Annotated in this window: 53 protein-coding genes (2 of these 53 cut by a window edge); 24 read left to right on the forward strand and 29 right to left on the reverse strand. The window is 60.4% G+C overall.

From position 1 onward, the window contains the following. Positions 1–862, reverse strand: partial view of a bifunctional riboflavin kinase/FAD synthetase gene (locus AGR1_RS10175; RefSeq protein WP_080791282.1) — the 5' portion only. Its footprint begins 119 nt before the window's first position; the window shows 862 of its 981 coding nt (coding positions 1–862); it begins with the start codon at positions 860–862; its stop codon lies beyond the left edge, outside the window. Between the two features lie 47 nt (positions 863–909). Beyond that, positions 910–1,758 (reverse strand): TIGR01459 family HAD-type hydrolase, encoded by an 849-nt coding sequence (locus AGR1_RS10180; RefSeq protein WP_149146845.1) that lies wholly within the window; start codon positions 1,756–1,758, stop codon positions 910–912. A gap of 367 nt (positions 1,759–2,125) precedes the next feature. On the opposite strand from AGR1_RS10180, the gene groES reads away from it, so the two are divergent. From groES to AGR1_RS10205, 4 genes are all read left to right on the forward strand, one after another. After that, positions 2,126–2,422, forward strand: a complete 297-nt coding sequence (gene groES, locus AGR1_RS10185) for a co-chaperone GroES (protein ID WP_077982871.1) — start codon at positions 2,126–2,128, stop codon at positions 2,420–2,422. 73 nt (positions 2,423–2,495) lie between these two features. After that, positions 2,496–4,130: a chaperonin GroEL gene (gene groL / locus AGR1_RS10190; RefSeq protein ID WP_077982872.1), complete on the forward strand. Its 1,635-nt coding sequence runs from the start codon at positions 2,496–2,498 to the stop codon at positions 4,128–4,130. A 485-nt stretch (positions 4,131–4,615) separates the two neighbouring features. After that, the gene (locus AGR1_RS10200; RefSeq protein ID WP_080793178.1) at positions 4,616–5,050 is read left to right on the forward strand and encodes a hypothetical protein; all 435 of its coding nucleotides are present in this window, start codon (positions 4,616–4,618) and stop codon (positions 5,048–5,050) included. 151 nt (positions 5,051–5,201) lie between these two features. Next, complete coding sequence (locus AGR1_RS10205) at positions 5,202–5,648, forward strand: DoxX family protein (protein WP_080791285.1); 447 nt, start codon at positions 5,202–5,204, stop codon at positions 5,646–5,648. Between the two features lie 59 nt (positions 5,649–5,707). Here the strand turns inward: AGR1_RS10205 and hisG are convergent, their stop codons facing one another. The 4 genes from hisG to hisS are packed head-to-tail and all read right to left on the reverse strand — an operon-like array spanning position 5,708 to position 9,437. Then, positions 5,708–6,400, reverse strand: coding sequence for an ATP phosphoribosyltransferase (gene hisG, locus AGR1_RS10210; protein ID WP_149146846.1), 693 nt, complete (start codon positions 6,398–6,400; stop codon positions 5,708–5,710). After that, entirely contained in the window at positions 6,397–7,524 is a 1,128-nt protein-coding gene (locus AGR1_RS10215) for an ATP phosphoribosyltransferase regulatory subunit (RefSeq protein WP_149146847.1), read from the reverse strand. Before AGR1_RS10215 ends, hisG begins: the two co-directional genes overlap by 4 nt. Before the next feature lie 16 nt (positions 7,525–7,540). Next, positions 7,541–7,909, reverse strand: coding sequence for a VOC family protein (locus AGR1_RS10220; RefSeq protein ID WP_080791288.1), 369 nt, complete (start codon positions 7,907–7,909; stop codon positions 7,541–7,543). Positions 7,910–7,913: 4 nt separating this feature from the next. Beyond that, positions 7,914–9,437, reverse strand: coding sequence for a histidine--tRNA ligase (gene hisS, locus AGR1_RS10225; RefSeq protein ID WP_149146848.1), 1,524 nt, complete (start codon positions 9,435–9,437; stop codon positions 7,914–7,916). A gap of 235 nt (positions 9,438–9,672) precedes the next feature. Between hisS and AGR1_RS10230 the strand changes: the two genes are divergently transcribed. Genes AGR1_RS10230 through AGR1_RS10240 form a run of 3 tightly spaced genes read left to right on the forward strand, consistent with a single transcriptional unit; the run spans position 9,673 to position 10,924 of the window. Further along, a complete protein-coding gene (locus tag AGR1_RS10230) occupies positions 9,673–9,900 on the forward strand; it encodes a DUF6290 family protein (RefSeq protein WP_080791290.1) in 228 nt (75 codons plus the stop codon). After that, positions 9,884–10,153 carry a type II toxin-antitoxin system RelE/ParE family toxin gene (locus AGR1_RS10235; RefSeq protein ID WP_080791291.1) on the forward strand — a complete coding sequence of 90 codons (270 nt, stop codon included), beginning with the start codon at positions 9,884–9,886 and terminating at the stop codon, positions 10,151–10,153. The genes AGR1_RS10230 and AGR1_RS10235 overlap by 17 nt, the downstream gene beginning before the upstream one ends. Positions 10,154–10,159: 6 nt before the next feature. Continuing rightward, positions 10,160–10,924, forward strand: a complete 765-nt coding sequence (locus tag AGR1_RS10240) for a hypothetical protein (RefSeq protein ID WP_149146849.1) — start codon at positions 10,160–10,162, stop codon at positions 10,922–10,924. Between the two features lie 25 nt (positions 10,925–10,949). Here the strand turns inward: AGR1_RS10240 and AGR1_RS10245 are convergent, their stop codons facing one another. Beyond that, a complete protein-coding gene (locus AGR1_RS10245; protein WP_149146850.1) occupies positions 10,950–11,867 on the reverse strand; it encodes a LysR family transcriptional regulator in 918 nt (305 codons plus the stop codon). 82 nt (positions 11,868–11,949) lie between these two features. Here AGR1_RS10245 and AGR1_RS10250 point away from each other — a divergent pair, with 82 nt between their 5' ends. Then, complete coding sequence (locus AGR1_RS10250) at positions 11,950–12,993, forward strand: YeiH family protein (protein ID WP_149146851.1); 1,044 nt, start codon at positions 11,950–11,952, stop codon at positions 12,991–12,993. 15 nt (positions 12,994–13,008) lie between these two features. Here AGR1_RS10250 and AGR1_RS10255 read toward each other — a convergent pair whose 3' ends face one another. After that, entirely contained in the window at positions 13,009–13,452 is a 444-nt protein-coding gene (locus AGR1_RS10255) for a hypothetical protein (protein WP_149146852.1), read from the reverse strand. After that, positions 13,449–14,078: a DNA-3-methyladenine glycosylase I gene (locus tag AGR1_RS10260; protein WP_149146853.1), complete on the reverse strand. Its 630-nt coding sequence runs from the start codon at positions 14,076–14,078 to the stop codon at positions 13,449–13,451. The genes AGR1_RS10255 and AGR1_RS10260 overlap by 4 nt, the downstream gene beginning before the upstream one ends. Positions 14,079–14,313: 235 nt before the next feature. On the opposite strand from AGR1_RS10260, the gene AGR1_RS10265 reads away from it, so the two are divergent. Both AGR1_RS10265 and AGR1_RS10270 read left to right on the forward strand, forming a co-directional pair. Next, a complete protein-coding gene (locus AGR1_RS10265) occupies positions 14,314–15,090 on the forward strand; it encodes a L,D-transpeptidase (RefSeq protein WP_080791296.1) in 777 nt (258 codons plus the stop codon). Positions 15,091–15,353: 263 nt separating this feature from the next. Next, entirely contained in the window at positions 15,354–16,013 is a 660-nt protein-coding gene (locus AGR1_RS10270; RefSeq protein ID WP_149146854.1) for an outer membrane beta-barrel protein, read from the forward strand. Positions 16,014–16,223: 210 nt separating this feature from the next. On the opposite strand, the gene glcF is transcribed toward AGR1_RS10270, so the two are convergent. The 3 genes from glcF to AGR1_RS10285 form a co-directional block, all read right to left on the reverse strand. Then, positions 16,224–17,525: a glycolate oxidase subunit GlcF gene (glcF, locus tag AGR1_RS10275; protein ID WP_149146855.1), complete on the reverse strand. Its 1,302-nt coding sequence runs from the start codon at positions 17,523–17,525 to the stop codon at positions 16,224–16,226. Positions 17,526–17,528: 3 nt separating this feature from the next. Then, a complete protein-coding gene (gene glcE, locus AGR1_RS10280) occupies positions 17,529–18,743 on the reverse strand; it encodes a glycolate oxidase subunit GlcE (protein ID WP_149146856.1) in 1,215 nt (404 codons plus the stop codon). Between the two features lie 85 nt (positions 18,744–18,828). Further along, positions 18,829–20,262 (reverse strand): FAD-linked oxidase C-terminal domain-containing protein, encoded by a 1,434-nt coding sequence (locus AGR1_RS10285; protein WP_149146857.1) that lies wholly within the window; start codon positions 20,260–20,262, stop codon positions 18,829–18,831. A gap of 110 nt (positions 20,263–20,372) precedes the next feature. On the opposite strand from AGR1_RS10285, the gene AGR1_RS10290 reads away from it, so the two are divergent. Beyond that, on the forward strand, positions 20,373–21,272 hold the full coding sequence (locus AGR1_RS10290; RefSeq protein WP_077983323.1) for a LysR family transcriptional regulator: 900 nt from the start codon (positions 20,373–20,375) through the stop codon (positions 21,270–21,272). A gap of 18 nt (positions 21,273–21,290) precedes the next feature. Here AGR1_RS10290 and AGR1_RS10295 read toward each other — a convergent pair whose 3' ends face one another. Then, entirely contained in the window at positions 21,291–22,565 is a 1,275-nt protein-coding gene (locus AGR1_RS10295) for a DUF3422 family protein (RefSeq protein WP_149146858.1), read from the reverse strand. Between the two features lie 297 nt (positions 22,566–22,862). Between AGR1_RS10295 and AGR1_RS10300 the strand changes: the two genes are divergently transcribed. From AGR1_RS10300 to AGR1_RS10330, 7 genes are all read left to right on the forward strand, one after another. After that, positions 22,863–23,636, forward strand: coding sequence for a FadR/GntR family transcriptional regulator (locus tag AGR1_RS10300; protein WP_080791302.1), 774 nt, complete (start codon positions 22,863–22,865; stop codon positions 23,634–23,636). 100 nt (positions 23,637–23,736) lie between these two features. After that, complete coding sequence (locus AGR1_RS10305) at positions 23,737–25,083, forward strand: glycosyltransferase family 1 protein (RefSeq protein ID WP_187772107.1); 1,347 nt, start codon at positions 23,737–23,739, stop codon at positions 25,081–25,083. Further along, positions 25,080–25,850, forward strand: a complete 771-nt coding sequence (locus AGR1_RS10310; RefSeq protein ID WP_080791304.1) for an HAD family hydrolase — start codon at positions 25,080–25,082, stop codon at positions 25,848–25,850. Before AGR1_RS10305 ends, AGR1_RS10310 begins: the two co-directional genes overlap by 4 nt. Positions 25,851–26,125: 275 nt before the next feature. Beyond that, on the forward strand, positions 26,126–26,566 hold the full coding sequence (locus AGR1_RS10315) for an NUDIX hydrolase (protein ID WP_162927421.1): 441 nt from the start codon (positions 26,126–26,128) through the stop codon (positions 26,564–26,566). 162 nt (positions 26,567–26,728) lie between these two features. Then, positions 26,729–28,234 carry an inorganic phosphate transporter gene (locus AGR1_RS10320; RefSeq protein ID WP_149146860.1) on the forward strand — a complete coding sequence of 502 codons (1,506 nt, stop codon included), beginning with the start codon at positions 26,729–26,731 and terminating at the stop codon, positions 28,232–28,234. Between the two features lie 17 nt (positions 28,235–28,251). Next, a complete protein-coding gene (locus AGR1_RS10325) occupies positions 28,252–28,989 on the forward strand; it encodes a 16S rRNA (uracil(1498)-N(3))-methyltransferase (RefSeq protein ID WP_162927422.1) in 738 nt (245 codons plus the stop codon). Positions 28,990–29,107: 118 nt separating this feature from the next. After that, the gene (locus AGR1_RS10330; protein ID WP_149146861.1) at positions 29,108–30,481 is read left to right on the forward strand and encodes a glutamate--cysteine ligase; all 1,374 of its coding nucleotides are present in this window, start codon (positions 29,108–29,110) and stop codon (positions 30,479–30,481) included. Between the two features lie 159 nt (positions 30,482–30,640). Here the strand turns inward: AGR1_RS10330 and AGR1_RS10335 are convergent, their stop codons facing one another. After that, positions 30,641–30,934, reverse strand: a complete 294-nt coding sequence (locus tag AGR1_RS10335; protein WP_077983333.1) for a DUF1127 domain-containing protein — start codon at positions 30,932–30,934, stop codon at positions 30,641–30,643. A gap of 201 nt (positions 30,935–31,135) precedes the next feature. Between AGR1_RS10335 and AGR1_RS10340 the strand changes: the two genes are divergently transcribed. After that, on the forward strand, positions 31,136–32,086 hold the full coding sequence (locus AGR1_RS10340; RefSeq protein WP_077983334.1) for a LysR substrate-binding domain-containing protein: 951 nt from the start codon (positions 31,136–31,138) through the stop codon (positions 32,084–32,086). Between the two features lie 36 nt (positions 32,087–32,122). On the opposite strand, the gene AGR1_RS10345 is transcribed toward AGR1_RS10340, so the two are convergent. Further along, complete coding sequence (locus tag AGR1_RS10345; RefSeq protein ID WP_149146862.1) at positions 32,123–34,561, reverse strand: DUF1217 domain-containing protein; 2,439 nt, start codon at positions 34,559–34,561, stop codon at positions 32,123–32,125. A 367-nt stretch (positions 34,562–34,928) separates the two neighbouring features. Between AGR1_RS10345 and AGR1_RS10350 the strand changes: the two genes are divergently transcribed. Then, a complete protein-coding gene (locus AGR1_RS10350; RefSeq protein ID WP_080791309.1) occupies positions 34,929–35,495 on the forward strand; it encodes a DUF6101 family protein in 567 nt (188 codons plus the stop codon). Positions 35,496–35,567: 72 nt separating this feature from the next. On the opposite strand, the gene ubiA is transcribed toward AGR1_RS10350, so the two are convergent. From ubiA to AGR1_RS10370, 4 genes are all read right to left on the reverse strand, one after another. Next, complete coding sequence (ubiA, locus tag AGR1_RS10355; protein ID WP_149146863.1) at positions 35,568–36,521, reverse strand: 4-hydroxybenzoate octaprenyltransferase; 954 nt, start codon at positions 36,519–36,521, stop codon at positions 35,568–35,570. A gap of 119 nt (positions 36,522–36,640) precedes the next feature. Next, complete coding sequence (locus AGR1_RS10360) at positions 36,641–37,441, reverse strand: MipA/OmpV family protein (RefSeq protein WP_149146864.1); 801 nt, start codon at positions 37,439–37,441, stop codon at positions 36,641–36,643. Positions 37,442–37,686: 245 nt separating this feature from the next. Further along, positions 37,687–38,943 carry a cyclopropane-fatty-acyl-phospholipid synthase family protein gene (locus tag AGR1_RS10365; RefSeq protein WP_149146865.1) on the reverse strand — a complete coding sequence of 419 codons (1,257 nt, stop codon included), beginning with the start codon at positions 38,941–38,943 and terminating at the stop codon, positions 37,687–37,689. A 169-nt stretch (positions 38,944–39,112) separates the two neighbouring features. Then, complete coding sequence (locus tag AGR1_RS10370) at positions 39,113–41,437, reverse strand: Tex family protein (protein WP_149146866.1); 2,325 nt, start codon at positions 41,435–41,437, stop codon at positions 39,113–39,115. Between the two features lie 201 nt (positions 41,438–41,638). On the opposite strand from AGR1_RS10370, the gene purD reads away from it, so the two are divergent. From purD to AGR1_RS10385, 3 genes are all read left to right on the forward strand, one after another. After that, entirely contained in the window at positions 41,639–42,910 is a 1,272-nt protein-coding gene (gene purD / locus AGR1_RS10375) for a phosphoribosylamine--glycine ligase (protein WP_080791313.1), read from the forward strand. A gap of 157 nt (positions 42,911–43,067) precedes the next feature. Continuing rightward, on the forward strand, positions 43,068–43,577 hold the full coding sequence (locus tag AGR1_RS10380; RefSeq protein WP_149146867.1) for a plant virulence effector HPE1-like domain-containing protein: 510 nt from the start codon (positions 43,068–43,070) through the stop codon (positions 43,575–43,577). 328 nt (positions 43,578–43,905) lie between these two features. Beyond that, on the forward strand, positions 43,906–45,729 hold the full coding sequence (locus tag AGR1_RS10385) for a methyl-accepting chemotaxis protein (RefSeq protein WP_149146868.1): 1,824 nt from the start codon (positions 43,906–43,908) through the stop codon (positions 45,727–45,729). A 57-nt stretch (positions 45,730–45,786) separates the two neighbouring features. On the opposite strand, the gene AGR1_RS10390 is transcribed toward AGR1_RS10385, so the two are convergent. The 10 genes from AGR1_RS10390 to AGR1_RS10440 form a co-directional block, all read right to left on the reverse strand. Continuing rightward, positions 45,787–46,281: a DUF523 domain-containing protein gene (locus tag AGR1_RS10390; protein ID WP_080791315.1), complete on the reverse strand. Its 495-nt coding sequence runs from the start codon at positions 46,279–46,281 to the stop codon at positions 45,787–45,789. 228 nt (positions 46,282–46,509) lie between these two features. After that, positions 46,510–48,663 carry a glycine--tRNA ligase subunit beta gene (glyS, locus tag AGR1_RS10400; protein WP_149146869.1) on the reverse strand — a complete coding sequence of 718 codons (2,154 nt, stop codon included), beginning with the start codon at positions 48,661–48,663 and terminating at the stop codon, positions 46,510–46,512. Positions 48,664–48,761: 98 nt separating this feature from the next. Next, positions 48,762–50,699 carry a DUF2207 domain-containing protein gene (locus AGR1_RS10405; RefSeq protein ID WP_149146870.1) on the reverse strand — a complete coding sequence of 646 codons (1,938 nt, stop codon included), beginning with the start codon at positions 50,697–50,699 and terminating at the stop codon, positions 48,762–48,764. A gap of 21 nt (positions 50,700–50,720) precedes the next feature. Continuing rightward, positions 50,721–51,998: a 3-phosphoshikimate 1-carboxyvinyltransferase gene (locus AGR1_RS10410; protein ID WP_149146871.1), complete on the reverse strand. Its 1,278-nt coding sequence runs from the start codon at positions 51,996–51,998 to the stop codon at positions 50,721–50,723. An 87-nt stretch (positions 51,999–52,085) separates the two neighbouring features. Next, entirely contained in the window at positions 52,086–52,637 is a 552-nt protein-coding gene (locus tag AGR1_RS10415) for a LemA family protein (protein ID WP_020010489.1), read from the reverse strand. A 78-nt stretch (positions 52,638–52,715) separates the two neighbouring features. Next, entirely contained in the window at positions 52,716–53,669 is a 954-nt protein-coding gene (locus AGR1_RS10420; protein ID WP_162927424.1) for a glycine--tRNA ligase subunit alpha, read from the reverse strand. A gap of 109 nt (positions 53,670–53,778) precedes the next feature. Beyond that, complete coding sequence (locus AGR1_RS10425; protein WP_149146872.1) at positions 53,779–53,973, reverse strand: hypothetical protein; 195 nt, start codon at positions 53,971–53,973, stop codon at positions 53,779–53,781. 20 nt (positions 53,974–53,993) lie between these two features. Then, positions 53,994–54,860, reverse strand: coding sequence for a S49 family peptidase (locus AGR1_RS10430; RefSeq protein ID WP_187772108.1), 867 nt, complete (start codon positions 54,858–54,860; stop codon positions 53,994–53,996). Positions 54,861–54,951: 91 nt separating this feature from the next. After that, positions 54,952–55,752 (reverse strand): tRNA1(Val) (adenine(37)-N6)-methyltransferase, encoded by an 801-nt coding sequence (locus AGR1_RS10435; RefSeq protein WP_121459702.1) that lies wholly within the window; start codon positions 55,750–55,752, stop codon positions 54,952–54,954. A 6-nt stretch (positions 55,753–55,758) separates the two neighbouring features. Then, positions 55,759–55,989, reverse strand: a complete 231-nt coding sequence (locus AGR1_RS10440) for a DUF2007 domain-containing protein (RefSeq protein WP_142181855.1) — start codon at positions 55,987–55,989, stop codon at positions 55,759–55,761. Positions 55,990–56,100: 111 nt separating this feature from the next. On the opposite strand from AGR1_RS10440, the gene AGR1_RS10445 reads away from it, so the two are divergent. Next, a protein-coding gene (locus AGR1_RS10445) for a polyprenyl synthetase family protein (protein WP_080793191.1) crosses the window boundary here: on the forward strand, positions 56,101–56,493 show its 5' end (the start). Its footprint extends 624 nt past the window's final position; the window shows 393 of its 1,017 coding nt (coding positions 1–393); the start codon lies at positions 56,101–56,103; its stop codon lies beyond the right edge, outside the window.

Raw genomic sequence — 56,493 nt, forward strand, 5'->3', positions numbered from 1 at the left:
ATTCATCGCGCAGACGCCCGAAAAAGGAGACCGAACAGACCTCGCCATAAAGATCGCCGGAAAAATCGAAGACGAATGTTTCGAGCAGCGCCGCACCGTTTTCGGTGACGGTCGGGCGGTAACCGAAGCTCGCCACGCCATCGCGGATCGAACCGTCCGGGCGGTGGAACCGCACGGCATAGATGCCCGCCTTCAGTTCCGTTTCCGGCGCCAGCGCCATGTTGGCGGTGGGATAACCCAGCGTGCGCCCCAGTTTCTGGCCGCCAATGACTTCGCTTTCCACCGTGAAGCGATAACCGAGCAGGCCGGCGGCACCCGCCACATCGCCTTCGCACAGGAGCGAGCGGATGCGGCTGGAGGAGACGACATCCGCACCCTCGTCGCGGAAGGCATCCACCAGCGTCACGTCGAAACCGTGGCGCTTGCCGGCTGCCATCAGAAATGCCGGGCCGCCTTCGCGGCCCTTGCCGAAATGGAAATCGAAGCCGGTGACGACAGCGCTAGCGTGAAGCCAGTCGACCAGAATGGACTGGACGAATTCCTCCGCCGAGCGCTGCGAAAATTCCCGGTCGAAGGGATATTCGATGACGGAGCGGAAACCGATGGCCTCGAGAATGCGCGCCTTCAGCGGCGCGGGCGTGAGGCGGAAGACCGGCGTATCGGGACGGAAGACGGAACGGGGATGCGGCTCGAAGGTCAAAACCAGCGCGGGCACGCCGCGGGCTTCCGCCAGTTCCAGGGCACGATCCAGCACAGCCCGGTGGCCGCGATGCACGCCGTCGAAATTACCGATGGCGATGACGCCACCGCGAAGGGCTTCCGGCAGCGGCTCCTTTTTTTCATTGCGGTGAAAGACGGTCATGGCAATCGATCCATTCCTGCGCCAGCTATTCCTTAGCCGAGACGGCTTCAAGCAAGACGGGGCATCCACCAGCCGGGAGCAGCACCCTGCCCCTTGAGATAGGCGTTGAGAAGCGCCTCGTCCGTCTGGCCGTTCAGCGTATATTCGGCGGCGTGAATGCCGCCGCTGATATAAAGAAGGTTGAGGCCGCTCGCAATCGCGCCCTTCACATCCGTCGGCATGCCGTCACCGATCGCGAGCACGCGGTCCTTGGCGAATTCGCCGCGCACTTCCTTGGCAGCAGCCAGGCAGGCCTCATAGATCGGCGCATGCGGTTTGCCTGCAATGCGGACCTCGCCGCCGAGCTGTTCGTAATAGGCCGCCATGGCGCCGGCGCAGGGAATGATGCGCTCGCCGCGCTCCACCACCAGATCGGGGTTGGCGCAGATCATCGGTGCGTTGCGGGCGATGAAGCCCTTGAGCATTTCGGTATAATCTTCCGGCGTTTCCGTCTCGTCGTCGAAAAAGCCGGTGCAGACCACGGACTGCGCTTCCACCTCGCCAACGACGTCAACATCAAGGCCTTCCAGCAGCGGCATGTCGCGCTCGGGGCCGAGCAGGAAGACCTTTTTCGGGCCTTCCGCGATCAGTCCGCGGGTCACGTCACCGGAGGTGATGATCCGATCATAAGCCTCATCCGGCACGCCGAGAACGCGAAGCTGGGCGATGACGCCGGGAGCGGGGCGCGGCGAATTGGTGATGAGCACCACCGTCTTGCCGGCCTTGCGCGCTTCCCGCAGCGCAACCGCCGCATCCGGAAAGGCGCTGACGCCATTGTGCAACACGCCCCAGACATCCGAAAGAATAACGTCGAACCCAGCCGTGATTTCGCCGAGGGTGAGAATGCGATGGGCCATGAGATGCTTTCCGGATGCTAGAAAAGGGTGAGCGTCACATCGCAAAGCGGGACGCCAATGGCAAGAAAAAAAGCGCCGCCAGAGCGGTCTTTGACCCGCCTGACGCAGCATGAACACAAATACCCCCTAGATACGATGCGGCCGCAACGCGCGAAAAGAATGTCGTCGCGGCGCCTGCCCGCACATGGGAAATTTCTGTCATGGAACGCTGATAACCATAAGCCATGAAATTTTTCAGACAGGGCGTTCTTGACTCCGGCAGAAGCCCTCCTTATCTCGGTTCCGCTGGCACTCGATAAACGAGAGTGCTAACACCCATCAGGCGAGTGCAAAAGCTCGCGCAGTCATTTGATCGAGGGATTAGACAATGACAAGCACCAACTTCCGCCCGCTTCACGATCGCGTCGTCGTTCGTCGCGTTGAGTCCGAAGAAAAGACCAAGGGCGGCATCATCATTCCCGATACCGCCAAGGAAAAGCCGCAGGAAGGCGAAATCGTCGCCGTCGGTTCCGGCGCACGCGATGAGTCCGGCAAGGTCGTCGCTCTCGACGTCAAGGCTGGCGACCGCGTTCTGTTCGGCAAGTGGTCGGGCACCGAAGTCAAGCTCAACGGCGAAGACCTTCTGATCATGAAGGAAGCCGACATCATGGGCATCATCGGCTGATTTAGCCGGACCCGTCCTTCCTTAAATTTCAAGCCGGACCCAGTCCGGCCATTCGAAACCAGGAGTTTTGAACATGGCAGCCAAAGAAGTAAAATTCGGCCGCACAGCACGCGAAAAGATGCTCAAGGGCGTCGACATTCTTGCTGATGCAGTGAAGGTCACCCTCGGCCCGAAGGGTCGTAACGTCGTTATCGACAAGTCCTTCGGCGCTCCGCGCATCACCAAGGACGGCGTTTCCGTCGCCAAGGAAATCGAACTGGAAGACAAGTTCGAGAACATGGGCGCGCAGCTCGTTCGCGAAGTTGCCTCCAAGACCAACGACATCGCCGGTGACGGCACGACCACCGCGACCGTTCTGGCCCAGGCCATCGTTCGCGAAGGTTCCAAGGCAGTTGCTGCCGGCATGAACCCGATGGACCTGAAGCGCGGTATCGATCTGGCCGTCGCTGAAGTCGTCAAGGACCTTCAGGCCAAGGCCAAGAAGATCAACACGTCCGAAGAAGTTGCACAGGTCGGCACGATCTCTGCAAACGGCGAGCGTCAGATCGGTCTCGACATTGCTGAAGCAATGCAGAAGGTCGGCAACGAAGGCGTCATCACCGTTGAAGAAGCCAAGACCGCTGAAACCGAACTCGAAGTCGTCGAAGGCATGCAGTTCGACCGCGGCTACCTGTCGCCCTACTTCGTGACCAACCCGGAAAAGATGATTGCGGACCTCGAAGACGCATACATCCTCCTGCACGAGAAGAAGCTCTCGAACCTTCAGGCCATGCTGCCTGTTCTCGAAGCTGTCGTTCAGACCGGCAAGCCGCTCGTCATCATCGCTGAAGACGTCGAAGGCGAAGCTCTTGCAACGCTCGTCGTCAACAAGCTGCGTGGTGGCCTCAAGATCGCTGCTGTCAAGGCTCCTGGCTTCGGCGACCGCCGCAAGGCCATGCTGGAAGACATCGCCATCCTGACCGGTGGTACCGTCATCTCCGAAGACCTCGGCATCAAGCTCGAAAACGTGACCCTCGACATGCTCGGCAAGTCGAAGAAGGTTTCGATCTCCAAGGAAAACACCACGATCGTTGACGGCGCCGGCCAGAAGTCCGACATCGAAGGCCGTGTTGCCCAGATCAAGGCCCAGATCGAAGAAACCACCTCCGACTACGACCGCGAAAAGCTGCAGGAACGTCTTGCCAAGCTCGCTGGCGGCGTTGCCGTTATCCGCGTCGGCGGTTCGACGGAAGTCGAAGTGAAGGAAAAGAAGGACCGCATCGACGACGCTCTCAACGCGACGCGCGCAGCCGTTCAGGAAGGCATCGTACCGGGCGGCGGCGTTGCCCTGCTGCGTTCCTCCACGAAGATCACCGTCAAGGGTGAAAACGACGATCAGGAAGCTGGTGTCAACATCATCCGCCGCGCCCTGCAGGCCCTGGTTCGCCAGATTGCAGACAACGCGGGTGACGAAGCTTCGATCGTTGTTGGCAAGATCCTCGAGAAGAACGAAGACAACTACGGTTACAACGCCCAGACCGGCGAATATGGCGACCTGATCCAGCTCGGCATCGTTGACCCGGTCAAGGTTGTTCGCACGGCTCTGCAGAACGCAGCTTCGGTTGCTTCGCTGCTGATCACCACCGAAGCCATGATCGCCGAGCTTCCGAAGAAGGACGCTCCGATGCCGGCAATGCCGGGCGGCGGCATGGGCGGCATGGACTTCTAATCAGTCCTGTCACCGGAATAAGGAAAGGGCGGTCTTCGGACCGCCCTTTTTCTTTGGCGTCCCTGCCCTCCTGGCGGCCCTGCACCGAAACCAGCGGCCCAAATATTGTTTCTTTTTGGGACATTCATAATTTCACCCCGGCCTGTACTGGACAAACCGTGCAATAATGACATTACGATAGGCGAATCATGGCGCCGCAAGCGGCCGATTTCCATTTTGCCCTACTTATAAGTGCGCTATTTAGTTGTGTTTTTTCACGTCCCTCGCGACTTTGAAGAAGAAATACATAATATTTTTGATTTTCTCCCTGAGTGGTTGTTGTAGACAGGGGAAAATAAACTATAAGTCACCCCCCGTAAGGGTTCCGCGCCGAGGCGGCCACGCATTGAAGGGGTTTCGATGTATGGCAAATACGCTCGACTGCGGGTGGCGGTAAGGGTTCAACCTGGCAGCGGCGCTTGAAGCGGCGGCGCTGGCATGTGTTCATGCGGGGGCGCGATTTGTTTGAAATATCAAGACGCAACGATGCTCTGCCTGCGGCGGTAACAACCACGCCCGATCCCCGGACCCTGTCGCATTTCTTCATGTCGGATGAGTGGAGCAGCGATCTTTCCAGTGGCGTCATCCGGCTCGGCGAACATGCGTCATTCATGCACGGCCTGCCGCCGGGCGAGTGCGGATTGCTCAGCCTTGTCCGCTGTTACGACCGCTCTGACCACGCCCGCGTGCTGGAACTTTTCGAGCAGGTTTCCACCGCACCCTCACGTTTCTGTTTTTCAACCGGCCTCTCCATCTTGCCGGCAATGCGGCAGCCGGTCATCTGCATGGGTGAATCTTCCGGCTTCGAAGACGGGCAGCAAGGGCGCATATCAGGGCTTTTCCTGTTCCCGCGCTTTGAAGATATTCGCTTCGCCGCATGAAAATAGCCGGGCGGACGCCCAGCTTCGTTCACAAAATGAAGACGATTTGTCTTCTATTGTTCATCTTTATGGGTGAGTTATTTTCGGGCATTGATATCTCCAGACATTGCAGTTCAACCGGCGACACGCCGATTATTTACCGGAGATATCCATGTCCACCAGCCAGAACGTTCTCGTTCTCATCGCCCGTCTTCTGCTTTCCTTCATCTTCATCACCTCGGGCTTCAGCAAGCTCGTCGATCCGGCCGGCACGGCCGGCATGATCACCGGCGCCGGCCTGCCTGCCGCAACCGCGCTTGCCTATATTGCAGGCCTGTTCGAACTCGTCGCCGGTCTTGCCATTCTCGCTGGTTTCCAGACCAAGATCGCTGCCTGGGCGCTTGCGGTCTTCTGCATCTTCACGGGTCTGGTTTTCCACAGCGGCACCGTTGCCGTTCCCGGCTGGCCTGAGCCGGCTCTTGGCTGGATCAACACGCTGAACGGCATCATGATGGTCAAGAACATCACCCTTGCCGGCGCTTACATCCTGCTTGCCGCCTTCGGCGCCGGCGCCTATTCCGTCGACGCTAAGCGCGGCGCGGCTATCGCCCACGCGTAAGCCGAATCGATTACCAATAAAAAAGCCGCCGGATCGCTCCGGCGGCTTTTTTTACGTCATCAGACCGCAGCCCTTATGCGCGAGGCGATTTCCTGAACCGCCGCATCGCCTTCATGGTCAGGCTTGCGGGCACGCACGAAGCACGCTTCCGAACGGACGATGATGCCGTCCGAGAGGATTTTCAGGTGGTTGGCCTTCAACGTCGAACCGGTTGAAGTAATATCGACGATGATATCCGCCTGCCCCGCCGCCGGCGCACCCTCGGTCGCGCCGAGGCTTTCAACGATGCGATACAGCTGAATGCCGTGCTGGCGCGAAAAGAACTGCTGCGTCAGCCGCCAATATTTAGTGGCGATGGCGAGCCTGCGGCCATGACGGGCGCGGAATTCGGACGCCACATCGCCCAGATCGGCCATGCTGTCCACATCGAGCCAGATTTCAGGCACGGCGACAACGACATCCGCATGGCCGAAACCGAGACGGGCGCAGAATTCCACCTGCGCATCGGCATTGGTCAGTCCTTCGCGCACCAGGTCTTCACCGGTCACGCCGAAATCCACCGTGCCTGCGCCGATTTCGCGGGCGATTTCGGAGGCCGACAGATAGGCGATCTCGATATCGTCGCGCCCTTCGATACGGCCGCGATAGGACCGATCATTGCCGACGACCGCGACTTTCAGCCCGGCGCGTTCCAGAACGGCGGAGGCGTCTTCCTTCATCCGGCCCTTGGAGGGCAATGCGATGGTGATCATGGCTTGTCGCTCCCGCGCACGGCTTCGATGCGATCCAGCCAGAGTGAGAAGCCCACGGCCGGGATTTTTTCCTGTGCGCCGAGCAGGGTCAGCAACCGGTCGAAACGACCGCCGCCGGCCAGAACGCTGTCTCCGCCCGCTTCCACCACCTCGAAAACAAGGCCGGTATAATAATCGAGCGGACGACCGAAGGCGGCGCCATAGGTGACGGTTTCGAGATCGACGCCGGCATTGGCGAGCGCTGCAACGCGTTTATCGAAAGCGGACAGCGCGCCATCCAGCTTCAGCTTCGCCTTTGCGGCAAAATCAGCCAGAATCTGCGAGGCCTGCGGCAACGGCGCTTTCAGGGCCAGAAACTGCTTGAGCAACGCGAAGCTTTCATCCGGCAGGCGGGTGGCCGCAAGCGCCAGTTTTTCCCTGAGGCGGCGGGCGATTTCCTGCGGCGAACGGCTGGCATTGGTGGAATAGCCGGTCTCCTGCATCACCGTGTCGAGATAATCGACCAGCACCGTCTCGTCGCCCGTCGCCAAAAGGCCGGCGACCCGGGCGTCAAGGCCGGTCATCGGCTTGGGATGCACGAGGCTTTCCAGCAACGCGTCCAGCTGCGCCATATCGCCGAAGGCCTGCACCAGCCGCTTCTGCCAGCCCAGCGGCAGGCCAAGGGCGGCAACCACCGCCTCGAATACCTGCTGGTCGCCCAGCGTGACGGCGAGCGCCCGGCCCGGCAGCAGGCGCTGCAGAATGCCGGTGGCGTCAACAACGGCACGGGCATCGGCGGCGGCGATATCGGTGTCACCGAGATCCTCGATACCGGCCTGATAAAACTCGTTGGCACCCTCACGGCGCTGGCGGAAGACTTCGCCAAGATAGGAGTAACGCTTCGGCGTGCCGGTCGCCGTTTCGATATGGCGCAGACAGACGGGGATGGTGAATTCCGGGCGAAGGCAAAGGCTCGTACCCGCCTCGCTCTCTGTCATGAAGATACGGCGGCGCAAGTCCTCGCCGGCCATATCCAGAAACGGTTCGGCGGGCTGGATAACGGGCGTGTTCACGCGGCTCGTGCGGCGCGCGGCGAATTCTTCCAGTAGCTCTCCGGAAAATTCCGGCATGTCGATCAGGGGCATGGAGCGGTACTTTTCGTCACGGTTCGAGCGGTTGCATCATTTCGATGCGGTTTCCGAAGGGATCATGGACATAAAACCGGTGATACCCTTCCAGCGGCTCATCCTCAACCACATGGCAGCCTGCTGTTTCAAGTGTTTTTCGCAAGGTTGCCATATCATCGACCAGAAAGGCCGGATGGGCTTTGCGCGCCGGGCGGAAATCCTGCTCGACGCCGAGATGCAGTTTTATCGGGCCGCAAGTGAACCAGCAGCCGCCGCGCGCGGCCAGATTGGCAGGTTTTGCCTGCTCCGCAAAGCCGAGCAGGCCGCCATAGAAAGCGCGCGCCTCATCTTCGCGGCCCGCCGGCATCGCCAGTTGAACATGGTCGAGCGCGAGGATCGCCATGGCTTCAGCGCCCTTCGGCGGCGCGGCGAACGTCCTCTGCCTGATGCTCCAGAATCTCGCGGACCTTCGCCACCAGCTCGGCCTCCGGCACGCTGACCTGCGCCACACGCGCCTCGCGCCAGCTGGCATTATCCTCGATTTCGCCGGAAAGGCGCTTGCCTTCGATCAGATCCTTGATCTGCACCACGCCCTCGGCGCGCTCGTCACCGCCCTGGATGATGGCGATGGGGGAGCCGAGACGGTCGGCATATTTCAGCTGGTTGCCGAATTTCTTCCAGTTGCCCTGATACATTTCAGCGCGGATGCCTTCGGCCCGCAGCGCCTGGGTGAAGCGCTGGTAACGGCTCATGCTTTCCACATCGCCATCCATGACGGTGACGAGAACAGGGGCGAGCGGCTTCACCTTGCCGAGCTTGCCGAGGTTCTTCAGCGCCGTCATCAGGCGCGAAACGCCGATGGAGAAGCCCGTGGCCGGGACCGGCTGGCCCATGAAGCGCGAAACGAGGCCGTCATAACGCCCGCCGCCACCGACGGAGCCGAATACGACTTTTTCGCCCTTTTCGTTGGTGACATCGAAGGTCAGCTCGGCCTCATAGACCGGGCCGGTGTAATATTCGAGGCCGCGAACGACCGAGGGATCGATCTTGATGCGATCAGCATCGTAACCGGCACTGGTGACCAGAGCGCCGATGATGTTCAGCTCCTCAACGCCTTCCTCGCCTTTCGAGGTGCCTGCGACCAGCTTGGCCAGATCATCGGCGCTTGCCGCATAATCCTTGATGCTGACGAAAAACAGCACCTTTTCGATCTGCTCCTCGCCAAGACCCGCACCCTTGGTGAAATCGCCGGACTCGTCCTTGCGGCCGGGGCCGAGCAGCAGCTTCACCCCCTCAGGGCCGAACTTGTCGAGCTTGTCGATGGCGCGCAGCACGTTGAGACGGCGGCCGGCATTGTCTTCGCCACCGAGGCCGATGGCTTCCATGACGCCATCAAGCACCTTGCGGTTGTTGACGCGAATGACGTAATCGCCGCGCTTGATGCCGAGCGCTTCCAGCGTATCGGCCATCATCATGCACATTTCGGCATCGGCCTGCACGCCGGCGGCACCCACCGTATCGGCATCGAACTGCATGAACTGCCGGAAGCGGCCGGGGCCGGGCTTTTCATTGCGGAAGACATAACCGGCGCGATAGGTGCGGTATGGCAGCTGGATTTCGTTGAAGTTCTCCGCGACATGACGGGCGAGCGGCGCGGTCAGATCGTAGCGCAGGCTCATCCATTGGTCGTCGTCATCCTGTAGAGAAAACACGCCTTCGTTCGGACGGTCGCTATCGGGCAGGAATTTTCCGAGCGCATCGGTATATTCGAACTGAGGGGTCTCGATCGGATCGAAACCGTAAAGCTCGTAGACCTTGCGGATCTTGTCGATCATCTCATTGGTGGCATGGATATCGGCAGCCGAACGATCCACGAAGCCGCGCGGCAGGCGGGCTTTCAGTTTCTGAGGCTTTTTTGCTTTTTCGCTCATGATGCCGATCCGATATTTTCCTGAAATTATGCCGGTGTTAAAGCGCGCCGCGCTTTAAATTCTGTTTTTACGCATGTCTTTATCCCAAAACCGCTGCGCACTTTTGGGAGACATGCTTTAGAGGATGAAGCCCGGTGCGGCAAGCCGCAAAGGCTTTGGTTCTGCTGGCAGCGCAGGGCAAGCGATGCTATATGGGATGCATGTATCCCATTTTAGTCGGAAAGGACTTAAATCAATGAGCAAACAGACGGCCATTCGCCTGCCGGATGAGACCTATGAGCGGCTGAAGGCGCTTTCCGAGCGCACCGGCCGTACATCCGCCTATTACATCCGCGAGGCGATCGAGAAGCATATCGAGGATATGGAAGACCTCTATCTTGCGGAAGAGGCGATGCGGCGCATCCAGCGCGGTGAATCAAAGGTGATAAGCGCCGAGGAGTTCTGGCGTGATCTGGACAATTGAATATGACACGCTTGTCCAGAAAGAGATGCGCAAGATTCACCCGGAAGTGCGCCGACGCATCCGGAGCTTTCTCCATGAGAGAATAGCGGCGCTAGATGATCCGCGTCAGACCGGCACCACTCTCCAAGGTTCCGAGCTTGGAAATTTCTGGCGTTACCGGGTGGGCGATTACCGCATCATCTGCGATATACAGGATCACAAGCTCGTCGTGCTGGTGGTCGAAATCGGCCATCGCCGTGAAATATACCGTTAGGCATTCATGATCCTCGAAGCCCTGCAATATGCCGCCACACGCGCGGTCACGCCGAAAGAATTCCGGCCGCATATCCGCTATTCCGTAAATCTCTGGGCGCGTGCCAACCGTTGCGCCAAGGCATGGGCGGAGCATGAAAACAACAGCCGGCAATTCGTGCTGCAATCGGCCAGAAAGCTGAAGCAGCGGCGAACGGCGGTCGTGCTGGGCTCGGGCCTGCTGCGCGATGTGCCCCATAATGCGCTGGTGGCGATGTTCGATACGGTCGTGCTGGTCGATCTGGTGCATCTTGCCAGCATACAGGCAAAGCTGCGCCTCAATGCCAAAAAGAATGTCCGCATCGCCAACCGCGATCTTTCGGGCTTTGACGATGTTCTCGCCGGTCGGCCGGCGGAACCGCTCGATTTCCTGCGGCGCGTGCCCTATCTCGATCTCGTCGTATCGGCCAATCTCCTGTCACAGATCGGCACCGGCGCACGCCACCGGCTGGAGCGCGAAAAGATCGCAGATGCCCCGGACGATCTTCTGCCGAAGCTCATTCACACCCATCTGGAAGCGCTGGCCGGCCTGCCCTGCAAGGTCTGTCTGATGACGGATACGGCCTTCGATGTCATTGGCAAGGATGGAAGCGTCCAGCAGCATGAAGACCTGCTGCATGGCATCGAGATTGCCGGGCCTGCTGTGACATGGGACTGGCCGCTAGCCCCCTTCGGGGAGGAAAGCCGGGATTATCGCATCGTGCATCACGTCACCGCGCGGGAAATGACGTGATCGTCGCACGTCGTGCGTCTACGGCCTACAACCCCGCGAGACCGGCCTTGTAGTCCTCCGAAGCCGCACGGCTGAGGCGTTCCAGTTCCATGGCCGCCCGGCTGGTATGGCGTTCCTTATGGCGCAGCAAAGCGAAGTTGCGGGCGGGCAGATCGATACCGGCGCGGACGAGCAACCCTTGCCGCAGGAAGAGGGATGCCACCGAGGCTGAAACGGCCGTGGCCGCACCGCCGGCGCGTGCCGCCATCACCACCGCCTCGTTGGACGGCAGTTCGAGCATGACGGCAAGTTCGCCGGGGTCCACGCCCATTTGCCGTACCGCCGCCTCGAAGGCGGAGCGGGTGCCGGAGCCCTGTTCGCGCAGAACCCAGGAGGTGCCATACAGCATATCGAGCGCGGTGAGGTGGCGGCCATCGGCAAAGGGGTGGGCCGAACCGGTAACGACCAGCAGCTTGTCGGACACGACGGGTTGCACCATCAATGCGGGCTCATCGATCCTGCCTTCGATGAAACCGACCTCCGCCAGACCTTCCAGCACCGCCTCCGTCACCGTCTTGGTATTGCCGATATCAAGCCGCACGGTCACGCCGGGATAGAGTTTCTTGAACTGCATCAGGATTGGCGGCAGCCAGTAGCTGGCAATCGTCTGGCTGGCGCAGACGGTAATTTCGCCGCGCGTCAAGCCGCCCATTTCGGAGAGAATCAATTCCGCATTGCGCACACGCGCCAGCGTCGCCTTTGCTTCGCCCAGAAACGCCCGGCCGCTTTCGGTCAATTCAATGTTGCGGCCGACGCGATGGAACAGCTCGACATTATAAAAGGCCTCGAGATTTTTGATGGCCGAGCTGACGGCGGAGGCGGTCAAACCGATAGCTTCGGCCGCCCTCGTGAGGTGCTCGCGTTCGGCAACGGCGATGAAAATACGGAGTTGTTCGAAGGTCATGGACTTTTCATTCGATTTTATCGAATAATATATGCCATACTATTTGATAGAATAAAACAGGCGGCTAAGGCATTGTCTGGCCATGGCACACCATCGCACCCTTACCCACCCTTTTCATTTTTCGCTCCGCTGGATCACCCCGCTCCTGCCGGGCATTCTTCTCTGCGCGGCGGTCAGCTGCGCCGCCATTCTGGCGGAGCGCTTTCAGGTGCGGCTTGCAGGCCACGCATGGCTCGGCGATCTCGTGCTCGCCATCCTGATCGGCACATTGCTGCGTTCGCTGGTGTCGCTGCCCGCCGTCGCCTCGGCCGGCATCAAGTTCAGCGCCAAGACGTTGCTCGAAATCGCGGTGGCGCTTCTCGGCGAGTCCTTGAGCCTTTCCATTCTCAAGGGGGCTGGCGGTTTGCTGATCGGCGGCATTGCGCTGATCGTCGCGCTGTCGCTGATCGTCAGCTATGCCGCCGGGCGGATGCTTGGCCTGCCGCCCAAGCTTGCGACGCTGATCGCCTGCGGCAATTCCATCTGCGGCAACTCCGCAATTGCCGCCGCAGCACCCGCCATTGGCGCCAAGCCGGAGGATGTTGCCGCCTCGATTGCCTTCACGGCCGTTCTCGGCGTCGCCGCCGTGCTGCTGATGCCGTTCCTGCCGCAGCTTCTGGGCCTCGACGCCACCCAATATGGCATTTTCGCCGGGCTTACGGTCTATGCCGTGCCGCAGGTTCTGGCCGCCACTGCCCCGCTCGGCGCAATCGCCGTGCAGACCGGCACTATTGTCAAGCTCATCCGCGTGCTGATGCTGGGACCTGTGATCGCCGCCCTCTCCGTTATCCATGGCCAGTCCGACAAGGGACGCTTGAGATTGCAACAGATGGTTCCGTGGTTCATCGTCGCTTTCGTGCTGATGATCATGGCCCGGTCTTTCGGCCTCATTCCAGAGGCTCTGATCGGCCCTGTCGCCTCGCTTTCCAATATCCTCACCATCATGTCGATGGCAGCGCTGGGTCTTTCGGTCGATATTCGCAGCCTTCGCCATGCCGGCGGTAAGGTCATCGTCGCCGCCAGCCTGTCGCTCGTGCTGCTGGGTGTTCTAAGTTTCGGCCTGATCGTGCTGACCCAGGCGGCCTGAGCAAAAGGCGTGGCGTTATTTTCCGGTGCTGACAGTCAGCGTGTAATGCGCGCCGAGACCGCGGCGTGGCGATCCCAGGATGAGCGTCGGGCGGATCAGCCACTCCGTATCCGCCTTCGGCGTCAGCGTTGCGACCTTGCCTTCGGAATCGCTGAAGAAGATCGCATCCTCATCCGGCGTCGAAAAATCGAAGACCGCCATCAGCACGAATTCGCTGGAGGCGGCAAGCTCGATCTTCACCGTCTGCCCGGCCTTCACCTTCAGGCGATAGACATCGCCGCGCCCGCGCCGCGTCCAGCCGTCAAGCTTCAGCGGCCCGGCCGGCGGCAGCGCCACTTCCTTCAGCCTTTCGCCGTCATCGAGCCATATGCCGTCGACATTGCGGCCTTCCGCGAAGGAGGCATGCGGCAGGGCGGCGACGGCCAGGGTGAGAGCCAGAAGAAGGGAGGTTACCTTCATGGACGTACAAACTCCCGCCGCATGGCCTCAATCGGCTGGCGGCAATGGCAGCCTTCGATATGGTCGTTGACCATACCCATGGCCTGCATGAATGCATAGACGGTCGTCGGGCCGACGAAGGTCCAGCCCCGCTTCTTCAAATCCTTGGAAAGGCGGATGGAGGCGGCGCTGGTGGGGTTGGCCCTTAACGTCGCATAGTCCAGCCTTTGCGGCCTTTCTGCGGCGGCCGGTTCGAAACTCCAGAAATAACGGGCGAGCGAACCGAATTCATCGCGCAGCGCCATGGCGCGGCGGGCATTGTTGATGGTCGAAACGATCTTGCCGCGATGGCGGATGATGCCCTTGTCGGCGAGGCAGCGCTCGATATCGGCCTCACCGAATTCCGCCACCTTTTCGAATTCGAAATTGGCGAAAGCGAGACGGAAAGCCTCGCGCTTGCGCAGAACGGTCAGCCAGGAAAGGCCGGACTGGAAACCTTCCAGGCAAATCTTCTCGAAAAGGCGGCGATCGTCGGTGACGGGATAACCCCATTCCTCGTCGTGGTAACGGCTGTAATCCGCAAGCCCCTGCTGCCAGAAACACCGCACCAGGCCATCCGCGCCCGTTTCAAGTCCCGCTTCATTCATTCCGCAATTACCCTTCTCACTCCAGCCCGCGACCGGTTCAGACCGCGCACTTACCACTCATTCACCACGTTTCAAAACCGGGTGCTAACCTTAAATACAGCTTTCCCTAATCAAGCGCTTTTTAATGAACATCCATTTACGATTCGCTGGCGTCGAGATGCGAACCTGTCCGTCAAAGCGGGCGAACAGTCCCGCAAATCCATAGTTGCGACATACCGCAGAGAGAGTCCACCCGATGACGATGAAGTCCGTTTTTCTGGCGCTGAGCCTCGTTTCCACCTTTGCCGTTCCGGCCGCCATGGCCAATGAGCGTTATCGCGAGCGTCCGCCCATTGTCGTCAGCCCCGATCTTTCCGCCCCCTGGGTCACCCAGCTCGGCGGTCGCGGCAATGTCCGCCCCGTGGTTTATCCGCGCGCCCCTGCCGCACGCCAGCCGTTCTTCCAGCGGCGTCAGGCCGCCATGCCGCAGCGCCCCAGCTCCGGCGTCACATCGCAGCGCCCGGCAAGGGTGCAGAATGCCGCAGTACGCCCCAACGCGCCGGTGCGCACCCAGATCGCACCGCAATTCCTGCCGCAGATCGTCACCTATACGACCAGTGAAAAACCCGGGACCATCGTCATCGATACGCCGAACCGTTTCCTTTATCTCGTTCTCGCCGATGGCAAGGCCCGGCGGTACGGCGTCGGTGTCGGCAAGCCCGGTTTCGAATGGGCAGGCACCCACAAGGTGACCCGCAAGGCGGAATGGCCGAGCTGGACCCCGCCGAAGGAAATGATCACCCGCGAGGCGAGGAAGGGACATTACCTGCCGGCCTTCATGGAAGGCGGCCCGGCGAACCCGATGGGCGCGCGCGCCATGTATCTAGGCTCGACGCTTTACCGCATCCACGGCACCAACCAACCCTGGACAATCGGCAGCAACAATTCCTCCGGCTGCATCCGCATGCGCAACGAGGACGTCACCGATCTCTATGAACGCGTGAATGTGGGCACCAAGGTCATAGTGATATGATGGCAACGGCACCGCTAATACGTAGGTTTATATTCGGCGTGGCGGCGCATCGCGCTTGAATTGACGTCCCGCAGCGGTACAATCGTCGCTAGATTGATTGAAGGAGACTTGGCGGGGGACGCCAGGCGCCGGACCTCTCTCACAAAGATGACGGAACGGCCTTGAAACGGGTGGTCAACTGACCGCCCGTTTTTCGTTTCTGTCATTCAAATGTTATCAAAAAACGGTTTGGTGAATTACTGATATCAATCTGGATTCACTTCATGCCGCGCCATACTTCATTTGTTTGCGCCCTGCTCTTCAGCGGCGTTTCCTTCTCTGCCGCAATCGCGGGCGAATTTGAAATTTCCGGTTATGGCGGCTGGCAAAGCGCGCCGCACAGCGATGTGACGGTTTCCGACGGGCCGGATTTCCGGGCCGGATGGGAAGGCAAGTCGTTTTCCAATCCGCCCTATTGGGGCGTGCGCGGCACCTACTGGTTCGATGAGGGCCAGCTCAGGAATTTCGGCATCTCGCTCGATTTCACCCATGACAAGGTCTATGCCGACGACGAGACGCTTGCCCGTTCCGGCTGGTCGCATTTCGAGTTTACCGACGGCCTGAACCTTTTGACGCTGAATGCGCTCTATCGCTTCCCGCTGGAATCCCTGCCGATCACCCCTTATGTGGGCGCCGGCGTCGGCATCAACGTGCCGCATGTGGAAGTGTACCGTCCCTCAGGCAGGACCTTCGAATACCAGTTCGGCGGCGCAACCCTGCAGGCGCAGGCCGGCCTCAGCTACCGCATCACCGACAACTGGTCGACCTTCGTGGAATATAAGGGCACCTATTCCTTCGTCGACGTCGATATTGACAATGGCGGCTCGTTGAAGACCGATATCATCACCAATGCGGTGAATTTCGGCGTGGCATATAAATTCTAGCTCTCTTCCCTCATTCCTGTGCTTGTCACAGGAATCCAGCCGACGTGCGTCTGCACGGCGGGGAGAGTCCTTCAAGCCCAAAGACTTGGGTTGCCTGGATCCCTGTGACAAGCACAGGGATGAGGAGAGAACAAAGAAAACCCTCACGACCCAATCTTTGCGGCACACGTTATGGCGCACTGGATCACTGCCTTATCGGCACACGGCGTTCTAAACCAAAAGCCTCGCCGGTTTCGGCCCGCCATAGGCCCAGTCCAGCAGCTCCACGGTATGCAGGACCGGCATGTCCGTGCCGGTTCCGATCTGCGTGATGCAGCCGATATTACCGGTGGCGATGACATCCGCCCGTGTGGCCTCGATGTTCTTCACCTTGCGCGCCTTCAGCTTGCCGGAAATCTCCGGCTGCAGAATGTTGTATGTTCCGGCCGAGCCGCAGCAGAGATGCCCTTCCGCCGGATCGCGCACGGTGAAACCCGCCGCCTTCAGCAATTGTTTTGGGGCGAGCGTTATTTTCTGGCCGTGCTGCATGGAGCAGGCGGAATGATAGGCCACCGTCAGACCCTGATTCTGCTTTTGCGGCAGATCGAGGGTGGCGAGATATTCGGTGATGTCCTTCGCCAAAGCCGAGACCCGCGCGGCTTTTTCGGCATAGGCCGGATCGAGCCGCAGCATATGGCCGTAATCCTTGATGGTGGTGCCGCAGCCGGAAGCGGTGATGATGATGGCGTCAAGACCGGCACTCTCCATCTCACGCGTCCAGGCGTCAACGTTGCGCCTTGCGGAGGTGAGCGCCTCTTCCTCGCGCCCCATATGATGCACCAGCGAACCGCAGCAGCCCTCCCCCTTCGGCACCACGACCTCGATGCCGAGCCGCGCCAGCAGGCGCAACGTCGCCTCGTTGATGCCAGGATCGAGCACCGGCTGGGCGCAGCCGGTGAGGATCGCGACGCGTCCACGTTTCTCGCCTTCGGCCGGCCGCTCTCCCGGACGGGTCGATGCGGAGGCCGCAGGCACGGCGACGGGGGCGAGAGCGAGCATGGATTGCAGCGGATTCAGCGCCGGAACTTTGGCTAGCAGACCGGAGAAAGGCCGCGCCAGCCGGGCCAGATGCAGGGCGAGCCGGAAACGGGCGGGATGGGGCAGGACAGCAACCAGAAGATTGCGGATCAGCCTATCCATGAAGGGGCGCTTGTATGTCTGTTCGATATGGGCGCGGGCATGATCGACCAGATGCATGTAATCCACGCCGGAGGGACAGGTAGTGATGCAGGCAAGGCAGGAAAGACAGCGGTCGATATGGGTGACGACCTCGCGGTCGGCCGGGCGGCTGTTTTCCAGCATATCCTTGATGAGGTAGATGCGGCCGCGCGGGCTGTCCAGCTCGTTGCCGAGCGTGACATAGGTGGGACAGGTGGCGGTGCAGAAGCCGCAATGCACGCATTTGCGCAGGATTTTTTCGGATTCCGCCACATGCGGATCGGCCAGTTGTTCGGGCGTGAAGGATGTTTGCATGGTTCAGACGGCCCTTTCCATCTTTACGGCCATCTTGCCGGGATTGAAGATGCCCTCCGGATCGAGCTTCTCCCTGATACGCGCAGAAAGCAGCGCTTCCGCCGCCGGGCGCGGTTCGAAGGCAGCGACCGTGGCGCGCGCCGCATCGCTTGCCCTCACCAGCGTGGCATGGCCGCCGCCGAGCGCACGGATCGCGCCCCGCAGCAAATCCGCCTCGGGGTCCGCCTCCATCTGCATCCAGACAAGGCCGCCCTGCCAGTCGTAAAAGGCGTCGATGCCCGCCTCCATGCGCAGCGCCGCGACAAGCTGATGACCCACCGAAGGCGCGACCGAGACTTTCCACAAGGGCTTCGCTGCCTGTCCGGCATAGGGCGCGACATCGCGCACCTGACACCACAAAATCCTGCTCTCCTCGGCCTCCAGCAGCGCCCACGGCCCGACCCGGTCCATGACGGAAAGGAGTTTGGCCGTGCGCGCCTCCACCGAGGCGGAAAGCCCTTCCAGCCGCAGGATGGTCGCCGGGCCATCCGGCAATCCGCCATCGATGAAACGGGAACGCACGCTTTCCGGCAGATGCGCCGCACCGGAAACCTCGACGCTCATCGCCATCGCCGCCGCCATGATGCGTGTCGCCGCCTCGTCATCCAGCCCGGATACAACGACCGTTTTTTCCACCGGCGGTTTCGGCAGCACGCGGAATGTGACTTCGGTGAGGAAACCGAGCGTGCCGAAAGACCCGGCCAGGAACTTCGACAGATCGAGCCCGGTGACATTCTTCATCACCCGGCCGCCGGCCTTGATGATCTCACCACTGCCATTGACGAAACGGATACCCAGCAGGCTGTCGCGGGCCGCACCGGCCACATAACGGCGCGGGCCGGAAACATTGGCGGCGAAGACGCCACCAATGGTCGGTTCACCTTCGGTGCCCATGATCGGGCGGTGATCCATCGGCTCGAAGGCCATCATCTGGCGGTTTTCAGTGAGAGCCGCGTCGACGGTGGCGAGCGGGGTGCCGGCCCTGACGGTCATGACCATTTCGGCGGGCAGATAGGAGACGATGCCGTTCATCGCGCGGGAAGAGAGTGCTTCATCTGCTGCGACAGAATTGCCGAAACCGGAGCGGGTGTTGCCGCCGATGATTTTCAGCGGGCTTTTACGCGCGGCGTGGTCGCGGATAATGTCGGCGACCTGGGTTTCTGCATAGGGGGTCAGCATGGGGCGGCGGGCTCCGGGCATGGGATAGCGAGGTTTGCGCGAGGGGGATAAGCCGCCCCCACAGAGATCATAAAGTTCACACCCATCATCCCCTCCCCTCCAGCGGAAACACCTTGGAAGGGTTCATCAGCCAGCCCTCATCGAAAGCCGCGCGCACCGCCATCTGCTGGGCAAGATCGGCCTCGCCATACTGGTGGCGCATCAAATCCCGTTTTTCGATGCCCACACCATGTTCCCCGGTCAGACAGCCGCCGGCATCGACGCAGAGCTTCAATATTTCATTGCCTGCCTCTTCGGCGCGGGCCGCATCCCCCGGATCGTTGGCGTTGAACAGGATGAGCGGGTGCATGTTGCCATCGCCGGCATGGAAGACGTTGGCGACGCGCAGGCCGAGGCGGTCGGTGATTTCGCTGGTCTTTTTCAACACATAGGAAAGCTGCGAGAGCGGCACCGTTCCATCCATGCAGATATAATCCGCGATGCGACCCGTCGCTCCGAAGGCGGATTTTCGGCCTTTCCAGATTGCCGCAGCTTCCATGGCCGACTGGCATTCCTTCACGGTCTTCACGCCATGTTTTCGGGCAATCGCCACGATGTCGGCCAGCATGGCGTCCATTTCCGCCTCGGAGCCTTCGACCTCGACGATCAGCAGCGCGCCGACATCCAGCGGATAGCCCGCTTTGGCGAAGGCCTCGCAAATTTCGATGGCCGGCTTGTCCATGAATTCGATAGCGACCGGGATGATGCCCGCGCCGATAATATCGGCCACGCAGGAACCGGCCTCCTCGGACGTCTCGAAGCCGAACAGCACCGGTCGCGCGCCTTCCGGCCTGGCGATCAGCCGCACTGTCGCTTCCGTGACGATACCGAGCTGGCCTTCCGAGCCGCAGACGAGGGCGAGCAGATCGTAGCCGGCCGCATCGAGGTGCTTGCCGCCCAGTTCAAGCACTGTGCCATCGACAAGCACCATTTTCACGCCAAGCAGATTATTGGTGGTGACGCCGTATTTCAGGCAATGGGCGCCGCCGGAATTCATGCCGATATTGCCGCCGATGGTGCAGGCAAGCTGGGAACTGGGGTCCGGCGCATAAAAGAAACCTTCAGCACCTGCCGCATCGGAAATGGAAAGATTGGTGACGCCCGCCTGCACCCGCGCCGTGCGATTGTAAAAATCCAGTTCGAGGATCGAAGCCATTTTCGAAAGGCCGATCACCACCGCATCCTCCTGCGGGATCGCGCCGCCGGAGAGCGAGGTGCCAGCCCCGCGCGGCACGACGGGAATGCCGTAGCGGTGGCAATATGTCATCACCGCCGCCACCTCTTCCGTCGTTTTCGGTAACGCCACGGCCAGCGGCAGGCGGCGATAGGAGACGAAGGCATCGGTTTCGAAAGGCACGAGTTCGCGCGGTTCGTGCACAAGGCAGTCCGCCGGCAGAATATCCTTGAGGTCCGCTATGATGCGGTCGCGGCCTGCGACGACTTTCGCGCGCGGCTCCAGAAACTTGATCGGCTGCGTCACCGTCCCTCCTCCATGCCATCTTACCAACTGGTATTCTTTCTTTACCACTTTGAAACGACGCAATCAAATGTTATGGATTTTTTCCATTCTGGAAACAATCGAGGGCAACTATGACGAATCTGGGCGATCTGGAAGTCTTCGCAAGCGTTGCCGCCTCCGGCAGCATGTCGTTGGCCGCAAGGGAGCTCGGTTATTCGCCCGCCGTCATTTCCAAGCGCATCAAACGGCTGGAAGAAAAGCTCGGCGCGCGACTTTTCCAGCGCACCACACGGCAAATCTCTTTGACCGAAGCGGGACAGGGCTTTTACGAGCGGGTGCTCGCCGTGCTGGAAGGGCTGGAGGAGGCCGAGGATTTCGTGTCCGGCCGCGCCAATACAGTCAACGGCACACTAAAGGTTTCCGCGCCGACCTCCTTCGGGCGCATGCATATCGCGCCGCATCTGAAGGGTTTCATGGAGCGGCATCCGGATCTTTCGGTCAATCTGGTGCTGAGCGACGAATTCATCGACATCATCGAGGGTGGTTACGATCTGGCGATCCGTATCGCCGATCTCAATTCCTCCAGCCTCGTGGCCCGCAGGCTGGCCCCGGTGCGTCGCATGCTTTGCGCTTCAGCGGACTATGTGGCCGCCCACGGTATGCCGACAACAATCGAGGACTTGAAGAAGCACCGCTGCCTGCCGGCCCATAATAACGATGTCTGGCGACTGGAGGGGCCGAGCGGTGCGATGAGCATTCGCCCGGAGGGGATGCTCATCACCAATTCCAGCGAGGTGATCCGCGAGGCGGTGATATCAGGGCTCGGCATTGCGCTGCGCTCCACCTGGGATATCGGCCATGAATTGCGCAGCGGCAAGCTGGTGCAGGTTCTGCCGGGTTACGAGGGGTCGCGAAACGTCACGCTCTCGGCGGTTTATCCGAGCCGGCAATTCCTGCCTGCGAAAGTGCGGCTGTTCATCGATTATCTCGCCGGGCTTTATGGGCCTTCACCCTATTGGGAGCAGGGTTGAGGGAAATGGGATTACCCCTTAATGCCCGGCCTCGGCATGGGAGCGGCGGATGCGGCGCACCACCCACCAGACGCCGAGAACCGCGAAGGGAACGGAGATGCCGGTGACCACGGCAGGGTCGAGCGGCAGCACATCATGGCTGATCGCCTTGGTGAGATAACCGATGAGGCCGACGACATAATAGGAAATGGCGGCGACGGAGAGGCCTTCCACCGTCTGCTGCAGGCGAAGCTGCATGGCGGCGCGCTTGTTCATGGTGTTCAAGAGCACCGTATTCTGCCGTTCCAGTTCCACGTCGATCCAGCTTCGAACCAACGCCGTGGCGCGATAGAGCTTGCGCGACAGGTTGGCCTGCCGCTCTTCCACCGACTGGCAGGTGCGCATGGCCGGCGCCATACGCCGTTCCAGAAAGCTGCCCATGGTCTCATGGCCCTGCACCGGGGTTTCCGCAAGCGCCCGGATGCGTTCGCGCACGATGCCGTCATAGGCGCGGCTGGCGCCAAAACGATAGAGGCTGAGCGCGGCATTGGCTTCCAGCTCCGCGGCAAGCCGGGTCATTTCCGCCAAGGGCGCATCGGCCTCGTCGCGCGCACCGTTTTTCATGCGCTGGGTGATACCCGTCAAACCGTCCTCGATGCGGCGGATTTCCGGCGACAGCGTCTGCGCCATAGGAAGGCCGAGCATGGCAAGGGTGCGATAGGTCTCGATATCCAGCAGCCGCTGCACCAGCGCACCGCGGCTGTAATCGCTGAGGCCCCGGTCGATCACCAATATCTGCGTCAGCCCGTCGCGATCCTGCCGGAAATCGGTGAGGATCGCCGCCTGACCGTCACGCACGTCACTGTGACAGAGGCTGGTCGGCTCGAAAATCGTCTCCGCCTGAGACGCCACGCCATTTTCCGGGCGGATTTCCAGCCGCACGCCCGAGATCAGCGAGCCGGGCGGCGAAAAGCCGTCGCCGAAAGGATCGCCGGCAATCTCGCCGCCGAATTTTTCCGGCGCAGGGCCATCCCAGAACCAGGTCGAGAATTCCGTGTGCCGCTCCCAGCGCAAGGTCCCCTGCCCCCAGGGCATGGCATGGTGACGGGCATCGCGCTCCGGCGGCGCAACACCGCGGCTGCGCGACATTTCCGCGATGACCGAGTGATGCACGGCCGAACCGCCATCCATCATGAAGGCGAGCTGGACGATGATGCGCGAGGGCGCGAGAAGCACCGTCGGCCGCGCATGCACCTCCCCGAGCGCCAGCGACCTTTCCGGCGCGCTTGCGAAAGCAAATCTACCCTTGGCCATTGCGATTTCGTCCCCGCTTCGTATCCCGGATTTCTAAAACATCGATCGCAATGAAAACATCGCAATCGAAGCCGATGTAATTGTTTTGATCCATCTGACGACAAAAAACCGCCATCGTCACCCTGCCCCAAGCCTGCTTTAACAAAAGCCAGTTTGGAAAGGCAGATGCCGAGTTGCCGCAGGTACACAAGACGCCACTCGCGCGGAACTGGATAGAATATTTGACCAGTGCGATGCTTCGCTGATAATTTGCCCCCGATCGAAATACGGGGCGGGATTTCGCCGGAGACTTCTGCGATGGACGAAATGCTTTTTGCGCGCATCGAGCACAGCCGCACATCGCAGGAGGTGATCTTGCGTTTCGAGGAACTGATCCTCGATGGCATATTGCGGGACGGCGACAGGCTGCCCGGCGAGCGCGAACTGGCGCAACGCCTCGATGTCTCGCGGCCCATCCTGCGGGAAGCGCTGAAGGAGCTTGAGACCCGCGGCCTCCTTACCAGCCGGCATGGCGGCGGCACCTATGTCGCCGATATTGTCGGCCCGGTCTTTTCCGATCCCTTGAGCGCGCTGATCACCCGCCACAGCCGGGCGACGCGGGATTTCCTCGAATATCGCCGCTATATCGAAGGCATGACCGCCGAACTTGCCGCACAGAGAGCGACGGAACCGGACAGGCGCAACCTCGCCGCCATCGTAGACAGAATGCGGGAGGCGCATGAGGCGGGCCGTTTCGAAGAGGAGCTTGCGGGCGATGTGGAGTTTCACAACGCCATCGGCGAGGCGGCGCACAATATCGTGCTGATGCACACGTTGCGGTCCTGCTATCGGCTTCTGAGCGACGACATCTTCTACAATCGCCATCTCATCTTCACTGTCGCGGGCGCCCATGACGAGGTGCTGAGGCAACATATCGCAATTCACGATGCGATCGCCGCCGGCGACCCGGCAGCGGCAAGGGCGGCGGCGGAGATCCATATCGACTTCATCGTGGAGACGACATCCAGGGCCCACCAGGCGCGGGAATGGGACCGAATTTCGCGTCTGAGGCAGCAGCAGCGCAGCGGTTGAAAACACTATCCGGCAAAATACGGCATCTTTTTTCAGTTTTTGATGGAACCTTTTGTGCCCTTCGGTCTTTTTATCGGGTTAATTGGAAAAATTTACCAAGATGGGACCCATGACGACCACGAGCGAAACTGAACGCTATCCGCGGATAGCTCTCATATCGACGCATGGCTATGTCGCCGCGCACCCGCCACTCGGCGCGGCGGACACCGGGGGGCAGGTGGTTTATGTGCTTGAGCTTGCACGCAAACTCGGACAGCTCGGTTATACTGTCGATCTTTATACCCGCCGTTTTGAAGACCAGCCGGAATTTGATGAGGTTGACGAGCGCGTCCGCGTGGTGCGCATTCCCTGCGGCGGCCGCGATTTCATTCCCAAGGAATACCTGCACCGCCACCTGATGGAGTGGTGCGAAAATGCGTTGCGTTTCATCAAGAAAAACGACCTGAATTATTCTTTCATCAACAGCCATTACTGGGATGCCGGCGTGGCGGGGCAGCGGCTCTCCGAAGCGCTGAAAATCCCGCATCTGCACACGCCGCATTCGCTCGGCATCTGGAAAAAACGCCAGATGGAGACCGACTATCCGGAAAAGGCCGATACGTTCGAACTCGAATTCAACTTCAAGGAACGTATCCAGCACGAGCTGATCATCTATCGCAGCTGCGACATGGTAATCGCCACGACGCCGGTGCAACTCGATGTTCTGATCGAGGATTATGGCCTGAAGCGCAAGCACATCCACATGATCCCGCCGGGTTATGACGACAACCGTTTCTTCCCGGTTTCCGATGCGACGCGGCAGATGATCCGCCAGCGTTTCGGTTTCGAGGGCAAGACGGTGCTGGCGCTCGGACGTCTCGCCACCAACAAGGGTTACGACCTGCTGATCGACGGTTTCTCCGTTCTTTCCGAGCGAGAACCGGAAGCCCGGCTGCATCTGGCGGTCGGCGGCGAGAATATGGACGAGCAGGAAACCACGATCCTCAACCAGCTGAAGGAGCGGGTGAAAGCGCTCGGTCTCGAAGACAAGGTGGCCTTTTCCGGATACGTCACGGATGAGGACCTGCCGGATATTTATCGCGCCGCCGATCTCTTCGTGCTCTCAAGCCGTTATGAACCCTTTGGCATGACGGCGATCGAGGCGATGGCGAGCGGTACGCCCACCGTCGTCACCACCCATGGCGGATTGTTCCGGGCCATCAGCTATGGCCGCCATGCGCTGTTTGCCGATCCTTTCGACAAGGAAGACCTTGGCATCACCATGATGAAGCCGTTCAAGCATGAGCGGCTTTACGGGCGGCTTTCCCGCATGGGGGCGCATAAGGCGCGCAGCCTGTTCACATGGACCGGCATCGCCCAGCAGCTTCTCGCCCTTGTGGAAGGCAGGACCATGATGCCGGTTCTGGAAGAAGCCGATTGGGCCGAACCATGGAACGACGGCGATTGAGACCGCTTCGCCTTTTTTCCACCGATCTCGACGGAACCGTCGTCGGCGATAACGACGCCACGCGCCGGTTCCGCGATTTCTGGCATTCGTTGCCGGACGGTCAACGTCCCCTTCTGGTTTTCAACAGCGGCAGGCTGATCGACGACCAGCTTGCGCTGCTCGAAGAGGTGCCGCTGCCCCAGCCCGACTATATCATCGGCGGGGTCGGCACCATGCTGCACGCGAAAGAGCGTGGCGAACTCGAAAGCGCCTATAAAACCTCTCTCGGCACGGGTTTCGATCCCCAGAGGATCATCGACGTGATGGCCGGCGTGCCGGGCGTGACGATGCAGGAGGAGCGCTATCAGCACGGCCTGAAATCCAGCTGGTTCCTGCATGGCGCTGATGATGCGGCGCTTGGCGAGATCGAAGCAGCGCTTGTGGCGGCCGATATCGATGCCCGCATCGTCTATTCCAGCGACCGCGATCTGGACATATTGCCGAAGGCCGCTGACAAGGGTGCGGCGCTTGCATGGTTATGTGGACAATTGCGCATCGGCCTCGACGAATCAGCGGTCGCGGGCGATACTGGCAATGATCGGGCGATGTTCGAACTGAATGAAATTCGCGGCGTGATCGTGGGCAATGCATTGCCGGAGCTTGTCTCACTGGCGGGCCGCGGCAATCGCTTCTTCCAGGCCCGTGCGACGGAGGCCGACGGCGTGATCGAAGGTCTACGACATTGGGGATTAAATCCCGACAGGCGCAATATCGGCAATTATTCATAGCGGTTTTGCGTTTCAGGACCTGAAAGCAGACAAAAACGCGATTGCCGCAATCGGCTGTTTGCCCGGGAAGCTGCCCGGTCGAAGCCCTGTTCGCACATCTTCCGTATTTTTTCCGGGCCTGCAGGCTTCATCAGCATGAAGACAGTAGTGGGTTATGGGTGATGAGGGATTGGCGGAATTTACGGAGTATCTATATTAGCAATTATCATTAACGGGCAAAGAAGGACCTATTCGGATTGAAGATTTTGAATCGATTGGCGACAGATGTTGGGTTGATGTTGCGCAGACCGCCGCGACAGCAATATGCGGCGCTGTGCTATCGATTGTCCAAGAAGAATCCGGAGCCGGAAGTATTGCTGCTGACCAGCAGGGATACGGGCCGATGGGTCATTCCCAAGGGCTGGCCTATGGCCAACAAGAAAGCCCATGCCGTGGCCGAGCAGGAAGCCTATGAGGAAGCCGGCGTCAAAGGCACGGTGGAAAAGGCGCCCTTCGGTTATTACGACTACGAGAAAAAGCTGAACAGCGGCGTCAACGTGCCGTGCAGGGTTCAGGTGCATCTGCTCGAAGTTTCGGAAATGCAGGAAAGCTTTCCCGAGAAGGAATCGAGGCGGCTGGAATGGGTCAGCCCGCAGGAGGCGGGAAAACGTGTCAACGAGCCGGAACTGAAAGCACTGATGCTCGCTTTCGACAAGCGGATGGCGCATTCGAAATAGTGCGACCGCCCTTGACATGGCAATGAGCAGTTTGTTTTTCCAACCTGGCTTTTATCGTCTTTCCTTTTGGAAAGATGTGCGAGATGTAACAGTCTTTCTGTAAAATTGCCTTCAACCTGCGACGCTGCCGGACGAAAGGGAATGCTGGCAAACGAGGTGTGAATGGCAATCAAGCCGTCATTGAACATGAAACAAACGCTCGATAAGGATCTCGACAAGATTACCCGTGTCGAGGAAGCGACGCTGCATGTCACGCAGCAGCTTGCCGGCCTTGGCGCGGGGTTCATGTTCGTTGTTCTGGCGGCCATCTTCGCCGGCGTCTTCGTCACCGGCACCGCGGGTTCGGTCATTATTATCGCCGCCGTCGCCATCGGCGCCTATATGGCGATCAACATCGGTGCGAACGACGTTACGAACAATGTCGGCCCGGCGGTGGGCGCCAAGGCCATGCCGCTTGCCGCCGCCCTCATCATCGCCGCCATCTGCGAGATTGCCGGAGCGCTGATAACCGGCGGCAACGTCGTCGAGACCATTTCCAGCGGCATCATCAACATCGGCACCATTCCCGACAGGACCGCCTTTTCATGGGCTATGCTCTCGGCGCTTCTCGCCGCCGGCCTTCTCGTCAATGTCTCGACATGGACAAAGGCGCCGATTTCCACCACCCATACGGTGGTGGGCGGGGTTGCGGGCGCTGGAATGGCGGCCTATGGAGCGAAGGCGGTCGACTGGCTTTCGCTCGGCAGCATCGCCTTCGCATGGGTACTGGCACCCTTCATCAGCGCCATCATCGCCGTCGCCATCCTTGCTTTCATCAAGGAATTCATCATTTACCGCGAGGACAAGCTCGCCGCCGCCAGGCTGTGGGTTCCGGTTCTCATTGGTTTGATGGCGGGCGTCTTCATGGCCTACCTCATCTGGGTCGGATTGCGGCAGTTGATGCATGTGTCGCTTGGCCATGCAAGCCTCATTGGGCTTGTGACCGGGCTCGTGGTCTGGCGGCTCTGCGTGCCGATCATCCGAAAACAATCGGAGGGATTGGAAAACCGCAACCAGTCGCTTCGGACGCTGTTCCAGTGGCCGCTGGTTCTCGCCGCCGGCCTGATGTCCTTCGCTCATGGGGCGAATGACGTTTCGAACGCCATCGGTCCGGTCGTGGCCATCGTGCGGGCCCTGCATGACGAGGCGGTGCAGACATCCGCCCGTGCGCCGCTATGGGTCATGCTGGTCGGCGCCTTCGGGCTTTCCTGCGGCATTCTTCTTTATGGCCCGCGCCTCATCCGCCTCGTCGGCGAGCAGATCACCAAGCTCAATCCGATGCGCGCCTTCTGCGTTTCCGTGGCCACGGCGCTCACCGTGCTCATTGCCTCGCGCTTCGGTCTGCCGGTCAGCACCACCCACACGGCAATCGGCGCGGTGTTCGGCGTTGGTTTCTTTCGCGAATGGTACACGCAATCGTCGCGGCGGCGACAGGAGCTTGTTCAGGCTGGTGACGGTAGGCCCCGCCGATCCGAAAGATATGCCGACAATCCTTCCGAGATACGCCGCCGTTATCTCGTCCGCCGCTCCCACTTCATGACGATCATCGCCGCCTGGCTGGTCACCGTTCCTTCCAGTGCAACGCTTGCGGCGCTGCTCTACTGGCTCATGTCCTCTCTCTTTCTCTGAACCTGAAACAGAACCCCATGCGCGCAAATTTCCGGATGCAACGCCTTTATATCGAAGCCAGCCTTGCCGAAGGCGTCGCGCAGGAGGCAACAGCCGAACAATTCAACTATCTCGCCAATGTGCTGCGCATGACCGACGGCGCGGAAATCCTTTTGTTCAACGGTCGCGACGGCGAATGGAAAGCGAAACTTGCGTTTCCGAGCCGCAAGAAGATCGTTCTCGTCCCCATCGAGCAGACACGGCCCCAGCCGAACGCCCCGGACCTGCATTATCTTTTCGCGCCGCTGAAAACCGGGCGCATGGATTATCTGGTGCAGAAGGCGGTGGAGATGGGCGCCGGGCTGTTGCAGCCGGTGATGACGCAGCATGTTCAGGGCAAGATCCACAATACCGAAAAACTGCGCGCCAACGCTATCGAAGCCGCCGAGCAGTGCGGCATACTGTCCCTGCCCGAGGTAGCCGAGCCGGTAAAACTGAAGGACATGCTCGAGACCTGGCCCCACGACCGGCGCATCATCTATTGCGACGAAGGCGATGCGGGGCAAAATCCGCTGCCGATCCTGCAAGCCGTCACGGAGCGCAAACTTGCCCTGCTGGTCGGCCCGGAAGGCGGATTTTCCGAGGAAGAAAGGGAACTTCTGCGCGGCCTTACCTTCGTTACCCCCATTCCGCTCGGGCCGCGTATCCTGAGGGCCGATACGGCCGCCGTCGCCGCACTCGCGGTCATTCAGGCGGCGATCGGCGACTGGAATTGAACGGCCCCGTTGCGCTTCATGCATCTTTAAAAGAAATTCATTTGCCAGCGGATACGATCCGGCCCTATCTGCCAATCATATGCCTCGCCGCAACAGAGACGTCATAACAAGGTAAGCCATGGCACGCGACACGACCGACCAGACCCCCCTCTCCTCCGTCACGGAGCTTACAGATTATCTGGCGGGCGGTTGCAAAGCTGAAGCCGACTTCCGCATCGGCACCGAGCACGAAAAATTCGCGTTTTTCCGAGAGGATAACAGTCCCGTCCCCTATTTTGGCGAGGCCAGCATTTCCGCGCTCTTGAAGGGCATGCAGGAAAAGCTCGGCTGGGAGCCGATCATGGACGGCGGGAACATCATCGGCCTTGGCGAGCAGCACGGCATGGGCGCCATCTCCATCGAGCCGGGCGGCCAGTTCGAACTATCGGGTGCGCCGCTCGAAAACCTGCACCAGACGTGCAAGGAATCCAACCAGCATCTGGCGATGCTGCGCGAAGTAGCCGAGCCGATGGGCATCCGTTTCCTCGGCATCGGCGGCAGCCCGCTGTGGAGCTACGACGAAACGCCGCGTATGCCGAAATCGCGCTACGCGATCATGACGCGCTATATGCCGAAGGTCGGGACCAAGGGTCTCGACATGATGTACCGCACCTGCACCATTCAGGTTAATCTCGACTTCTCCTCCGAAGCGGACATGCGCCGGAAGATGCGCGTTTCCATGAAGCTGCAATCGCTGGCAACCGCGCTTTTCGCCTCGTCGCCCTTTACCGAGGGCAAGCCGAACGGTCTTCTTTCCTGGCGCGGCGATATCTGGCGCGACACCGACAATCGCCGCGCGGGTGTGCTGCCCTTCACCTTCAACGATGATTTCGGCTTCAGGGATTATGTCGAATGGGCGCTTGATGTGCCGATGTATTTCATCGTGCGCGACGGCAAATATCACGATTGCACCCATGTCACCTTCCGGCAGTTCATGAACGGTGCGCTGAAGGGCGAAATCGCCGACTGGCAGCCCACCATGGGCGACTGGACGAACCATCTCTCCACGCTGTTCCCGGATGTGCGCCTGAAGCGTTTCCTCGAAATGCGCGGTGCGGATGGCGGCCCATGGCGGCGCATCTGCGCCCTGCCCGCTTTCTGGGTCGGTCTTCTTTACGATGACGAGGCGTTGACCGCTGCCGATGCGCTGACCGCCGACTGGAGCTTCGATGAGGTGATCGCGCTTCGCAACGCCGTTCCGGCAAAGGGTCTCTCCGCCGAGATCGCCGGCAAGCCGCTTCTCGGCATTGCCCGCGAGGTTGTCGACATTTCCCGCACCGGCCTCAAAAACCGCAAGCGGCTGAATGGCGAAGGTCAGGACGAGACCGTGTTCCTCTCGTCGCTGGACGAGGTGCTGGCCAAGAAGACCACACTCGCGGAAGACCTGCTTGCGCTTTATCACGGCCGCTGGGGCGGCTCGGTGCTGCCTATCTTCGAAGAATATCAATATTGAGGTAATGGTGCTGAAGCTGCACCACAATTAAAAAAGCCCGGCGCGGCCGAGGGGGCCTGACACCGGGCAAAGGCAGGGCTATTGGCAAATCACCCTGCGGGGAAAACCTTGCGGCTGGAAGCCACGTCCGGCAGCTGGAGGTCTGCCGGAGGCGGAATTTCAAAGCGTCTTGAAGCGCGTGACCGCGCGTTTGCGTGCGGCCCGGGTGAGATGTGCCGTCGGATCTTCCAACAGGCCGGTATTGAGAGCATCGCTGACATCCGACCGCGCCAGACCGATATCGGCAAGAAGACGGTCATCAAGTTCCGTGAGACCATTGGCCACGATACGATTGTAGATGCGCTGCACGAAGGTTTTAACGCCGGAAACACCCAGCACAGCGGCGCGACGCCAGGCGTCCCCCGGCCGTGCGGTTACAAGTTCCAGTTCCATTCTCCGTTCTGCCGTGCGCATGATACTTATCCTTTCGTAACGGCACGAGGCGGCACCGCCCCCGACGCACCACGCGCGAGAAGCTGCCTTGGGTTAGGGCCCGACGTCTCGTCGGCCCGGGTTGATCCTGATTTGCTTGGTGTCAAAATGTCGCAAGACTATTGATCAGTCCAACGAATGTTTCTAATGTGAGACATCAATCATTCTGATGGATCACTATCCATGTCCGCACCGCTCGACATAGACCAGCTGCACACCTTCATCGCCATCGTCGATACGGGCAGCTTTACCAAAGCCGCTGACCGCGTTTTCAAGACGCAATCCGCCGTCTCCATGCAGATGCGGCGGCTTGAAGAACGGATCGGCAAGCAGCTTTTCGCCAAGGACGGGCGCGGCAACCGCCTGACGGCGGAGGGTGAAAAACTGATGAATTACGCCCGGCGGATCATCCGTCTGAATAATGAGGCGATCGCCGCCTTCGACGACAACCGGCTGGAAGGCACGCTACGCATCGGCACCCCTGACGATTACGCCGACCGCTACATGCCTGAAATCATCGGGCGCTTCGCCAAAACCCATCCGAATGTCGAGCTTTATATCGTCTGCGAACCCTCAGCGAGCCTTGCCGAAAAAATGAACCGCGGCGATCTCGATATCGCGCTTGTTACCCATAATCCGCGTGCCCGTTCCTCCGATGTGGTGCGCACCGAACCGCTCTGCTGGGTCGCCTCCGCCAACCATCCGCTGAAGGACGATGCACCCGTGCCGCTTGCCGTCGGGCGGCGCGACTGCCATTGGCGTCAGCTTGCCTGTTCGGCGCTCGACGCTGACGGGCGGGACTATCAGGTGCTGTTCACGAGCTGGTCCTCGACCGTCGTCGCCGCCGCCGTGCTGGCGGGCATGGCCGTTTCAGTGTTGCCGGAATCGGCGCTGCGCACTGGCATGAAGGTTCTGACCGCCGCCGACGGTTTCCCGCCCCTGCCGCCGGTGCAGATCGGCCTGATGAAACGGCCGGGCCTCTCCCCCTCGCTGGTGAATGCGATTACCGATCACATCACAGCTTGCCTCGACAACATCTCACCGATGGCCGTGGTTGACGAGATGGATAGCGACGTGAAGACGTTTCCCAAGATGCCGCGCCTGCGCGCCGGGCATATGCTGCCGGGATGGTGACTCTCTTGAAGGCCGGGCAAACCCGGCCTTTCTCACCTACCGTGCTCGCAACGTTGCGACCGCCAGCAGCGTGTCGCCGCTAATACCCGCCGAGCCGCTGCCGTTGAAGAGCGTCATGATGGGATCGGCGACGTTCTGCTGGTTGTCGTACATGATGGTGAAGCGGGCGATGAGCTTCTTGACCTTTTCCGGGTCCTGAAAATCCTTGATGTCGAAGTATTTCTTCATCATCGCCACTTGGGTATCGACGCCCGCATTGCCGAGTTCATCGGGAATGCCAAAGGTGGTCTTGATGAAGTTCTGGATCGCAGTATCGGCAAGGATCGAATAATAGGACGTCGTCCCCGCCGCCATGCGCTTGAAATAGAGCGCCAGTCGCACACCGGCGTTTTCTTCACCCGCCTGCGTTTCCAGCGTCTGGGTCAGATAATTGTCGAGCGTTTCATAAAGTCCGCGCCGTGTCTGGATCAGGCTGCGGTCTTCATGAAGGAGTTTGCCCTCCTTGTCGAAATTGAACGCGGTGACGAGGCGGCGAAAGACCGGGTCCATCTCCTTGTTGACGTAGCTATTCTTGTCATCGAGGTCAGACGTGAAGATTTTCTGCAGCTGTTCCTTGGTCACGCTTTTGGGGTCGATACCGAGCGATTCCATCGCGAATTTGGTCAGGCGATCATTCGCGAGGAATTCACTCAGCGTCTTGATCTTCTGCATCTCGCCCGAGAAATATTTTGCCTCGGTCGTTGCCGCTTCCTTGTCCTTGTCGGTGCCGAAAGCCGATTTCTTCTTGATGTATTCGGCCGACATGGTCTGCAGTTCGATTTCGGACTGCGCCAGAATGGGTGTGCCGACCGAACCGTCCTTGGCGAAGTTGAAGAGTTCGGCAAGCTTCACATACCGGTCGTCCTTGAGCGTATAAACGTAGCTCTTCTTGTCCTGAAGGTCGCTGGTCAGTACCTTCTTGATATCGGAGATGTTCACCTTGGCAGGATCGAGACCGACGGCTTTCAGCGCATAGGTATAGACGGCATTGGTTCCAAGAAAATCATTGACGCTTCTGACATTGCCAATACTGCTCTTGAACAGCGTGAGCGCCTTTGCGTCAGCTGCCTCGTCCGCATCATTGTAATGCGTCATGTAACCGCCGGTGGTCGTCGCGGTCTGTGTTGTTGTCTGCGGCGTCGCGCCGGCCGCGAGCGTCCCATCGGGGAGAAAATTGAATGCGTTTTTCAGGGCGAGGTAACGTTTGTCGTTCCTGCCCAGGGTCGCGATGTAATTGTTCGGATCGCTGAGATCGCTGGTGAGGATGTTCTTGATCGTCGCTGGCACGATGGTCAGGTCGTTCAGGTCGAAGGCCGTTCTGATGTAATTGAGAAGCCGCGCATCCGACATCAGTTCCTCTACCGTCGTGATGGACCCAATCTTGGATTCGAAATAATCCCGATTCAGCGTCGCGACGGTCGGCGTCACGCGCGGCGCGCTGCCGATATAAGAGTCCGTGACGGCTTTCAGATTTTCGGCTGTCATTGCCCCGCCGGCGACGACCGTACCGTCATTCCCGAATTCGAAGGCATTGGCCAGTTGCGCCATCTTGTTATATTGGTTGACGGTGTTCGACAGCGTCGTCTGTTCCGCCTTGATTGCCGCGAGCTTTGCCTCCCACTGATCCTGCGGCGGCAGAACGGCCTCCAGCTGGGTGAGCTGGTCCTGACGGGTCACCTTCTCCGCCTCGAGTTTGGAGCGCTCATCAGCCGTCAGGCCGGTGCCGGCAAGTTCGGTATCGATTGCCGTAATACGGTCCGTGACCTGTGCATGCAGTTCGATATTGCCCTTCATCGTCAGTTTTTCGACCGCGTCATTATAGGCCGCGCCGAATTTCTGGTTGATGTAGCTGTCCGGATCGGAAACGTCGCTCGTCATCAAGCCCTTGATGTGGGCATAGGAATAGGTCTTCTCATCAATGCCGAAGACCTGGAAGATGTAGGCGCGCGTGCGGTCGTTGCGAAGCAGCTGATCGGCATTGGTGACCGTGCCGATGATTGCCTTGTAATAACGTGTCTCTTCCGCAAGGCTGTCGTTCAGATTGGTGATCGACGTATCATACAGCCCGATCATCTTGTCGAGCTGCGCGTCCGTCTGCACGGTCTTCGTCGAAGAGCTGAAATTGAAGGCGGCGGCAAATTCCCGATAGCGCTCGTCGGTCAGCTTGTTGGCGAAGCTGTTCTGATCGTTCAGGTCGCTGTCGAGCACCTTTTTCATGAAGGCCTTGGCATAGGTCATCTCGCCGAGACCAAAAGCGTCCATGGCATAGGAATAGAGCTGGTAATTATTGAGGAACTCATCGGCGCTTTTCACATTGCCGATGTTTTCCTTGTAATATTTCGTCTGCCGCTCCACGATTCCCTGCTGCGACACGCGCGAAATGCTCGTCTTCATATCGCGGTTGATGAGGTCGTAGCTGAGAAAAGTCGATACCATCCGAATGCCCCCTGGAGCGCAGTGCATCCCTTAGGGCACCAAAAGCTCCGGTTTTAAATCCACCCCTCGCGCGTCCCATCCGGGCGCACGGCAAGCCTTGGCGCCACTATGCGTGACGCGCCTTGCCTGTAGCTTGAAAGAGCACATTTTCGGCGGGCATAAAAATCGCATTGTCTCGATCTCTTTTACCTACGCGAAACCATGCCACAGTGGGTTTTGCTAACCATTTGGGAATGCAAAGTTTTCTTAACCGCGATTTTTAAGCAGTCTCGAACATGCGGCGGATAATCTCCTGACATCAGAGGACGAAAAGTCCCGATGAGAAGACCGGAAACCGGCTCTCAGGTAAAACAAGGGTAGATTAAACATGACCAAGACCGTTCTGAAGCCCGACTGGGCCGTCGCCACACTCAGGTTAGACCCGGCACGTTTTCCGCAACAGGTCACCTATGGAAAAGGCAATGGCACGACCGATGTCGCCGTCACTCTCGATGAACGGGGCGCCGTTCTGAGAAAGGTTCTGTCCTCTTCCGGCCTGCCTCTGTCCTTCGCCCTGCCTGCCCGCGCTTTCAAGGGTGTCGCCGCCCGCGCCATCGATCATGGCGATGGACAGGTTACCGTGACGCTCGAACTTCACCATGACGATCCCGATCTCTGCGTTCCGCTTCTCGTCGCCCACGATCTCTGCGATATCGCCGCCGACTGGCGCAGCTGGTCCGAGGCCTATCGCATTCCCATGCTGATGGTGGAAGCCGATGGCGTCGCCCGTCCGTTGGAAGAACATCTCGGCAAGGTGCGCACCCAGAATACCCGCCCGCGCCGCCGCCATTCCTATTTCGCTGAGCGTCGCCCGCGCTTCCTCGTTCGCCGCTCCACCGGTTCGCTGGGCATGAGCATGAAGATCGAGGGCAAGGAAATCATCGCCCGCAGCTGACAATCTTCAGCAAGACAATCAAAAGCCCGGCGCGCAACGCGACCGGGCTTTTTGCATCTTATGTTTCCGGCTTCAGGCCAGCAGAAGCGGCAGGATGAGGCCGGCGAAAATCAGAACCCCAACCCTGTTGTTGGATTTAAACAGCACGAGGCATTGGTCAACGTCATCGATATCGAGCACCCAGACCTGCCGGAACAGCATAAGGGCAGCGGCGGCAAGACCGCTATAGGCAATGATGTTAACGCCTGCCGTCCAGAACGACAGGAAAATCATGACAAGGGCTGTGCCATAAAGGAAAACCAGCCAGCGATGTGTGTTTTCTCCAAACAGCAGGGCAGTCGAACCGATGCCCACGGCCGTGTCGTCTTCCTTGTCCTGATGGGCGTAGATTGTATCATAACCGATCGTCCAGGCGATCGCGCCGACATAAAGCAGGACAGGCGGCCAGGCGAGTGAAGCGAACTGTCCGGCCCAGCCCATGAGCGCGCCCCAGGAAAAAGCCAGCCCGAGGAAAAACTGCGGCCAGTGGGTGAAGCGCTTGGCGAAAGGATAGATCGCCACAAACATGAGTGACGCGATCCCGGTGAGAATGGCGAAATTGTTGAACTGCAAAAGCACCACGAGCCCGGCAAGCGCCTGCAACACGATGAAGACCTTAGCCTGCGTCCGGGTTACACGACCGGAAGGCAACGGCCGAGAGCGTGTGCGCGCCACGGCCATGTCAATCTTGTGGTCGGCCAGATCATTATAGGTGCAGCCCGCGCCGCGCATCGCCACCGATCCGATGAAGAATAGCGCCAGATGCCAGACCAGCGTCGCCCAGGAAAAGCCGCCCGTCACTAATGCTGCATTGGCCGCAAGGGCTGCGGACCAGAAACACGGCCACATCAGTAGTTGCCAGCCAATGGGGCGATCCCACCGGGCCAATTGCGCATAAGGCCAGAGGGACCTCGGCAAAATCCGATAGACCCAGTTGTTGGATGGCGCGTCGGAAACGCGGTCTGACAAATCGCTGTGGTGAACCATGGGATGGTTCTACAGCATTGGCAAAAAAATCGGAATGGATTTCAGCACCCGGTCCTGAATGCAAAAAGCCCCGCTGCAACTTCGCAACGGGGCTTTGTATGACCTTATCGCCCGTCCCCTCAGGGCAGCGAGAAATTGAATTTGTAGCTGGCCTGAACACCGACGATGAACTGGTTTTTAGAGCCGCGCTCGCGCACCAGCGAACTGTCGGCGGCGTCACCGGTCAGGCGGCGATATTCCGCAAACGAGCCGACTTCGGCGTTTTCGGTGACTTTCCAGGTAATGGCAGCGCCAACGCCGGCCGAATGCAGGCCGCCGCCCGGGCTGTAGGGCGATGGCGCGCCGGCAGCCGTCTGTGCGGCGCTTACGCCGTAATAACGCTCATTGTATTTGCTGCTCACCCATGTCGCGCGCGGACCGGCGGAAATCTGGATGCCGGGGGCGATTTCGGTGAAGGCATCGACGGCAACGTCGCCGACAATGCCGCTGTGGCTGCGAATACCCTGACGGACTTCCCCGCGAACGCGCAGCCAGTCGGTCGGATAGGCCTCGGCGAAACCGCCGAGCTCGCCGCCGCGCTTGATGCGGGTCATGCCCTTCAGATCGGACGAGTCGCCCTCGTCGCGCGGGGACACCAGCTTTCCGGCAAGACCCATACTGATCGGGCCGCTATCCAGAAGCGAAATCGAGGCGCTGTCGTTACGCGAGGTGAAACGCGCGCCTTGGCCCTGGCGGCCGAGCGAAATGATGGGCGAGAAGCCGAATTCATTCTTGTTGTCGCCCTGGTACTTCGGCGCGCTGAAACCGGCGCCGCCGAGTTTCAGATACCAGTCACCGGAAAACCAGCCTTCCGCATGAGCATTGCCCACGGCAAAAAGCGACAGGACACAGGCGGCGGCTGCCGCTGATGGCTTGAACATGAAACAACCCCAGAAACGCAATACAGACAGGTGTCCGTAGAATTAGAGGGATTGTCTTTCCATTCCATTAACCAGAGCAGGCAAAGCAGAACAGTACTGCGAGGCTCGCGACAGGGGCCAAACCTCACCTCCGTCATGCTCGGCCCTGTCCCGAGCATCTGCAACCGAAGGACTTTATGCAACGTGGATAGATCCTCGGGACCCGAGGATGACGCCGCGAGTGCGGAAGCGTTCGTCCGCCGTCGTCAGAACGTCACCGTCTCCAGTGGTGCCCGGGTCTTTTCAAACTCCAGCAGCCTTGCCTCGTTCTGCGCGATGTAGTCGCGATTATGCGGTACGGCATCTCGATCCTTGGCGATCTGAATCTGGAAAATATGGAAGTTTTCGTGGGTGAAGGCCATTTCCGAGCCCGCCAGATAAAACTCCCACATGCGGAAGAACCGTTCGTCGTAAAGTGCGACCGCTTCGGCCCTGCGCGCCACGAAACGCTCCCGCCAGTGGCGTAGCGTATGGGCGTAATGCATGGGCAGGATTTCGATATCCTTCACCAGCAGCCTTGACTTTTCGATGGCCGGCAGCACCTCGGCAAGCGAAGGGATATACCCACCCGGGAAGATGTATTTTTCGATGAAGGGATTGGTCGCCATCGCCGGATAGGGTTGGCCGATGGAATGCAGCACCATCACGCCCTTGTCATCAAGCACCTCCGCCACCTTGTCGAAATAATCACGATAATGGGTCGGCCCGACATGTTCAAACATGCCGACGGAGACGATGCGATCATATTTTTTCGAAGCCGGCAAGTAGCGGTAGTCCTGCAATTCGAAACGGACATTTGTGGCAAGACCCCGTTTAGCGGCACGATCACGGGAGACGCGCAGCTGTTCCTCGCTGAGCGTAATGCCGGTCACATCCGCACCGGCACTTTCGGCGATATACATCGCCATGCCGCCCCAGCCGGAGCCGATTTCCAGCACGCTCTGGCCGGGCTCGGTCATCAGCTTGGCGGCGATGTGACGTTTCTTGGCGACCTGCGCCTCATAAAGGCTGATGCCGGGCGGATTGAAATAGGCGCAGGAATATTGCCAGTCCTCATCGAGGAAGAGGTCGAACAGCTTGGCGCTCAGATCATAATGGTGGGCGACATTGCTCTTGTTGTGGTTGACCGGCAGATGCATCTTGATGCGGGCGGCGATGATGCGGGCCATGCCGCGCCAGATCATGCCGAAGGACAGCGCTTCGCTGAGCGTGTTGCTTTTGACCAGCGCCAGGAAATCGTAAATGTCGCCTTCCGCGACCTTCGCCCGCCCTTCCATGTACATTTCAGCGAGCTTCAGCGCCGGATCGGCGGCGATCTCCTGCATGGCGGCTTCATCGGTGAAGTCCAGAACCACCTTTTTTCCCGTGCCGTTGCCGAAAGTGCGGCTGCCGCCCGGACTATTCACGGTGAGATCACCGTTCTTGATTATCTTTTCGAGAAGAACATGCAGAGACGACGCCATGGCACCCCCAATTGCTAAGTCTCACTTATCAATTTCGCTGACCGTATTCCTTTCAGCACAAGTTGCAAGATAGTCTTATTTCAAAAAAATTGAACGATTTCATCAAGCAAAAAGCCCCACCGGACACACCGGCGAGGCTTTTTTGGTAAAAAATCATTTCAACCGCAGGTCAGCGTCGCTTCATGGCTTCTGCCAGAGCGGCGGCGAGCGCACCACCGGATTGCGACCCCTCGTTGCGGTCTTTGGGCTTGGCTGTCGCGTGCCGCATGGCGCTGGCGTTGGCCTTCTCGCGCATCGGCTGCGGCGCCGCCTCGCCGCCATCCTTGCGCATGGTCAGCCCGATGCGCTTGCGCTTCACGTCCACTTCCACGACTCGCACCTTGACGACATCGCCCGCCTTGACGACCTCATGCGGGTCTTTCACGAAACGATCGGCGAGTTGCGACACATGCACCAGCCCGTCCTGATGCACGCCGATATCCACGAAAGCGCCGAAGGCGGCGACATTGGTGACAGTGCCTTCGAGCAGCATGCCCGGTTTCAGATCGGTTATCTCGTCCACACCCTCGGCAAAGGTCGCGGTCTTGAAGCTCGGGCGCGGATCACGGCCGGGCTTTTCCAGTTCGGCGATGATGTCTTTCACGGTAGGCAGGCCGAATTGCTCGTCGATGAAGCGCTTGGGGTCAAGCGCCTTCAGCGCGGCACTGTCACCCATCAGCGAACGCAGATCACGGCCGCAGGCAGCGACGATCTTTTTCGCCACGCCATAGGCTTCCGGGTGCACCGATGAGGCATCCAGCGGCTCCTTGCCGTTCGGGATGCGCAGGAAGCCGGCGCATTGTTCGAAGGTGCGCTGGCCAAGGCGCGGCACTTTCAGAAGCTCCTTGCGGCTGGCGAAAGGACCGGTCTGATCGCGATGGGTGACAATGGCATCGGCAATCGAGCTGCCAAGGCCCGATACCCGTGCCAGAAGCGGCGACGAGGCCGTGTTGAGATCGACGCCAACGGCATTCACGGCATCTTCCACCACAGCATCGAGCGAACGGCTGAGGCGGCCCTGATCGACATCGTGCTGGTACTGACCGACGCCGATGGATTTCGGCTCGATCTTCACCAGTTCCGCCAGCGGGTCCTGAAGACGGCGGGCAATGGAGACGGCACCGCGTAGCGAAACGTCGAGATTGGGGAATTCGGCCGCCGCCCGTTCCGAAGCGGAATAGACCGATGCGCCCGCCTCCGAGACGATGACCTTGGTGGGCTTTGCGCCGGAAGCGGAAGCCGGCAGCTGCGCCAGAAGATCGGCGACCAGCTTTTCCGTCTCGCGGCTGCCGGTACCATTGCCGATGGCGATCAGCTCGACATTATGCTTGCGAATGAGCAAGGCAAGTTCCGCCTGCGCGCCGCGCACATCGTTCTTCGGCTGGAAGGGGTAAACCGTCGAGGTGTCCAGCAGCTTGCCGGTGCCATCCACCACGGCGACCTTGACACCGGTGCGGATGCCCGGATCGAGGCCCATGGTGGCGCGCGATCCGGCGGGGGCGGCCAGCAGAAGATCCTTGAGGTTTCGGGCAAAGACATTGATCGCCTCTTCTTCCGCCCGCTCGCGCAACTCGCGCATCAGATCGAGCGAAAGCGACATGGAGAGCTTCACACGCCAGGTCCAGCCTGCCACTTCCATCAGCCACTGATCGGCGGGGCCGGCATTGCGGATATCGAAGGCGGCCGCGACGGTGCGCTGCGCAGGTTTGACCGGAGAGGGATCATCCGCATCGACATCGATGGTCAGCGTCAGAATTTCCTCATTCCAGCCGCGCAGCATGGCAAGCGCCCGGTGGCCCGGCACGGTTGCCCAGCGTTCTGAATGGTCGAAATAATCCGAGAACTTCTCGCCCGCCGCCTGTTTACCATCCACGACCTTGGCGCGGAAGGTGGCGTTCTGGCGCATGTAATCGCGCAAGCGGCCGAGAAGATCGGCATTTTCCGTCATGGTCTCTGCCACGATGTCGCGCGCGCCCTCAAGGGCGGCCTTCACTTCGGCCACCTCGCCCTTAACATAGGCCTCCGCCAGCTTCGCCGGATCGGCGGCGCGGTTCTCCCAGATGGCTTCGGCAAGCGGGCCGAGGCCACGCTCACGGGCGATTTCCGCGCGGGTGCGGCGCTTCGGCTTATAGGGCAGATAAAGGTCTTCCAGCTCCGCCTTGGTGCCCGCCTGCATGATTTTGAGCATCAGCTCATCGCTCATCTTGCCTTGGCCGGTGATGGTTTCGACGATGGAGGCGCGGCGCGCATTCAGTTCGCGCAGATAGACAAGGCGTTCCGAAAGCGTGCGCAGCTGGGTATCGTCAAGCCCTCCCGTCACTTCCTTTCGGTAACGGGCGATGAAGGGAACGGTCGCGCCCTCGTCCAGCAAGGCCACCGCCGCCTTCACCTGATCGGGGCGTGCGTTGATTTCGGAGGCGATGAGCGTGGCGAGGCGGGCATTATCTGCGGTCATGAGGTTCTCTGATGTCACATCTGAAGCAGCGAACATAATGTCTGATTGTGGCGTGACAACAAGAGGCGGGAACGATTCCACAGGAAAGGCTCACTCCAAGGGAAAGACAGGCATTTGCGGCGCTTTCTCCTTGACCTTTCGCCCCCCTGCCCTTAACGCCCCTGACACAAGATTACTGGCGAATTTGCAGGGGTGTTGACCATGAAAGTTCTGTTGATCGGTTCCGGCGGACGCGAACATGCGCTGGCGTGGAAAATCGCCCAGTCTCCCCTGCTCGATGCGCTTTTTGCCGCCCCCGGCAACCCCGGCATCGCCGACCACGCGACGCTGGTGGCTCTGAACGTGGAAGACCACGCGGCCGTCATCGCCTTTGCGAAAGAAAAGGCAATCGACTTCGTCGTCGTCGGCCCGGAAGCGCCGCTGGTGGCGGGCCTTGCGGATGACCTGCGTGCCGCCGGCATTGCCACTTTCGGACCCTCGAAAGCCGCCGCCCAGCTTGAGGGCTCCAAGGGCTTCACCAAGGACCTCTGCGCCCGCTACGATATTCCGACCGGCGCTTACCAGCGCTTCAAGGCCGCAGAACCCGCCAAGGACTATGTTCGCCAACAGGGCGCACCGATCGTCATCAAGGCCGACGGGCTTGCCGCCGGCAAGGGCGTGACCGTGGCCATGACCGAAGCGGAAGCGCTTGCCGCAGTTGACGACTGTTTCGACGGCGCTTTCGGCGCGGCTGGCGCTGAAGTGGTGGTGGAGGCCTTTCTCGATGGCGAGGAAGCGAGCTTCTTCTGCCTTTCCGACGGCAAGACCGCGCTGGCGCTCGCCACCGCGCAGGATCACAAGCGCGTCGGCGATGGCGATACCGGCCCGAATACCGGCGGCATGGGCGCCTATTCCCCCGCCCCTGTCATGACACCGGCCATGGTGGAGCGCACCATGAAGGAGATCATCGAGCCGACGATCTCGGGCATGGCCAAGGATGGCAATCCCTTCTCCGGCGTTTTCTTCGCCGGGTTGATGATTACCGCCAAGGGTCCGGAACTGATCGAATATAACGTCCGTTTCGGCGACCCCGAATGCCAGGTGCTGATGATGCGCCTGAAAAGCGATCTGCTGCCGATCCTATATGCCACCGCCACCGGCACGCTGGACAAGGTTGAGGCGGAATGGCGCGACGATGCGGCGCTGACCGTCGTTCTCGCCTCGAAGGGCTATCCCGGCGCTTACGACAAAAACACGCCGATCGCCCGTATTCCCGAGGCCAGCGAAGAGGCGAAGGTGTTCCATGCCGGAACCGCGCTGAAGGACGGCAGGCTGGTGGCCACGGGTGGACGCGTGCTGAACGTCACCGCCCTTGGAAAGACCGTGACGGAGGCGCAGGCCCGCGCCTATGCGCTGGCGGACAAGGTGGAGTGGGAAAACGGCTTTTGCCGCCGCGATATCGGCTGGCAGGCCGTCGCGCGCGAAAAGACCTGATCCCTAAGGCAAACGGGATTGGACACGAATATTTCGTTCAATTTTTACCAAGTTTGCTGACCCGATGGAAACGAAACATCGGTAATACTTGCCGGAACATTGAATGGCGCACTGTGTCTCGATCACAAGGCCGCGCCGTCATTTCGGGGGTTTTTCGATGCGTCGTCTTTTTCTGACAGCTGTTATCACGCTGACCGGCGGGTCGGCGATGGCGTCTTCCATCGAATATATAAACGGCGTGCATGTGGCCAATGGCAGCTTCATTCGTCGCGATTGCGCGGGCTGCAAGCCCATGAAGGCAAAAGCCGTGGCGCAGGGTTATGCCGTGCCCTCCATTGAGCCAGGCACGCAGCACACGGAAATGCGCGAAGTCGACGGCAAGCGCACCCTGGTGCGCACCGAAGCCTGGCTTGGCGGCGCGCCCGTCACCTTCGTCAGCACCAATCCGGCATGGATGGCGGAAACCTCCAGCACGGCCATCGCGACCTATGACGAGGCCGAGCCCGCGGCACATCCGGCTGAGACGGTTTCGACACCGACCGGTATCGACGTGACGACGACCACGGCAGCCGTCAAGGAACTTTCCGCCGAAAACGCAGCCGAGCCGGCCAGCGCCTCGATAATCGGCGCGCCCCAGTTCCCGGATTTCAAATTGCGCGGCAACTGACCGGCCGATGACGCATCATCATGACGAACGTCAGTTAATCGCGTCATCGCTGCATTCTCGAAATGACGCCGCAACCATGCGGGGAATATTGCCTTCTCCGCCGCTTATTCTGCCTATCGGGCCAGATAGAGCTTTCTCTAATTAAATATTTATTCAAATTTTTAGTCACTAAGTGCTTCTATAGTGCGATGCAGCACAGGATGAGGCCTCGGCGCGGATACGCGCTTTTCGGCCCTTTTTATCGCGCATCATGCGCCTCTCCCCTCTCCGAAACATCGGTACCGCGCGGCATTTTCAGGCGTGCGATTCCAAACGCTTGTGAGCGCCCATGAAGAACCTTTCCATTTCCCGTCAACTGATCGTTCTCGTGTTGGCCCTGATGGCCGCCTTCGCCGTGGCGACGTTTTACCAGCTGAAATCCGCCACCGATGCTATCTATGAGGAACGCTACGGCATGCTGCGGACGCAGGTGCAATCGGCGATCTCCATCCTGAAATCCTTCCACGACAAGGAAAAGGCCGGAACACTTTCGCGCGACGAAGCCATGAAACAGGCTTACGCAACCGTCAGCGCCATGCGCTTCACGCCGGACGGCTATCTCTTCGGTTACGACTATGACGTGACGATGAAGTTCCATCCTGATGCAAAACGGGTCGGGGAAAACTACAAGGGCAAGCCCGACAGCAAGGGTTTCGCCTATCGCGACGAACTGGTGCGGCTTGGCCGCAATGGCGGCGGCCAGACGGATTTTTACGGTCCGAAGCCCGGCATGGAAGGCAATGACTACGCCAAGAGCGCCTATGCGCTTGCATTCGACCCCTGGCAGGTGGTGGTCGTGACAGGCGTTTACATCGACGATCTGAACGCGCAGGTGCGTGGCGATGTGATGAAGGCGCTGTCCATGGGCGCGCTGATCTTCGTACTGGCGCTTGCCGCCGCTTTCTACGTCATCCGTGGCATTTCCAAACCGCTTGGCGATATTCACCTTGCGCTCGGTGAAGTGGCCAATGAAAACGTCTCGGTCGCCATTCCCCATACCGGCCTCACCAATGAGGTGGGCATGATGGCGAAGGCCACCGCCTCGCTTCAGGACAAGGTGCGCGAGCGCCACGCCATGCAGCGCCGTGAGGAAGAGCAGCAGCGGCAGCTCAATGCCGAGCGCCAGAACAATCTCGACATGCAGCGCGACGAGGCGGAACTGCAGGCGCGCGTCGTCACCACCATCGGCGAGGCGCTGGAAAAGCTCGCCGGCGGAGATCTAACCGTGCGCTGCGGCGATCTCGGCAACCGTTATGCGGCGCTGCGCGACAATTTCAACGAAGCCCTGACCCATCTTGACGCAGCCATGGCCAAAGTGAACTCCAAAAGCATCGATATTGGCGGCTCCAAGGAGGAAATCCGCAAGGCCTCCAACGAGCTTTCGCAGCGCACCGAACGGCAGGCAGCAAATCTGGAAGAAACCTCGGCCGCTCTTGATGAATTGACGGTTGCGGTGCGCCAGACCGCGGAAGGGGCTGCCGACGCCGCCAAGCGCGTCACCACCGTCAGCTCCGAAGCCATCCGCAGCGACCGGGTGGTGGAAGAAGCGATCACCGCGATGAGCGGTATCGAGCAGTCTTCCGACCAAATTTCCAACATCATTGGCGTGATCGACGACATCGCCTTCCAGACCAACCTTCTGGCGCTGAATGCCGGTGTGGAGGCGGCGCGTGCGGGTGAGGCCGGCAAGGGCTTTGCCGTGGTGGCGCAGGAAGTGCGCGAACTGGCGCAAAAATCCGCCGCCGCCGCCAAGGAGATCAAGGACCAGATCGCCCGCTCTTCCGCCCAGGTGGAAAACGGCGTGCGGCTCGTCGGCGAGGCCGGCGACGCGCTGAAACGCATCTCCGACCAGATCAAATCCGCCAACGAGATCGTCAGCAAGATCGCCCATTCGGCCGCCGAACAGGATACGACGCTGCGCTCGATCTCCTCATCGCTCAACCAGCTCGACGTCGCCACCCAGCACAATGCGGCGATGGCGGAAGAGACCACGGCTTCGGCGGAAGCGCTGGCCGTCGACACCGAGGAGCTGCTGAACCTCATCCGCGGCTTCCGCGTCTCTTCCGGCCACCAACTGCATGGGATGGCAGAGCGGATGCGCATGGCGGGGTGATTGGCCCGAGAGCTATCGATGAAAACGGCGCCGGGGGTAACTCCGGCGCTCTTTATTTCAATGGGTCAGCGCATCCAGCCGGTCGATATCGGCCGGGGAAAAGACCGCAATACCGGCTTTTTCGAGCAGCGCCGCCGTCACGCCATTGCCCGCGTGTTTGACGCCAGAAAACGAACCGTCATAGATCGCGACTGAACCGCAGGACGGACTGCCGTCGATCAGCAGCGCGTAAGTACAGCCATTGGCCTTGGCGAAGGCCAGCGCCCTTTCCGCACCGGCGATAAATTGCGCCGTGACATCGCCGCCGGTCACCTCCAGCACACGGGCGCGACCCTCCAGCACATCGAGGCCGGAGGCACCCTTCTCGATTTCCGCCGGCGGGCGCGGCACGGGCATACCGCCCGCCATCTCCGGACAGATCGTTACCAGCCTGCCTTCGCTGCGCCAGCGCTCGATTGTTGGGTGGGATAGAGGTTTGCCCTTGCCGTCGTAGCGGACGGGCTGGCCGAGGAGGCAGGCGCTGATGAGGATTTTGGCAGGTGTGTGGGTCATTGGGAAATCATCCTGCGGGGGTCGCGGTCGCGGCCTACCCCCTCTGCCCTGCCGGGCATCTCCCCCTCAAGGGGGGAGATCGGCAAGAGGCATGCTCCCCGCTCTTCCCGCGACGTTCAATGTAGTTGGTAGGCCGCCGCTGGTCGATCTCCCCCCTTGAGGGGGAGATGTCCGGCAGGACAGAGGGGGTGAACCGCGCACGCGACGCCACGGTCCCTCCAAATTCCCTCACCCGGTAATCTTCGAGAAATCCGCAACCGTACCAGTGGCCTCGCGGATAGCCTTCAGCAGCGCCAGCCGATTGGCGCGGATGGCCGCATCCTCGTCATTAACGAGCACATCCTCGAAAAACTTGTCGACGGGCGCGCGCAGCGTCGAAAGCGCCTGCATGGCCGAGCGGAAATCCTCACCTTCGACGGCCTTCGCGGCATCGGCAGAAGCCGTCCTGATCGCCGCATAAAGCGCCTTTTCGGCATCGAGCTTCAGCAGCTCTTCCGAAACGCCATCGGCCACCACGGTGCCCTTCTTTTCCTCGGCGGCCAGAAGCTGGGTAGCGCGCTTGGCGCCCGCCAGAAGGTTGCGGCCATCCTCGCCGGTGATGAAGGCGGTGAGCGCTTCGACACGGCGGGCGATCATCAAAAGATCATCGGATTCCGGCGTCAGAACGGCGTCGATCAGATCGTAACGGGCACCGAGGTCGCGCAGATAGACCTTCAGGCGGTCGTGGAAGAAGGAGAGGAGATCCGGGTCCTTCGCAACGCTTAGCAGCGAAAGCCGCACGTTTTTCTCAAGCAAAATGCGCACCACACCCAGCGCCGCGCGGCGCAGCGCAAAGGGGTCCTTCGAGCCGGTCGGCTTCTCATCGATGGCCCAGAAACCGACGAGCGTGTCGAGCTTGTCGGCCAGAGCCACCGTGATCGCCACCTTGTCGGCCGGCAGGCGGTCGGAAGGACCCTGCGGCTTGTAGTGGTCTTCAATCGCCGCAGCGACGCTTTCGTTTTCGCCCTGCAGCGCCGCATATTTGCGGCCCATCAGGCCCTGAAGCTCAGGGAACTCACCGACAGCTTCAGTGCGCAGGTCGGCCTTGGCCAGCACGACAGCACGGTCCACCAGATCGGCATCGGCACCCACGACGGGGGCCAGCGCCTTCGCCAGTTCGCGAATGCGGGCCACACGCTCACCCTGCGTGCCGAGCTTGGCATGGAAGGTGACGTTCAGCGCATCGAGCTTGGCCATGCGCTGGTCGAGCGGCTTCTTGAGATCGAGACCGAATTTCGCAGCCGAATCCTTGAGCGTTTCCAGATCGGGCAGATCGCCCTGGTCGCGGTTCCAGAAGTGGCGGGCATCCGACAGGCGGGCGCGAACGACCTTGCCATTGCCATGGATGATTTCCTTGCCGCCGTCGCTCGCCTCGATGTTCGAGATCAGGATGAAGCGGTTGGAAAGACCCTCTTCCGCACCCTGATTGCGGGTAACGAAACACTTCTGGTTGGTCTTGATGGTGAGGCGAATGATTTCCGCCGGAATTTGCAGATAGTCTTCCTCGAAGGTGCCCATCAGCACCTGCGGCCATTCGACGAGGCCGGAGACTTCTTCGAGCAGCCCCTCGTCTTCCACCAGTTCAAGACCGTTGGCGAAAGCCAGATCCTTGGCGTCGTGCAGGATGATGTCCTTGCGACGCTCGGCATCCAGCACGACCTTCGCCTTTTCGAGGCTCGAGACATAGTCCTCGAAACGGCGCACGGTGATGGGACCCGGCGCGTGGAACCGATGGCCATAGGTGACGTTGCCGGCGACGATGCCGTCGATGACGAAGGGAATGACCTGCGTTTCGTCATGTTCGGGGCCGAACAGGCAGACGATGGATTGCAGCGGGCGCACCCAGCGCAGGCTTTCCGAGCCCTTGCCTTCGATGCCACCGTAGCTGGAACCCTTGGGCATCGAGGCCGGGCCGGAGCGCATGGATTTCGGCCAGGGGAAAGAGCGGATGATACCGGGCATAACCTCGGCGATGATCTCTTCCGCCGGGCGGCCGGGCTTGTTGATGATGGCGACATAGAAATCGCCCTTCTTCGGATCGGAAACGACCTGCGCTTCCGAGATGTCGCTGAGGCCAGCGCCGCGCAGAAAGCCCTCGATGGCCTTTTCATTGGCGTCGGTGCGCGGGCCCTTCTTTTCCTCGCGAACATCGGCAGAGCGGGCGTTGAGACCGCGAATATCCAGCGTCAGGCGGCGCGGCGTCCAATATTCGCGCGCACCCTCATAGGTCAGCCCTCTCTCCACCAGCGCATCGGTGACGAGTTTCTTCAGATCGCCCGCCGCCTTGCGCTGCATGCGGGCGGGGATTTCTTCGGAGCGAAGTTCAAGCAGAAGATCGGGCATGGGATAAGGACTTTAATCTGTTGCAAAAGAGTGTCGCGGACTTAGCAAGACCAGCGGCAAAAGTCACCAGCTATCGGTTAAATTAGCGCCGGCGGGCGTTACCAGCCGCCGCCGCCGCCGCCACCACCGCCGGAGCCGGAAAAACCGCCGCCGCCACCGCCCGAAAAGCTGGAGCCGGAAGAGCTGACGGGCTGGGGAATGGTGGAGGCGATAGTGTTCGCCATGGAGGTGGAAAAGCCGCCGATCCTGTCGCCAAAGCTGCCGTAATTGCTGCCCGCATACCAGCCGGGCGCATAACTTGCAGCCGCGGCACCGGCAGCGGCCGTTGCCAGCCAGGCCTCGAAGGTGCGGTTCCACGGTTTTTCGACGCCGAGCGCCACCGCATAGGGCAGCAATGTCTCGAAATGCTGCGGCGACATGGCGGGCGCACCCGCCATGTTCATCCGGTCTTTTTCCGCCAGCGTCAGATAGGTTCTGAGACCTTCGATACCGTCCATCAGCTTGCGGCCGAGCGGCGTCGGCGCGCCCATCAGGAACAGGAACAGCGCATTGGTGAGCACGATGCCGCCGATGGCGGCCAGCGCCAGCGACTTGGTGTCATGGGTGACATCCAGCAGGATTTGCGTGGCGATGCCGCCAATGGCTGAAAAGGCCACGAAACCGGCAAAGGCCAGCATGACGATGCCGCCGATCCGCTTGCGCAGCGGTGCGCCGCGCGAAAACTGGCGGCCGATGCCGATCGACAGGATGCTGAAGAAGAAGGCGAAAAAGCCGAAGACCAGCACGGCGGCAATGGCGCTTTCATCCAGATCGCCGAAGATCAACGTCGCGACGATGAGGGCGATGCTGAGGAAGATGCCGAAGACGGTGTAACCGGCATTGCTGCGGTAATATTTGCCGCGATGCTCTTTTTCTATCGCCGCGCGGAACTGTTTTCCGACTTTCTCCACCTCCGGCCCATGGGCCTTGTCGATGGTCAGCGCCTTCCCCGAACCGCCGATGGAGGCAAGCAGCGTTTTCTGCCCGCTCGGCAGATCGGCAGCGGTTGCCTTTTCCGTGCGGCGAATGACGATGGCGTTCTTCAAATCCTCCAGAACGACATAACCCTTCACCGCAAGATCAAGGGCCGAAGCAGAGAGCGCCGTCCAGCCGGCACCTGAGAAACCGCGATTATCGACGTAATTGACCAGAGCCGGCGAAAGCCCCTCCGGCGCATCCCAGCGTGGCACGACCACGCCCCTCGCCGGATCGCGGCCGACGGCAAACCACGCCCGCAGGTAATAGAGCAGCACGGCAAAAAGCCCGCCGCCTGAGAGCAGGATGGCGAGATTATCCCGCAGCCACCAGCCCGCCTCCTGTGAGGCGTCCGGCGCGGCAATTGCACCCTTGGGCAGCTTCACGGCAACCGTCATGCCCTCGCCAACCGAAAACGGGCGGGTGGTGGCGAAGAAAACCTCGTTGCCTTCGCTGAGGATGCGCGCATCCTTGCCTTTCGCGCCAAGCGGGCCAGTGAAGACGGCGGTATCGGTGGCCTTTACACCCTGCGGCAGCGTGATGGTCGCGGAAATCTCGCCCATCGGGAATTGCCAGCCATTGCCGGTGACGTTCCAGGTCAGCTCGTCATAATCGCTGAAATAGCGGATCTGCCGGGCAGTGGTGTAGGTAATCTGGAAGATATGTTCGCCGGTCGGCAGAAAACGCTCGGCGCTGCCGGTATAGATCCGGATGCCGCCATCGATATTTTCGGTGCGCCAGTTTTCCGGCGCGCCATCGCGCTCCACCGAAACGACGTTGAAATCCACCTTGGTGCGGCGATTATTCGCATCCAGCGCATAAAGCGGGAAGTCGCGGAAGATGCCGCGCTTGATATTCTGGCCTTCGGCGCGGGCGGTGATGGTTTCGGTCACCGTCAGCTTGCCGTCCGTCGCCACCTCGACGACGGAATGGTAGGAGCGGATGAATTCCTCCGCAAAGGCCGGGAAGGTCGCGCCCAGGAAGACGAACAGCGCGAGAAGTCTAACGGCGATAGTCTTCACGGGCGATCCCTCCTCAATGGCTCAGTGCTGCGGCTCGGCAGCGCTTTCCTTTTCGGTATAGTCCACGCCGAGCGAGGCGAGCGCCTTCCAGTAGCCCGGATAGGTCTTGCCCACGCAGGCCGGGTTCTGGATGGCGATGCCGCCGATCTTCAGCGCCGCCAGCGCAAAGCTCATGGCGATGCGGTGGTCGGCAAAGGTATCGATGGAGGCATCGACAGTCTGGCCCGCGAGCGAGGGATCGGAATGCACGATCAGGTCGTCGCCTTCCTCATGCGCCAGACCATCACGGATTTCGTTGAGGCCGAGCGAAACGGCGCGGATACGGTCGCATTCCTTCACGCGCAGATTGGCGATGCCGACGAAACGCACCGGCGTCTCGTTGAAGGCGGCCAGAACCGCGATGGTTGGAATGGCGTCCTGCATCTGCGAACCGTCGATTTCGGCGGGCAGGTGCGGAAACTGCGCCATGACTTCATAGGCCTTGGCATCCGGCTGGGTGAACTTGTCGGCCGGCGTGCCGATATCGATAGCACCGCCGGTCAGAAGTTCGGCACCCCAGAGATAGGTGGCCGCGGAGGCATCCGGCTCGATGTGGAAATCGGTCGCCGTGTAACCCGTCGGGTGCACGCGCCAGATGGCGTTGCTCACCCGCTCAATCTTCGCGCCGAAAGCCTCCATGGCCGATGTGGTAAGGTCGATATAGCCCTTCGCGCCGATTTCCTCGCCCTTGAGGATGATATCGACAGGCTTGTCGCCGCAGGCGGCGGCCATCAAGAGCGCCGACACATATTGGCTGGAAAGGTTGGCATCGATGGTGACGCTGCCCTTCGGGAAGCCAGTGCCCTTGCCGCAGACGGTGACGGGCGGGCAGCCGGTCGGCGCTTCGGCCTCGACGCCGAGGGAGCGCAGGGCTTCCACCAGCGGCATGATCGGGCGTTTGCGCATATGCTCGTCGCCATCGATGATGACGGCGCCATCCACAAGGGCGGCAGCGGCGGTGAGGAAGCGCGTGGCGGTGCCGGCATTGCCGAGGAAAAGCGGCTTTTCCGGCTGCTGCAGTGCGCCGGAGCTTTCGACCACAAAGGTCGTCGCATCCGGCTCGGTGACCTTGACGCCCATCTCGCGCAGGGCTTCGGCCATATAAAGCGTGTCGTCGCTTTTCAGTGCGCCAGTCAACCGGCTTCTGCCCTTGGCGAGGCCAGCGAGCAGAAGCGCACGGTTGGTAATGGACTTGGAGCCGGGCGGCTCGACCTTGCCGGAAAGCGGGTGGTCGGGCGGGGTGATGGTCAATTCGATCATGATTGTCGTCTTGTCAAAGAATGCAGCGCGGGGCCGGATTATCGGAATTTGAACGGGTGGTCTTAAGCCGCCGGAAGAACAGTAAGCTTAGAATTTCACCGTCGGCACGGCGCGGTCGGCCGGGTTTTCGATCTCGAAATAAGGCGCCTTCGCAAAGCCGAACTGGCCTGCGACCAGATTGGAGGGGAAGCTCTCCACCTTGACGTTGAGATCGCGCGCCGCGCCATTGTAATAACGGCGCGACATCTGGAGTTCGCCTTCGATGGTTTCCAGCGAGCGCTGCAATTCCAGAAAGTTCGTATTGGCTTTCAGGTCGGGATAGGCTTCGGCGAGCGCAAAGAGCTTGCCGAGCGCCTGCGACAGCAAGCCTTCCGCCTGGGCGCGGCCTTCAACGTCTCCCGCCGGCACGGCCTGCGCCCGGTTGCGCATGGCAATCACTTCTTCAAAGGTGCTCTTTTCATGCGCCGCGTAGCCCTTCACGGTCTCGATGAGGTTGGGGATGAGATCGGCGCGGCGCTTCAGCTGCACGTCGATGCCCGACCACGCCTCTTCCTTCATCTGCCGCGCCTTGACGAGACCGTTATAGATGAAGACGACATAAAGCGCGATCGCCGCGATGATTGCCAGCGTGATGAACATTCCCGACCCCTCCTCAAGAGGCGCGGACACCATGGTGGCGTCCGCACGTTAGACTGCTGCCCCGCCTTACATAAACGTTCAGGCGGCCCTGTTCCAGTTCACCCCGCCCGCATCCGTCAGCAGGAAGGCTTCGCCGCAGGCTTTCGCCAGCGTACGCACACGCAAGATATAGCTCTGGCGTTCCGTGACCGAAATTACGCCGCGCGCATCCAGAAGGTTGAAGACATGGCTGGCCTTGATGCACTGGTCATAGGCCGGGAACACACATTTATGCAGGCGCTGATTGTCGTTATCACCCGGCGCACCGGCGGCGAGAAGCGCCTGGCATTCCTTTTCGGCGTCGATGAAATGGCGATGCAGCATTGATGTATCGGCAAATTCGAAGTTGTGGCGGGAATATTCCTGCTCGGCTTGCAGGAAGACGTCGCCATAGGAAATCTTCTCTTCGCCTTCGCGGCCGTTGAAGTTCAGGTCATAGACGTTGTCGACGCCCTGAACATACATGGCCAGACGCTCCAGACCATAGGTCAGTTCGCCGGCGACCGGCGAGCATTCGATGCCGCAAACCTGCTGGAAGTAAGTGAACTGCGAGACTTCCATGCCGTCGCACCAGCATTCCCAGCCAAGACCCCAGGCGCCGAGCGTCGGGCTTTCCCAGTCGTCCTCAACGAAGCGCACATCGTGCAGCAAGGGATCGAGGCCGATCGCCTTCAGCGAACCGAGATAGAGTTCCTGCAGGTTCGACGGGTTGGGCTTCAGAATGACCTGATACTGGTAATAGTGCTGCAAACGGTTGGGGTTTTCCCCGTAACGACCATCGGACGGACGGCGCGACGGCTGCACGTAAGCGGCCTTCCACGGCTTGGGACCGAGCGCGCGAAGCGTCGTCGCCGGATGGAACGTACCCGCGCCCACTTCCATATCGTAAGGCTGCAACACCGCGCAGCCCTTGTCGGCCCAGTAATTGTGCAGCGTCAGGATCAGCGCCTGAAAGGAACGCTTCGGGTTCATATGGTCGGGAACATCGGTCATTTCAGTCATCGCGGCGTTAGGAGGACAAGTAAGCAGTGACTTACTTCGGATGCGGACTGGTGCCACGGCATGGCGAAGGGGTCAAGGTTTTATGCGTGGAGAAGCCGCCTTACGGCTCATCCTCGCGTTTCACCCGGTATTCGCCGGTTTCAGGGTCCTTGATCAGCGTGCCGATGGCGCCGGTTTCGCGTTCCTTCTCACGCTGCTTCGATTTCGCCGAAAGCTTTTCCGCATCGCGGACAAAGCGGCGGTAAAGGATGACGGATCCCACCACCAGAAGAATAATTGTAATAAGCTGCGCCATAAGGCCCTATTCCTGCGACATCACAGACCAAAACGTGACCACAATGCCTTTTCTTCAGCAACCTCCGCAAGCCCCGATACGGCGCCTGCCGCGAGGCCTTCGGCATTGAGGCCGAGCGCCGCGTTGACGCCAGGCACCTTTTTGCCGAACAGCGAACGCCCGCCGCTGATGAGCTGGAGCTTGACCTTGGTGCCGTAACGGCGGCGCAGCACGTCCCGCATGTCGCCCAGCCCATCGATCAGGCCGAGGTCGAGGCCGCGCATGCCGGTCCAGAACAGGCCGGAAAAGATCGCCTCTTCGCCCTTCAGTTTCGAGCCGCGGCGCATCTTCACCATATCAATGAAAACATTGTGGATTTCGACCTGAAGCGATTTCAGGTAATCGATATCGCCTTCCTTTTCCGGCTGGAAGGGATCGAGGATGACCTTGTTCTCGCCGGCCGTATAGACGCGGCGCTCCACGCCGATCTTCTTCAGCATTTCCGGAAAACCGAAACCGCCGGAAACGACGCCGATCGAGCCGACAATAGAGGTAGGGTCAGCGATGATCTCGTCGCCGGCAAGCGCGATCATGTAACCGCCGGAGGCTGCAACATCCTCCACGAAGATCAGGACTTTCTTGTCCTTTTCCTCGGCGAGCTGGCGGATGCGGTTATAGATCATCCGTGCCTGCACCGGTGAACCGCCGGGCGAATTGAGCGAAATGGCGACGGCCGGCGCATCCTTGAAGGCGAAGGCCTTTTCCAGAAGCGGTGCATAGGAAGCGAGGTTGAGGGCGGGGCGGAACTGGTTGCCGCCGGCCATGATCGCGCCATGCATGCGCACCACCGGGATGACGAGCTCTTTTTTACGAAAGCGTTTCGGCACCAGATACTTCAGAAAACCCACTACTCAATCCTCGCAGCATTTATCCGTTCGTCAGGGATGTATGTATCGCCCCGGAAAACACAATGGTTTGCGGCCGGCGGAACAGCGATATTTATGACGCGGTCCGGATTGCCCTTACATTACGCGAATAGGCGGCGCGGCCATTGTTCAGGTCATCGACGAATGGTGTGAAGGCATGGCTGCCGGTCTCATGCATGATGAGCGGCGCGCGGAAGGACAGCCGCGCCCGCGAACCCTTGATGGCGGTGGCGAGCATACGTACCGCATCCTCGCCAGGGCGCGGATGGATAAGGGTGATTTCGAGGCCACCAAAACGGCTGCCGCAGGCGGCAATGATTTCCGCCACAGATTGCGGCCGTGCAATGAGTGAAAGCTGCCCGCCCGAAACCATGATCGCGCCCGCCGTCCTGATCCAGTCCTCGAACAGGCCGTCCGTCATGGCGTGCGCTTCAGCCTTCAGGGCATCCGGCGTGCGGCGGTCACCCGCATCATTATAGGGCGGGTTCATGATGACGTGATGGAAATAATCATCGGGCAATCCGGCCGCGACACGCGCTTTCGCACGCAGCGTCACATCCGCCTCGCACACATTCACCCGCGCGGAAAACGCGGCATTCTCGGGCAATTCGAGGCTGCGGCGAGCAAATTGAACCATTTCCGGCGAGCGCTCATAGAGCGTCACCTGCGCCTTTTCGAGCCTTGCCGCAACCGCCACGCCGGCAGCGCCCGCACCTGCGCCGAGATCGGCGATCCGGCAGGCGCGGTCATCCGCCACCAGCGAGGCCAGAAGCATGGCGTCCATGCCGGCCCGGTGCCCCCTGCCCTTCGGCTGGACGATGTGAAACCGGCCCCGGTGAAAGGCGTCGATCGTTTCGGAAATGCCGTCGCCCACCGCCGTTCAAGCCTCTTCGTTGCGCAGCTCGTCGCCGAGCCCGGCATCGATGAGAATGCGGCGGGCCTGATCGGCGCGGTCGTCTTCCACCAGGAACCTTCGCGGCAAAAGGCCGAGCGATCCCTCCAGAATACTCATCGCCTGATCGGCAATGAGGCAGTGAATGCCGGCGTCCTTCATCAGGCTTTCGGCGAAGGAAAGAAGCACGGCATCGTTGGTACGGATCAGTTCACGCATGGATAGACCTTAAATTCCCATCTTTTTGAATGGCTAGCGGCAATTCGCCCCTTGCCGCGCAAGGCGTCAGTTTTTATTGTCGAATTCAAATTCGAACTGGAGTCCTGTCCCTTGGGCGTCGTCATACCGCTTGAAGAAAGCAAAAACAAACTCGCATCCGTCAAGCCGCTTGTCGACCTGACCCGCCCCGACATGGAACGGGTGAACCAGCTTATCCTTTCCAAAGCCGGTTCCGATGTCCAGATGATCCCCGAAGTGGCCAATCACCTGATCTCGTCAGGCGGCAAGCGCCTGCGGCCGATGCTGACGCTCGCTTCGGCCTCGATGTTCGGTTACGAGGGCGACCACCACATCAAGCTCGCCACCAGCGTCGAATTCATGCACACGGCGACGCTTCTGCATGACGATGTGGTGGATGAAAGCGATCTGCGCCGCGGCAAATCCACCGCCCGCACCATCTGGGGCAACCAGGCGAGCGTTCTGGTCGGCGACTTCCTGCTTGGC

The organism is Agrobacterium sp. B1(2019) (assembly GCF_008274755.1).
Taxonomy (GTDB): domain Bacteria; phylum Pseudomonadota; class Alphaproteobacteria; order Rhizobiales; family Rhizobiaceae; genus Agrobacterium; species Agrobacterium salinitolerans.

Bases quoted from the DNA above. Each gene is read 5' to 3' on its own strand.
- AGR1_RS10440 (WP_142181855.1), bottom strand. From the start codon at position 55,989: ATGCGTGAACTGATCCGTACCAACGATGCCGTGCTTCTTTCCTTCGCC.
- AGR1_RS10215 (WP_149146847.1), bottom strand. From the start codon at position 7,524: ATGCCCCTGATCGACATGCCGGAATTTTCCGGAGAGCTACTGGAAGAA.
- AGR1_RS10265 (WP_080791296.1), top strand. From the start codon at position 14,314: ATGACGATGAAGTCCGTTTTTCTGGCGCTGAGCCTCGTTTCCACCTTT.
- AGR1_RS10420 (WP_162927424.1), bottom strand. From the start codon at position 53,669: ATGACCGATGTTCCCGACCATATGAACCCGAAGCGTTCCTTTCAGGCG.
- AGR1_RS10320 (WP_149146860.1), top strand. From the start codon at position 26,729: ATGGCAATCAAGCCGTCATTGAACATGAAACAAACGCTCGATAAGGAT.
- AGR1_RS10300 (WP_080791302.1), top strand. From the start codon at position 22,863: ATGGACGAAATGCTTTTTGCGCGCATCGAGCACAGCCGCACATCGCAG.
- AGR1_RS10425 (WP_149146872.1), bottom strand. From the start codon at position 53,973: ATGGCGCAGCTTATTACAATTATTCTTCTGGTGGTGGGATCCGTCATC.
- AGR1_RS10415 (WP_020010489.1), bottom strand. From the start codon at position 52,637: ATGTTCATCACGCTGGCAATCATCGCGGCGATCGCGCTTTATGTCGTC.
- AGR1_RS10385 (WP_149146868.1), top strand. From the start codon at position 43,906: ATGAAGAACCTTTCCATTTCCCGTCAACTGATCGTTCTCGTGTTGGCC.
- AGR1_RS10365 (WP_149146865.1), bottom strand. From the start codon at position 38,943: ATGGCGTCGTCTCTGCATGTTCTTCTCGAAAAGATAATCAAGAACGGT.
- AGR1_RS10350 (WP_080791309.1), top strand. From the start codon at position 34,929: ATGACCAAGACCGTTCTGAAGCCCGACTGGGCCGTCGCCACACTCAGG.
- hisS (WP_149146848.1), bottom strand. From the start codon at position 9,437: ATGAGCGAAAAAGCAAAAAAGCCTCAGAAACTGAAAGCCCGCCTGCCG.
- AGR1_RS10290 (WP_077983323.1), top strand. From the start codon at position 20,373: ATGACGAATCTGGGCGATCTGGAAGTCTTCGCAAGCGTTGCCGCCTCC.
- AGR1_RS10295 (WP_149146858.1), bottom strand. From the start codon at position 22,565: ATGGCCAAGGGTAGATTTGCTTTCGCAAGCGCGCCGGAAAGGTCGCTG.
- hisG (WP_149146846.1), bottom strand. From the start codon at position 6,400: ATGATCACCATCGCATTGCCCTCCAAGGGCCGGATGAAGGAAGACGCC.
- AGR1_RS10390 (WP_080791315.1), bottom strand. From the start codon at position 46,281: ATGACCCACACACCTGCCAAAATCCTCATCAGCGCCTGCCTCCTCGGC.
- AGR1_RS10245 (WP_149146850.1), bottom strand. From the start codon at position 11,867: ATGACCTTCGAACAACTCCGTATTTTCATCGCCGTTGCCGAACGCGAG.
- AGR1_RS10305 (WP_187772107.1), top strand. From the start codon at position 23,737: ATGGGACCCATGACGACCACGAGCGAAACTGAACGCTATCCGCGGATA.
- AGR1_RS10230 (WP_080791290.1), top strand. From the start codon at position 9,673: ATGAGCAAACAGACGGCCATTCGCCTGCCGGATGAGACCTATGAGCGG.
- AGR1_RS10410 (WP_149146871.1), bottom strand. From the start codon at position 51,998: ATGATCGAATTGACCATCACCCCGCCCGACCACCCGCTTTCCGGCAAG.
- ubiA (WP_149146863.1), bottom strand. From the start codon at position 36,521: ATGGTTCACCACAGCGATTTGTCAGACCGCGTTTCCGACGCGCCATCC.
- AGR1_RS10250 (WP_149146851.1), top strand. From the start codon at position 11,950: ATGGCACACCATCGCACCCTTACCCACCCTTTTCATTTTTCGCTCCGC.
- AGR1_RS10220 (WP_080791288.1), bottom strand. From the start codon at position 7,909: ATGGCGATCCTCGCGCTCGACCATGTTCAACTGGCGATGCCGGCGGGC.
- AGR1_RS10360 (WP_149146864.1), bottom strand. From the start codon at position 37,441: ATGTTCAAGCCATCAGCGGCAGCCGCCGCCTGTGTCCTGTCGCTTTTT.
- groL (WP_077982872.1), top strand. From the start codon at position 2,496: ATGGCAGCCAAAGAAGTAAAATTCGGCCGCACAGCACGCGAAAAGATG.
- AGR1_RS10260 (WP_149146853.1), bottom strand. From the start codon at position 14,078: ATGAATGAAGCGGGACTTGAAACGGGCGCGGATGGCCTGGTGCGGTGT.
- AGR1_RS10180 (WP_149146845.1), bottom strand. From the start codon at position 1,758: ATGGCCCATCGCATTCTCACCCTCGGCGAAATCACGGCTGGGTTCGAC.
- glyS (WP_149146869.1), bottom strand. From the start codon at position 48,663: ATGCCCGATCTTCTGCTTGAACTTCGCTCCGAAGAAATCCCCGCCCGC.
- AGR1_RS10335 (WP_077983333.1), bottom strand. From the start codon at position 30,934: ATGCGCACGGCAGAACGGAGAATGGAACTGGAACTTGTAACCGCACGG.
- AGR1_RS10340 (WP_077983334.1), top strand. From the start codon at position 31,136: ATGTCCGCACCGCTCGACATAGACCAGCTGCACACCTTCATCGCCATC.
- AGR1_RS10200 (WP_080793178.1), top strand. From the start codon at position 4,616: ATGCGGGGGCGCGATTTGTTTGAAATATCAAGACGCAACGATGCTCTG.
- groES (WP_077982871.1), top strand. From the start codon at position 2,126: ATGACAAGCACCAACTTCCGCCCGCTTCACGATCGCGTCGTCGTTCGT.
- AGR1_RS10380 (WP_149146867.1), top strand. From the start codon at position 43,068: ATGCGTCGTCTTTTTCTGACAGCTGTTATCACGCTGACCGGCGGGTCG.
- AGR1_RS10330 (WP_149146861.1), top strand. From the start codon at position 29,108: ATGGCACGCGACACGACCGACCAGACCCCCCTCTCCTCCGTCACGGAG.
- AGR1_RS10345 (WP_149146862.1), bottom strand. From the start codon at position 34,561: ATGGTATCGACTTTTCTCAGCTACGACCTCATCAACCGCGATATGAAG.
- AGR1_RS10205 (WP_080791285.1), top strand. From the start codon at position 5,202: ATGTCCACCAGCCAGAACGTTCTCGTTCTCATCGCCCGTCTTCTGCTT.
- glcF (WP_149146855.1), bottom strand. From the start codon at position 17,525: ATGCAAACATCCTTCACGCCCGAACAACTGGCCGATCCGCATGTGGCG.
- AGR1_RS10255 (WP_149146852.1), bottom strand. From the start codon at position 13,452: ATGAAGGTAACCTCCCTTCTTCTGGCTCTCACCCTGGCCGTCGCCGCC.
- AGR1_RS10325 (WP_162927422.1), top strand. From the start codon at position 28,252: ATGCGCGCAAATTTCCGGATGCAACGCCTTTATATCGAAGCCAGCCTT.
- purD (WP_080791313.1), top strand. From the start codon at position 41,639: ATGAAAGTTCTGTTGATCGGTTCCGGCGGACGCGAACATGCGCTGGCG.
- glcE (WP_149146856.1), bottom strand. From the start codon at position 18,743: ATGCTGACCCCCTATGCAGAAACCCAGGTCGCCGACATTATCCGCGAC.
- AGR1_RS10370 (WP_149146866.1), bottom strand. From the start codon at position 41,437: ATGACCGCAGATAATGCCCGCCTCGCCACGCTCATCGCCTCCGAAATC.
- AGR1_RS10315 (WP_162927421.1), top strand. From the start codon at position 26,126: ATGTTGCGCAGACCGCCGCGACAGCAATATGCGGCGCTGTGCTATCGA.
- AGR1_RS10240 (WP_149146849.1), top strand. From the start codon at position 10,160: ATGATCCTCGAAGCCCTGCAATATGCCGCCACACGCGCGGTCACGCCG.
- AGR1_RS10270 (WP_149146854.1), top strand. From the start codon at position 15,354: ATGCCGCGCCATACTTCATTTGTTTGCGCCCTGCTCTTCAGCGGCGTT.